The 57,671-nt window shown below is 68.6% G+C and carries 48 protein-coding genes (2 of these 48 only partly in view); 16 read left to right on the forward strand and 32 right to left on the reverse strand.

The window, feature by feature from the left end; genetic code table 11:
* Together ACFWUU_RS18080 and ACFWUU_RS18085 are read left to right on the forward strand one after the other, a co-directional pair.
* Positions 1–202, forward strand: the final stretch of a protein-coding gene (locus ACFWUU_RS18080) for a helix-turn-helix transcriptional regulator (RefSeq protein ID WP_380176954.1). The gene continues 629 nt to the left of window position 1, outside the view; 202 of the gene's 831 nt are visible here — the last part of the coding sequence; its start codon lies off the left edge, out of view; its stop codon occupies positions 200–202.
* A 131-nt stretch (positions 203–333) separates the two neighbouring features.
* Positions 334–942 (forward strand): hypothetical protein, encoded by a 609-nt coding sequence (locus tag ACFWUU_RS18085; protein ID WP_380176955.1) that lies wholly within the window; start codon positions 334–336, stop codon positions 940–942.
* Here the strand turns inward: ACFWUU_RS18085 and ACFWUU_RS18090 are convergent.
* Both ACFWUU_RS18090 and lysX read right to left on the reverse strand, forming a co-directional pair.
* Positions 939–1,751 (reverse strand): hypothetical protein, encoded by an 813-nt coding sequence (locus ACFWUU_RS18090; protein WP_380176956.1) that lies wholly within the window; start codon positions 1,749–1,751, stop codon positions 939–941. The two genes, ACFWUU_RS18085 and ACFWUU_RS18090, sit on opposite strands and share 4 nt — an antisense overlap.
* Before the next feature lie 147 nt (positions 1,752–1,898).
* Positions 1,899–5,255, reverse strand: a complete 3,357-nt coding sequence (lysX, locus tag ACFWUU_RS18095; protein WP_380176957.1) for a bifunctional lysylphosphatidylglycerol synthetase/lysine--tRNA ligase LysX — start codon at positions 5,253–5,255, stop codon at positions 1,899–1,901.
* 109 nt (positions 5,256–5,364) lie between these two features.
* On the opposite strand from lysX, the gene ACFWUU_RS18100 reads away from it, so the two are divergent.
* Positions 5,365–6,021, forward strand: coding sequence for a DUF998 domain-containing protein (locus tag ACFWUU_RS18100; RefSeq protein ID WP_380176958.1), 657 nt, complete (start codon positions 5,365–5,367; stop codon positions 6,019–6,021).
* Positions 6,018–6,782: an alpha/beta fold hydrolase gene (locus ACFWUU_RS18105; RefSeq protein WP_380176959.1), complete on the forward strand. Its 765-nt coding sequence runs from the start codon at positions 6,018–6,020 to the stop codon at positions 6,780–6,782. Before ACFWUU_RS18100 ends, ACFWUU_RS18105 begins: the two co-directional genes overlap by 4 nt.
* On the opposite strand, the gene ACFWUU_RS18110 is transcribed toward ACFWUU_RS18105, so the two are convergent.
* The 4 genes from ACFWUU_RS18110 to ACFWUU_RS18125 form a co-directional block, all read right to left on the reverse strand.
* Positions 6,775–8,004, reverse strand: coding sequence for an ROK family transcriptional regulator (locus tag ACFWUU_RS18110; protein WP_233714893.1), 1,230 nt, complete (start codon positions 8,002–8,004; stop codon positions 6,775–6,777). The genes ACFWUU_RS18105 and ACFWUU_RS18110 overlap by 8 nt on opposite strands.
* 171 nt (positions 8,005–8,175) lie before the next feature.
* Complete coding sequence (locus ACFWUU_RS18115; RefSeq protein ID WP_380176960.1) at positions 8,176–11,100, reverse strand: helix-turn-helix transcriptional regulator; 2,925 nt, start codon at positions 11,098–11,100, stop codon at positions 8,176–8,178.
* 112 nt (positions 11,101–11,212) lie between these two features.
* Positions 11,213–11,425: a hypothetical protein gene (locus ACFWUU_RS18120; protein ID WP_380176961.1), complete on the reverse strand. Its 213-nt coding sequence runs from the start codon at positions 11,423–11,425 to the stop codon at positions 11,213–11,215.
* Between the two features lie 13 nt (positions 11,426–11,438).
* Positions 11,439–14,153, reverse strand: a complete 2,715-nt coding sequence (locus tag ACFWUU_RS18125; protein ID WP_380176962.1) for a type 2 lanthipeptide synthetase LanM family protein — start codon at positions 14,151–14,153, stop codon at positions 11,439–11,441.
* A gap of 593 nt (positions 14,154–14,746) precedes the next feature.
* Here ACFWUU_RS18125 and ACFWUU_RS18130 point away from each other — a divergent pair.
* On the forward strand, positions 14,747–15,820 hold the full coding sequence (locus ACFWUU_RS18130) for an MsnO8 family LLM class oxidoreductase (RefSeq protein WP_233714895.1): 1,074 nt from the start codon (positions 14,747–14,749) through the stop codon (positions 15,818–15,820).
* A gap of 35 nt (positions 15,821–15,855) precedes the next feature.
* A complete protein-coding gene (locus ACFWUU_RS18135; RefSeq protein ID WP_380176963.1) occupies positions 15,856–17,316 on the forward strand; it encodes an NAD-dependent succinate-semialdehyde dehydrogenase in 1,461 nt (486 codons plus the stop codon).
* Here ACFWUU_RS18135 and ACFWUU_RS18140 read toward each other — a convergent pair.
* The 6 genes from ACFWUU_RS18140 to ACFWUU_RS18165 all read right to left on the reverse strand — a co-directional run bounded on the left by ACFWUU_RS18140 (position 17,303) and on the right by ACFWUU_RS18165 (position 23,962).
* Positions 17,303–18,160: a polysaccharide deacetylase family protein gene (locus tag ACFWUU_RS18140; RefSeq protein ID WP_380176964.1), complete on the reverse strand. Its 858-nt coding sequence runs from the start codon at positions 18,158–18,160 to the stop codon at positions 17,303–17,305. The genes ACFWUU_RS18135 and ACFWUU_RS18140 overlap by 14 nt on opposite strands.
* A 4-nt stretch (positions 18,161–18,164) precedes the next feature.
* Complete coding sequence (locus ACFWUU_RS18145) at positions 18,165–18,902, reverse strand: 3D domain-containing protein (protein WP_380176965.1); 738 nt, start codon at positions 18,900–18,902, stop codon at positions 18,165–18,167.
* A gap of 91 nt (positions 18,903–18,993) precedes the next feature.
* The gene (locus ACFWUU_RS18150) at positions 18,994–21,432 is read right to left on the reverse strand and encodes a glycoside hydrolase family 2 protein (protein ID WP_380176966.1); all 2,439 of its coding nucleotides are present in this window, start codon (positions 21,430–21,432) and stop codon (positions 18,994–18,996) included.
* 69 nt (positions 21,433–21,501) lie between these two features.
* Positions 21,502–22,122, reverse strand: a complete 621-nt coding sequence (locus ACFWUU_RS18155) for an SGNH/GDSL hydrolase family protein (protein WP_380176967.1) — start codon at positions 22,120–22,122, stop codon at positions 21,502–21,504.
* Positions 22,119–23,216 (reverse strand): Gfo/Idh/MocA family protein, encoded by a 1,098-nt coding sequence (locus ACFWUU_RS18160; RefSeq protein WP_380176968.1) that lies wholly within the window; start codon positions 23,214–23,216, stop codon positions 22,119–22,121. The genes ACFWUU_RS18155 and ACFWUU_RS18160 overlap by 4 nt, the downstream gene beginning before the upstream one ends.
* Positions 23,213–23,962 (reverse strand): sugar phosphate isomerase/epimerase, encoded by a 750-nt coding sequence (locus tag ACFWUU_RS18165; RefSeq protein ID WP_137256420.1) that lies wholly within the window; start codon positions 23,960–23,962, stop codon positions 23,213–23,215. Before ACFWUU_RS18165 ends, ACFWUU_RS18160 begins: the two co-directional genes overlap by 4 nt.
* Before the next feature lie 287 nt (positions 23,963–24,249).
* On the opposite strand from ACFWUU_RS18165, the gene ACFWUU_RS18170 reads away from it, so the two are divergent.
* The gene (locus ACFWUU_RS18170; RefSeq protein WP_380176969.1) at positions 24,250–25,260 is read left to right on the forward strand and encodes a LacI family DNA-binding transcriptional regulator; all 1,011 of its coding nucleotides are present in this window, start codon (positions 24,250–24,252) and stop codon (positions 25,258–25,260) included.
* Here ACFWUU_RS18170 and ACFWUU_RS18175 read toward each other — a convergent pair.
* The 3 genes from ACFWUU_RS18175 to ACFWUU_RS18185 all read right to left on the reverse strand — a co-directional run bounded on the left by ACFWUU_RS18175 (position 25,257) and on the right by ACFWUU_RS18185 (position 28,573).
* A complete protein-coding gene (locus ACFWUU_RS18175; RefSeq protein ID WP_380176970.1) occupies positions 25,257–27,341 on the reverse strand; it encodes a molybdopterin-dependent oxidoreductase in 2,085 nt (694 codons plus the stop codon). The genes ACFWUU_RS18170 and ACFWUU_RS18175 overlap by 4 nt on opposite strands.
* A gap of 35 nt (positions 27,342–27,376) precedes the next feature.
* Complete coding sequence (locus ACFWUU_RS18180) at positions 27,377–27,889, reverse strand: AAA family ATPase (protein ID WP_137256423.1); 513 nt, start codon at positions 27,887–27,889, stop codon at positions 27,377–27,379.
* A gap of 72 nt (positions 27,890–27,961) precedes the next feature.
* On the reverse strand, positions 27,962–28,573 hold the full coding sequence (locus ACFWUU_RS18185) for a TetR/AcrR family transcriptional regulator (RefSeq protein ID WP_380176971.1): 612 nt from the start codon (positions 28,571–28,573) through the stop codon (positions 27,962–27,964).
* A gap of 69 nt (positions 28,574–28,642) precedes the next feature.
* Here ACFWUU_RS18185 and ACFWUU_RS18190 point away from each other — a divergent pair, with 69 nt between their 5' ends.
* The 3 genes from ACFWUU_RS18190 to ACFWUU_RS18200 are packed head-to-tail and all read left to right on the forward strand — an operon-like array spanning position 28,643 to position 30,525.
* Positions 28,643–29,188 carry a 2TM domain-containing protein gene (locus ACFWUU_RS18190; RefSeq protein WP_380176972.1) on the forward strand — a complete coding sequence of 182 codons (546 nt, stop codon included), beginning with the start codon at positions 28,643–28,645 and terminating at the stop codon, positions 29,186–29,188.
* Between the two features lie 40 nt (positions 29,189–29,228).
* Positions 29,229–29,870, forward strand: a complete 642-nt coding sequence (locus tag ACFWUU_RS18195; RefSeq protein WP_380176973.1) for a Pr6Pr family membrane protein — start codon at positions 29,229–29,231, stop codon at positions 29,868–29,870.
* Positions 29,871–29,874: 4 nt separating this feature from the next.
* A complete protein-coding gene (locus ACFWUU_RS18200; protein WP_380176974.1) occupies positions 29,875–30,525 on the forward strand; it encodes a class I SAM-dependent methyltransferase in 651 nt (216 codons plus the stop codon).
* A gap of 153 nt (positions 30,526–30,678) precedes the next feature.
* Here the strand turns inward: ACFWUU_RS18200 and ACFWUU_RS18205 are convergent, their stop codons facing one another.
* Both ACFWUU_RS18205 and ACFWUU_RS18210 read right to left on the reverse strand, forming a co-directional pair.
* Complete coding sequence (locus ACFWUU_RS18205) at positions 30,679–31,320, reverse strand: transglycosylase family protein (protein WP_137256427.1); 642 nt, start codon at positions 31,318–31,320, stop codon at positions 30,679–30,681.
* Between the two features lie 288 nt (positions 31,321–31,608).
* Complete coding sequence (locus ACFWUU_RS18210; protein ID WP_380176975.1) at positions 31,609–32,145, reverse strand: DUF5946 family protein; 537 nt, start codon at positions 32,143–32,145, stop codon at positions 31,609–31,611.
* Between the two features lie 101 nt (positions 32,146–32,246).
* On the opposite strand from ACFWUU_RS18210, the gene ACFWUU_RS18215 reads away from it, so the two are divergent.
* Positions 32,247–32,846: a DNA-binding response regulator gene (locus ACFWUU_RS18215; RefSeq protein ID WP_233714898.1), complete on the forward strand. Its 600-nt coding sequence runs from the start codon at positions 32,247–32,249 to the stop codon at positions 32,844–32,846.
* Here ACFWUU_RS18215 and ACFWUU_RS18220 read toward each other — a convergent pair.
* From ACFWUU_RS18220 to ACFWUU_RS18265, 10 genes are all read right to left on the reverse strand, one after another.
* Positions 32,825–34,498: an ABC transporter ATP-binding protein gene (locus ACFWUU_RS18220; protein ID WP_380176976.1), complete on the reverse strand. Its 1,674-nt coding sequence runs from the start codon at positions 34,496–34,498 to the stop codon at positions 32,825–32,827. The two genes, ACFWUU_RS18215 and ACFWUU_RS18220, sit on opposite strands and share 22 nt — an antisense overlap.
* Positions 34,495–36,129 (reverse strand): ABC transporter ATP-binding protein, encoded by a 1,635-nt coding sequence (locus ACFWUU_RS18225; protein WP_380176977.1) that lies wholly within the window; start codon positions 36,127–36,129, stop codon positions 34,495–34,497. The genes ACFWUU_RS18220 and ACFWUU_RS18225 overlap by 4 nt, the downstream gene beginning before the upstream one ends.
* A gap of 14 nt (positions 36,130–36,143) precedes the next feature.
* Positions 36,144–37,985 (reverse strand): prolyl oligopeptidase family serine peptidase, encoded by a 1,842-nt coding sequence (locus ACFWUU_RS18230; protein ID WP_380176978.1) that lies wholly within the window; start codon positions 37,983–37,985, stop codon positions 36,144–36,146.
* 179 nt (positions 37,986–38,164) lie between these two features.
* On the reverse strand, positions 38,165–38,302 hold the full coding sequence (locus ACFWUU_RS18235; RefSeq protein ID WP_130387812.1) for a SapB/AmfS family lanthipeptide: 138 nt from the start codon (positions 38,300–38,302) through the stop codon (positions 38,165–38,167).
* A gap of 4 nt (positions 38,303–38,306) precedes the next feature.
* Positions 38,307–40,874, reverse strand: coding sequence for a class III lanthionine synthetase LanKC (gene lanKC / locus ACFWUU_RS18240; RefSeq protein ID WP_380176979.1), 2,568 nt, complete (start codon positions 40,872–40,874; stop codon positions 38,307–38,309).
* Positions 40,875–41,107: 233 nt separating this feature from the next.
* A complete protein-coding gene (locus tag ACFWUU_RS18245; RefSeq protein ID WP_380176980.1) occupies positions 41,108–42,169 on the reverse strand; it encodes an ABC transporter ATP-binding protein in 1,062 nt (353 codons plus the stop codon).
* Positions 42,166–42,930 (reverse strand): molybdate ABC transporter permease subunit, encoded by a 765-nt coding sequence (modB, locus tag ACFWUU_RS18250; RefSeq protein WP_380176981.1) that lies wholly within the window; start codon positions 42,928–42,930, stop codon positions 42,166–42,168. Before modB ends, ACFWUU_RS18245 begins: the two co-directional genes overlap by 4 nt.
* Positions 42,931–42,968: 38 nt before the next feature.
* Complete coding sequence (gene modA, locus ACFWUU_RS18255) at positions 42,969–43,766, reverse strand: molybdate ABC transporter substrate-binding protein (protein WP_380176982.1); 798 nt, start codon at positions 43,764–43,766, stop codon at positions 42,969–42,971.
* Positions 43,766–44,161 (reverse strand): molybdopterin-binding protein, encoded by a 396-nt coding sequence (locus ACFWUU_RS18260; RefSeq protein WP_137256435.1) that lies wholly within the window; start codon positions 44,159–44,161, stop codon positions 43,766–43,768. The genes modA and ACFWUU_RS18260 overlap by 1 nt, the downstream gene beginning before the upstream one ends.
* A 96-nt stretch (positions 44,162–44,257) precedes the next feature.
* Positions 44,258–45,481, reverse strand: a complete 1,224-nt coding sequence (locus ACFWUU_RS18265; RefSeq protein ID WP_380176983.1) for an RNA-guided endonuclease InsQ/TnpB family protein — start codon at positions 45,479–45,481, stop codon at positions 44,258–44,260.
* A gap of 61 nt (positions 45,482–45,542) precedes the next feature.
* On the opposite strand from ACFWUU_RS18265, the gene ACFWUU_RS18270 reads away from it, so the two are divergent.
* Both ACFWUU_RS18270 and ACFWUU_RS18275 read left to right on the forward strand, forming a co-directional pair.
* The gene (locus ACFWUU_RS18270; protein WP_380176985.1) at positions 45,543–47,462 is read left to right on the forward strand and encodes an acyl-CoA dehydrogenase; all 1,920 of its coding nucleotides are present in this window, start codon (positions 45,543–45,545) and stop codon (positions 47,460–47,462) included.
* On the forward strand, positions 47,455–48,081 hold the full coding sequence (locus ACFWUU_RS18275) for a hypothetical protein (RefSeq protein ID WP_134109944.1): 627 nt from the start codon (positions 47,455–47,457) through the stop codon (positions 48,079–48,081). Before ACFWUU_RS18270 ends, ACFWUU_RS18275 begins: the two co-directional genes overlap by 8 nt.
* Before the next feature lie 443 nt (positions 48,082–48,524).
* Here the strand turns inward: ACFWUU_RS18275 and ACFWUU_RS18280 are convergent, their stop codons facing one another.
* Together ACFWUU_RS18280 and ACFWUU_RS18285 are read right to left on the reverse strand one after the other, a co-directional pair.
* Positions 48,525–49,163, reverse strand: coding sequence for a LuxR C-terminal-related transcriptional regulator (locus tag ACFWUU_RS18280; protein WP_380176987.1), 639 nt, complete (start codon positions 49,161–49,163; stop codon positions 48,525–48,527).
* Positions 49,151–51,052 (reverse strand): histidine kinase, encoded by a 1,902-nt coding sequence (locus ACFWUU_RS18285; protein WP_380176989.1) that lies wholly within the window; start codon positions 51,050–51,052, stop codon positions 49,151–49,153. The genes ACFWUU_RS18280 and ACFWUU_RS18285 overlap by 13 nt, the downstream gene beginning before the upstream one ends.
* 148 nt (positions 51,053–51,200) lie before the next feature.
* Between ACFWUU_RS18285 and ACFWUU_RS18290 the strand changes: the two genes are divergently transcribed.
* Positions 51,201–51,506 carry a hypothetical protein gene (locus ACFWUU_RS18290; protein ID WP_380176991.1) on the forward strand — a complete coding sequence of 102 codons (306 nt, stop codon included), beginning with the start codon at positions 51,201–51,203 and terminating at the stop codon, positions 51,504–51,506.
* On the opposite strand, the gene ACFWUU_RS18295 is transcribed toward ACFWUU_RS18290, so the two are convergent.
* Entirely contained in the window at positions 51,507–54,110 is a 2,604-nt protein-coding gene (locus ACFWUU_RS18295; protein WP_380179027.1) for a bifunctional FO biosynthesis protein CofGH, read from the reverse strand.
* A 115-nt stretch (positions 54,111–54,225) separates the two neighbouring features.
* On the opposite strand from ACFWUU_RS18295, the gene ACFWUU_RS18300 reads away from it, so the two are divergent.
* Both ACFWUU_RS18300 and ACFWUU_RS18305 read left to right on the forward strand, forming a co-directional pair.
* The gene (locus tag ACFWUU_RS18300; protein WP_380176993.1) at positions 54,226–54,780 is read left to right on the forward strand and encodes a TetR/AcrR family transcriptional regulator; all 555 of its coding nucleotides are present in this window, start codon (positions 54,226–54,228) and stop codon (positions 54,778–54,780) included.
* A 70-nt stretch (positions 54,781–54,850) separates the two neighbouring features.
* Complete coding sequence (locus tag ACFWUU_RS18305) at positions 54,851–56,677, forward strand: ABC transporter permease (RefSeq protein ID WP_380176995.1); 1,827 nt, start codon at positions 54,851–54,853, stop codon at positions 56,675–56,677.
* Here the strand turns inward: ACFWUU_RS18305 and ACFWUU_RS18310 are convergent.
* On the reverse strand, positions 56,634–57,131 hold the full coding sequence (locus ACFWUU_RS18310; RefSeq protein WP_380176996.1) for a DUF2867 domain-containing protein: 498 nt from the start codon (positions 57,129–57,131) through the stop codon (positions 56,634–56,636). The genes ACFWUU_RS18305 and ACFWUU_RS18310 overlap by 44 nt on opposite strands.
* Positions 57,132–57,143: 12 nt before the next feature.
* A protein-coding gene (locus ACFWUU_RS18315; protein WP_380176998.1) for a TetR/AcrR family transcriptional regulator crosses the window boundary here: on the reverse strand, positions 57,144–57,671 show its 3' portion. It continues 3 nt past the right edge of the window; the window shows 528 of its 531 coding nt (coding positions 4–531); its start codon lies beyond the right edge, outside the window; its stop codon occupies positions 57,144–57,146.

Raw genomic sequence — 57,671 nt, forward strand, 5'->3', positions numbered from 1 at the left:
GGACGAGCCGGTCGTCGGCTTCCACCGGTCCGAGCGGAAGATCATCCGGCATCCCGAGGTGGGAGCGTTCACGATCGACTGCGATGTGCTCGCCGTCCCGGGCAACGATCTGCGCATGGTCGTGTACACCGCCGCGCCGAACACCGATGCCGCCGAGAAGCTCCGGCTGTTGTCGGTGATCGGCCTGCAGGCGTTGACCTGAGCGATCAGCTAACGCGCTGCATTCCTACGGTCGCGTAGACGGTTCGGAATTACTGGAATATGAAGTTCTTTCGTTCAATTTCTTCCAAGGGCTGTTTGAATCGACTCTTGGGCCGATAATCTCCCGGACTTGTGAGACCGATCTCTGCCACGGCTTCCCGCCGCCCGCCCTGGCAGAATCCGCGGCGACGCCGTCAGGCCGCCGCCGGCGCCGGCGTACTGCTGCTCGGCTGCCTCGTGCTGGCGTATCTCGGGTACCGCAGCGGCGGCCCGCAGCCGGCCAGCCCGGTCGCCGGCCTGGAGCCCGGCCGGCCGACACAGAACCTCCCGGCGATCCCGCGGACCGCTTCGCCGACGGTCGGTACGACGCCCAGCGCCGTACCGACGTCATTGCCGACAGCAACCAAGCCGGGCGAGATCCAGGTGCCGACCGGTCTCACCACCACGGGCTATCCCTTGATCACCACGGGTACTCCGACCCCGCAGGTCGTCGAGTCGACCGGCCCGACGGCACCGGTCACCGAGCGGCCGCCGACCGCCCCACCCACGGCGCCATCCACTGCACCGACCGGCGGCCCGACAAGCACCCCCAGTAGCCGCCCCACCACCTCGACACCCACCGAGCCGCCCCCGACCAGCAGCACCCCGACCGCACCGCCCACCACCCCGGACGACCCCGACCGCCCTGATGGCGGCCTGGGCGGCCTCCTCGGCTCTCTCCTGGACAAGCTCGGGCTCTAGTACGCCTCGACCTCGGTAGTGTCGGCGTTGCCGTTGCGCATGGGTTTGAGGTTGACCTGCCAGCCCTGGTTCTTGCCGAAGGTCTGGTCGAACTTCTTGAAGGCGCAGTCGGCGCGGAACTTGCGATTGTCCGGGTCCCAGTCCGTGCCGCTCTTGAAGTAGAGGTGGTAGGCGCCGCCGATCTGCTTCACGGTGGCGGTCTTGGTCGCCTGGATGTACACCATCACCTGCGGGGTGCCGGGCGGTTTGCCGTCGGTGACGATCGAGACGGCGACGTCCTTCGCCGTACCGTTGGTGATCTTGAGCTGTCCCGTTCCGTTCGGGCCGCGCCGTACAAGGACGTCGCCGTTGTCCGGGCGCACTTGCACGGGCGCAGGACCAGGGTCGGGCAGCGTCTTGCCGAATGTCAGCTTGAGGCGTTGTAGCTGGACGAGCGCGGCACTCAGGTCGGTGCGCAGTTGGCGCTGCACCTTCTGTGACGTGTACGCGACTCCGCCGCACCGCGCGTCGTCCTCGGTCTCCGCCGACAGGCCCGTCAGTTGCGTGGCCGCCACACCGATCCGCACCTGCAACAGCCCGTGTACGGCGGTCAGCCGCGAAGTCACGGTGATCGCAGCCAGTCGCACCGAGATCGTGTTGAGTGAGTCAGCCAGTGTGTTCATGGCGTCGCTGAGCCCCTCGGCCGTGCGGACCCGGGTCAGCCGCGACGCCGGGCCGGCCAGCACTTGGTCGATCCGGGTCAGTTCGGCCTGGTACGCCGCCGAGCCGAGCGGCCCCGCTGTCGGAACGGATGACGCCGGCGCAGGCACAGCACTGCTCGCGACGGATGGTGCGGTCGGCGAAGGACCCGCCTTACCGCCACAACCCGCCAGCAAGCACACCCCGACACAGAGCGCAGCCCAGCGCCTCATCCCCTACCCCCCAGGTCCTCACCCCTGAAGCAGCAAGAGTACCCGTCAGTCCCTAACGCTGGGCCTGACGAACGGAAACGCTAGCGTGCTTCGAATGTTCTGACCCGTCAGCATCATCATCACCCGGTCGACGCCGATGCCCAGTCCTCCGGTCGGCGGCATCGCGTACTCGAGCGCGGACAGGAAGTCCTCGTCCAGCGACATCGCCTCGGGATCGCCCGCGGCGGCCTTCAATGACTGCTCGGTCAGGCGCCGGCGTTGCTCGACCGGGTCGACCAGTTCGGAGTACGCCGTACCGATCTCGGCGCCGAAGGCAACCAGGTCCCAGCGTTCGGCGAGCCGCGGATCGGAGCGGTGGTTGCGGGTCAGCGGCGAGGTCTCCAGCGGGAAGTCGGTGTAGAACGTCGGGAACGTGGTGTTCGGCTCGACGAGCTCGTCGTACAACTCCAGCACCAGCTCACCGGCCGACATCTCGAACGTCGTGTGTAGGCCGTGCTCCGCGCAGATCTCCCGCAGCCGCTCGACCGGGGTGTTCGGATCGATCTCCGTCCCGGCCGCTTGGCCGACGGCGTCGTGGACCGTGACGACCGGCCACTCGCCGGAGATGTCGATCTCGCCGTCGGCCCGGCGTACCACAGGCTTGCCGAAGACCGCGGTCGCGGCCTCGATCAGCAGCTCACGGGTCAGCTCGCGCATCACGTGGTAGTCGGCGTACGGCTGATAGGCCTCGACCGAGGTGAACTCCGGGTTGTGGGTCGCGTCCGCGCCCTCGTTGCGGAAGTTCCGGTTCAGCTCGAAGATCTTGCCCATCCCGCCGACGCTGAGCCGCTTCAGGAACAGCTCCGGCGCGATCCGCAGAAACAGTTCGGTGTCGTAGGCGTTGATATGCGTGACGAACGGCCGCGCGTTCGCGCCGCCGTGCACCGCCTGCAGCATCGGCGTCTCGACCTCGATGAACCCGCGCGTCTCGAAACCGTTGCGCATCGCCCGTACGGCGGCACTGCGCTGCTGCATCATCCGCAGCGAGTCCGGGTTCATCACCAGGTCGATGTGCCGCTGCCGCACCCGCGCCTCGGGGTCGGTGAACCCCTTCCGCTTGTCCGGCAACGGATGCAGGCACTTCGCCGCCATCACCCACGACGTCGCCGCGATCGACAGCTCGCCGCGCCGGCTCGTCACCACCTCGCCGGTCACGCTGACGTGGTCGCCGATGTCGACAAGTCGCCGCCACTGCTCCAGCGGTACGTCGCCGCACGCCTCGGCCGTGAACATCACCTGCAGCTGCGTCAACCCGTCCTGCAACTGCGCGAACGACAGCCCGCCGTGGTTCCGCATCCGCATCACCCGGCCGGTCACCGACACCAGATGGTCGGTGTGGTGATCCGGCGGCAGGTTCGGGTACAGCTCCCGGACCCGCTCGAGCGTCTCGGTCCGCGGCACGCTCACCGGGTACGGATCGATGCCCGCGGCAACGAGCTCGGTCAGCTTGGCCCGCCGGATCTGCTCCTGCTCGGTCAGCTTGCGCTCCGGCAGGGCCGGTCGCAGCAGTTCCTCTTCCTGCCCGCGTACGGCGGACGCGAACGCGCGCCCGTCTGCCGCCATGATCGCGTGCCGCTCAGCCGTCTCGACAGTGTCGACGCGGGTCCACGGCCGCGGCGCCGGCAGGAAGCCCTCCGCCGTACCGGCCGCCAGCACGACCTGGGCTAGCGACGCACCGCGCGAGTAGCACATCAGCCGCGGCGACCAGCGCGGCAGGTACTTCTCGTTCGACTGGTACAGACTCTCCAGCTGCCAGAAGCGCGAGGCCGCGGTGAGCAGCGCGTTGGTCAGACGCAGTACCGGACCGGCGCCGACCCGCTCGGCGTCGCTGAAGATCTCGCGGAACATCGCGAAATTCAGCGAGATCCGGTGGATGCCGAGATCGCCGGACGCCTCGATCAGCGAGGTGACCATGAACTCCATCAACCCGTTCGCCGACTCCGGGTCGCGCCGCATCAGGTCCAGCGACACACCTCGCACGCCCCACGGGACGAACGACAACAGCCCGCGTACGACGCCGTCCGCATCGCGCGCGATGACCATCACACAGCGTGCGTCGGCCGGATCGCCGAGCCGCCCGAGCGCCATCGAGAACCCACGCTCGGTCCGCGCGCCCCGCCACCGCTCGGCCAGATGCACGTACTGCGCCAACGTCTCCGGCGACAGGTCCCCGTGCCGCACAACCTCCGCGTGGTACCCGGCCCGCTGTACGCGCGTCACCGCCTGCCGCACCGGGCGCATCGTCCGGCCTTCGAGCGTGAAGTCCGCGACGTCGATGATCGCCTCGTCGCCCATCGACAACGCGCGCAGGCCGGCATCGACGTACGCCTGGGCCGCTTCCTCGCTCGCGGACAGGACTGCGGGGGACCAGCCGTACGTGCGCGCTTCGACGAGCCAGCGCTGGATCGCGGCCGGCCAGGCGACCGGATCGCCCAGTGGATCACCGCTGGCCAGGCTGACGCCGTTGACGACTCGATAGGCGATCGCGGCGTTGTTGTCCGGGGAGAACACGACCGCCTTGTCGCGGCGGGTGGCGAAGTACCCGAGGGAGTCCCGTTCGCCGTGTAGCAGCAGGAGCCGCCGTACCTCGAGTTCCTCGGGCTGGGTCAGGTACCGGACGCGTTGGACCGAGCGGAGGAAGATCCAGAACGCGATCACCAGCGAGGCCGCGGAGATCGCGCCGACGGTCAGCCCGACCCAGCCGTGTCCCTCGTGACCGCCCAGCTTGCTACGGGACTGGCCGAGGGCGGCGACGATCGCCCAGCCGATCTTCTGCCGCTGACCGCTCAACGTCCGCGGGAAGATCTGGGTCAGCGTGATGCTGACCGCGATCGAGATCAGCATGCCGAAGACCAGCGCGCCGACCGCGAGCCGGCGCGTGCCGGGAGCGAGGCGGGCCGGGAAAGCGCCGCGGATCTTCCACAACAGCACGATCAGCGCGGCCACGACGACCCATTGGACGACCGCCCACTCGAGATCCTGCACCGTGGTGCGGTCGAGGTCGGACAGCCACTCGCTGCCCCCGGGGCTGCTCAGCCGGACCGTGCTGAAGGCGATGTAGGCGGTCAGGCCGAGGAGCCACAGCGCCTCGAAGACCCACAGCACCCAGAGCAGCGCGGCTCGCTTACCGCGCAGCAATGCGCTGCCGACGACCGCGAGGTAGACGGCGGAGAAGATCGTGTGACCGGCCGGGATGCCGACGAAGTCAAAGGCCATGTCCACGTGCTTGACGAGGATCGGCGCTCCGATGTGCAGCGGAATGGCAACGAACGACCACACCGAGGCGAGCACGACGACGCGGCCTACCCAGACCGCGGCTCGGTGCTGCCACACCGGTATGACTACTGCTTGTTCCGACCGCACCAGCCGATCATCCCATTAGTTCGCTGAGACTTCGGTCGACCTAGCACTACCTCGACCCTACCCCTGACGCCACAGCCAATACTTTGGTTGTCATGCCACGCTGACGAGCATGGACGCCGTCCCGTACCGCCTGGTCCGCAACCTGCTGGCGGCTGCCGCCGTGCTGTACTGCAGCCTGCTGCTGGAGGCGGCGGCCGGCTTCCCGCTGGACGTCCACAGGTCCTTCCTGAGTGAGCTCGGCGCACGCGACCAGGCAACCAGTCCGTACGCACGGGCGATGGACCTGTCCAGCAGCGTCCTGACACTGCTCGCGGTCGTGCTCGCCCGCCGGAGTCGTGAGCTGGCCGGGTTGCTGATCAGTACTGCGGTCTTCGCCGTCGGGACGATGTTCGACTCGTTCTCGCCGATGGACTGCGCCCCGTCGGCCGGCGCTGCCTGCCGTGCGGACGAGGTGAACGGCCAGGCCGGTGCGGCGTTGGTGCTGCACGAGGCGACGTCGACGATCGCAGGCGTAGGGACGATCGCCATGGCTGTCTTCGCGATCTTGCTCCTGCGGCGGGCACGCAGGTGGTTGAGCCGACTGGTCGCCGTACTCGCTGGTGGAGTGCTGGTCACTCAGGTCTGGCTGGGGTCGGTGGTCGCTTACGAGACGCTGAGTGGCCAGGAGGTGGCCGCACCGGGCATCCTGCAACGCGCCTCTACCGTGCTGTTCTGCTTAATGTTGGGGACTTTGCTACCAGGTCTGAGGCAAGCTTTCTCTCGATGACCGTGATCTGGATCGTTGTGCCCGGCCTGGCCGAGACTCCGGAGGAGTTCGCCCGGGTCGTCGAGCTGTTGCCGGACGAGGATGTCCGCGTGATCGACCCGTGGCGTACGCCGATCACGTCGGACGTGGATGCGCTGCGCGCGGCTGCCGACGTACCGCCGGACGCGGAGATCGGACTGGTCGGGCATTCGATCGGAGGGCTCGCCGTACTGCGGTGGGCGCTGACCCGGCCGCTGGAGGTGACCAGGTTGGTGCTGGTCGACACCAGCCTGACCTCGGAGACCGGGTGGCGCGTGTTCTACCCGGGTACGCGTGGTGATCGAGCAGTGCGTGCGGTGGCGCGGTTCCTCGGGCGGATCGGACTTCCGAGCGTCATCGGTACGGGAATGCGCCGGCTGAGCGTCCGCGTCGGCAGCATGGCGAACCACGACCTGTTGTCGAAGGCAACGGCAAGGAGCAGGTACGGCGCGGACACGTCGTGGCTGCTGTTCTGGGACGAGCTCGCGGGCAGCTGGGAGCTGGCCGCCGAGGTACAGAAGCTGGTCGCCGGACCGGTCGGCGCACTCGCTCCGACCACAGTGCTGGTCGCCACCGGCGGCAGCTCCCGCTTCACCGCCACCCGCTGGCTGGCGGGCCAACGCCGCCTGGCCGACAAGCTCGGCGGCACAGTCGAGGTGCTACCCGACTCCGCCCACCTGGTCCACCTCGACCGCCCAGACGCAATCGCCGCCGCCGTACTGCGGTCGCCCCGGCCTAGGTAGTGCTGGTCATGGCGGGGGTGGGGAGCTTGCGCTGCCACACCTCGTCCAGCGCCATGCGCATCGCACCGGTGACCACAGCGTCCTCAGCCAGGGCGGACAGCTCCAGCTTCGGGTGGTTGAGCGTGAGCAGCCGCAGCTGGTCGGAGATGGCGTCCAGCAGTACGGCGCCGGCGCGCGCGACACCGCCACCGATCACCACGGCCGTCGGGTCCAACACCAGGATGGACGGCGCCAGAGCGCGTGCGAACGACCGCGCGACCTGCTGTACGACGGCCTGCGCGACCGGATCGCGGTCCGCCGCTGCCGCGAACACGTCCGCCGTGTCGAGCTGGTCACCGCCCAGCTCGGCCAGACGCGACTCCGGGTGGTCCAGCGCGGCCTGACGACCGAGCGCTGCGATGGCCTCCGAGCCGACCGCCCGCTCCAGCGGTCCGCGGCTGTCCTCCGGGTTGATCACGTCATCCGGACCAGTGGCGATGAAGCCGATCTCACCGGCCGCTCCGGTACCGCGGTGCAGCCGGCCGTCGATGACGATGCCGGCACCGAGCCGCTCGCCCCACTGGACTGCCAGCAGCGTGCCGGTGCCGCCTCGCGCGGCTGCGATCGCCAACGCGGCCAGGTTGGCGTCGTTGTCCAGCATGACCGGGCAGTCGAGCAGACCGCGCACGTGCTTGATCAGATCGATGGCCGACCAGCCCGGCACGCTGGGGACCAGCTGGACCCGTCCGGTGTGCTCGTCGACGATGCCAGGGCTCGCGGCGACCGCAGCGGCGACGTCCTCGGCCGGTACCTCGGCCTCCGCCAGCGCCTCGGTGATCACCTCACCGATGACACCGAGCAGCTCCTGGGCGGTCCAGCCCGGTCCGGAGCGCCGTACCAAGGACAGCTTGCGGCCGGCCAGGTCGGAGACGCCGACGGTCACCCGGTGCGGGCCGACATCGAGGCCCAGAACCGGCGCGGCGCGGCCGCGGAGCGAGACGCGGATGGCCGGGCGGCCGAGCGACCGGTCCGCGGAGTCGGGGCCGTGCTGCTGCAGCCAGCCGGCGTCGAGCAGCTCGTCGACGGCCTGCGCGACCGTCGGTCTGGCCAGACCGGTCCGCTCGACCAGCTCAGCGACGCGCAACGGTGCCGGCGCGGATCGTCGGACCGCATCCAGGACCGAGGCGACATTGATCCGCCGCAGCATCGTCGTACCGCCGCCGCCGACCGTTCCCTTGCTCATGTCCGACCCCTTGCCTGCCACTCGCACAGTATAGATAGCGAGCGTTCGTAAATACTGTCCACTGGCCGCGTCGGTTGGCGGAAACCGATGCGTGAGTCGACAACTATCACCCAACGGGTGCCAGATGTTCCAGCACACGCATCGCTGCCCGGAATCGGGTCGGCTCCAGGCTCAGCCCTGGAGGGCGGTGCGGGCGAAACTGCTCAGTGCCTCCCGGTCCGGTTGCTGGGTCTTGGTCATCAGACTCGCCACGTGCTTCTCCACGGTCCGCGGCGAGATGTGCAGCCGGGAGGCGATCGACTTGTTCCCGATCCGGTCCACCAGCAGCTGGCAGACCTCGAACTCCCGGGTGGTGATGCCGAGCTGCCGCAGGTGCGCCGGAACCAGCTCCGATCCGTTCCGCCGTTGGGAGACCGTCGCGCCGAGCTGCCGCATCAGACCGCGACAAGCACTCGCCACGGCGGGGATGCCCGCGGTGTGGAAGTAGTCCTCGGCCAGCCGCAACCACCCGACCGGATCACCCCAGCCGTCGGCGTAGGCAGGCTCGGCAACCAGACGCAGACCGAGGTTCCGCGCCAGCGGGAACAGCGCCGCGGTCTCCGTCGCCTCCTGCACCTTGGCGTTGGCTGCTTCGACCTTGCCGTCCCGGCCGAGCAGTACGGCCTCTGCGAACTGGACGAACTGCCTGTTCCACCGCATCCCGCTCGCCGCCGTCGCGGTCACCGCCTCGTAGTGCGCCCAGCCGTTGCGACCGGACAGGACGCCGAGCAGCAGCGCCAGACCGTTCTTGCCGGTCAGGTGGAGGGTGGTCGGGTTCTGCGCGTCGTAAGCGAGCGCCTGCGCCAGGTCGGAGTCGGCCAGCTCGCGGTTCTCCTCGAGCAACGCGCAGAACGCCCGGGCCAGCCCGTAGGAGTACGGCAGTTCGTACGACGCTCGCTCGCCACCCCAGTTCGCGACCTCGGCCAGCGCTGCTTCCATCGCGGCCCGATGGCCCTGGTGCGCCTCCAGCATCGCCTTGATCGCCAGGAAGTAGGTCGCGGCCCGACCCATCCGTAGCCGCCGGGTGACCTCCAGGCACTCGGCGATGATCTCGGCGGCCCGGGCGTACTCGGACCGCAGGATCGCCTGCTGGCCGAGGATGCCGTCCATCTCGTACATCAACTGGATGGCGCCGATCCGCAACGCCTGCTGCCGGGCCTGCTCGAGCTCGAGGATGCTGCCGTTCGCGAGGCAGATGGTGCCCGCCTGGAAGAAGTGCGAGGCGACTCGCTGGTGCGTCATCCCTTGGGCCTCGGCGATCTGCCGGGCCCGATGGAAGTAGTCGACCGACCGCTCGAGGTCGTGCTCGCGGGCCAGGATCCCCAGCAGTTGCAGGGACTCGCAGGCCACCTCGGGCAGCTCCGCGCGTTCGGCCGCCGCGGCCGCGCGGAGGGCCAGTTCGGTCGCGGTCCTGAGCCGGCCGGGGCTCGTGCGGGCCAGCTCGAGGTTGGCCGCGATCGCGTCGACCGGGGCGAGGTCGGCGTCGCCGGCATCGCTGCCGAGCAAGGTGCGGGCGGTCGCGACATGCGCCAGCGCGGCCGACCAGCGACCGGCCATCATCTCGGCGTTGGCGAGCTGGACGTGCAGTGCGGCGACCTTACGGCTGTCGAGGTTGCGGTCCGCAAGTTCGTCGACGGTCGCGGCGTGCGTGGCGATGTGCTCGTAGCCGCCGGTCTCGCTCAGCGCGAGCAGCAGCGAGCCGAGCACGTCGGCCCGGTGGCTGATATCGGGATCGGCGATCAGCAGGGCGTTCGCCCGCTCGAGCAGGTTGGCCGCCGACCCGGTCGAGCCGTCGTCGAACGACCGGCGCCCGGCCAGCGCGAACAGCCGCCCGGCACGGATGCTGTCGCCACCGGTGTCGGCGAGCTCGGCGACCATCGGGCACCACTCGCCCGGCAGACCGGGATGCAGTTCCTCGACCGCGTCTGCGCAGCGACTGGCCAGGTTCGACCGTTCGGTCGGCGTCAGGCCGGCGAGCAGCGATTCGGCGGTGAGCGGATGCCGGAACGCGTACCAGTCGGGCGCCGGCTCGTCCGGACCGACCAGCTGGGCGGCCACGCCGGCCCGGAGCGTGGCCAGCAGTTGACGTTCGTCCGTCCCGGTCGCCTCGCGGACGACGCTCAGCGGGAACCGGTGCCCGATCACAGCGGCGAGCACGAGGATGTCCCGCGACTGCTGCCCGAGCTGCGCGGTACGGCTGCTGATACTGCGCACCACCGCGGCCGGGACGTTCGTGTGCAGGTCGTCGACCACCTGCACGCTGCCGTCCGGCCCGGACACGAGTTGTCCGCTGCGGTTCGCCTCCTGCAGCAGCTCTTCGACGATGAAGGGGACTCCGGCGCTGTCGTTCCACAACTGGTCCGCCAGCTGCTCCGGCACGCCGTCGACCGGAACCTCCAGGCAACCCGCGGCGAGCTCGGCAACCTCCGTCCGCCGCAGCGGTTGCAGCTCGATCAGTTCAGCGGTACCGCGCTGCGCCGACAATCGCGCCAGCTCGTACGCCGCGCAGGTCTCGGACCGCATCGTCGCCACGAGCGCGATCGGCTGGTTGTCCAGGTTGTCGAGCATGTACTCGATCACGGCCAGCGTCTCCGGGTCGGAACCGTGCAGGTCCTCGAGGACGAGTAAGCACCCGTGCTCCCGGCCGACCAGGGTCAGCAGTCGCAGTACTGCTTCTCCGAGTACGACCGGTGACGCAGCGGTGTCGTGCGCCGTACCGTCGTCCCAGTCCGGAACGAGCCGGCCGAGCACCTGCTGGTACGGCCCGAGCACCTCGGTCGCGGGCATCTCACCACGCCGGATGAGCGACAGCAGCGCCTCGGTGAACGGGCGGAAGGCAACCATCGTGCCGATCGCCCCGACCCGTCCGCGCAGTGTCGTCATACCCGCGTCGAGGGCCTCGGTGGTGGCCGTCGCGGCAAGCCGGCTCTTTCCGATACCGGGCTCGCCGACCAGGAAGATCGCACCACCTCGACCGTCACCGGCGTCGGCCAGCAGGCGGTGGTGGCTCTCGATCTCCCGGGCTCTGCCGACGACGGTAGGCGAACGGGTCTGCACGATTGCCAACTGTAACGACGAATTGCTGTCACCGCAGATAGCTTGACCGAGGGCCGGTTGTACCGGACCCTCGGTCAAACGTTCGCTGGTGGGTGCCAGCAGGTCGTCGAACCTAGATCGTGCCGAACGGGCGGCCGTCGGGGGCCGCAACTACGGCGGCCGCCAATGCGCTCATGCCGACGGTTCCGACCAGGGCCATCGCCCGCAGGCCGACCTTGTGCCGCATCGGCAACGTGATCGGACCGAGCGGGTCGGTGTGTTCCGGAGCGGCGGACTGTGCATCGGCCGTGGTGCTGGGCTGAACATCGTGGTGCTGGGCGGTCATGTCGTTCCCCTTGTCACTGTGTGGGCTTTGGTGCTGTGCCACACCTCGACCCGGCGGTTGGTTCGAGCAGCAACACGGACGGAACCCGTTGGGGGAACGCAAGGCGGAGCACTCCGTACCCGATCCCTGCCAGACCGGTCAGCAGGCCTGGAGACGGTACGGCTCGTGGTGTTCCACACTGCGGTCCGTACTGCTGTACTGCCGCGAGCACCAACCCGGCACGACGTCGCCGTACCGCCTCTGCAGTTGGGTACTCACGTGCGGCGAGCCACATCAGTGACTCCACCGCGCCGAGCTCGCCGTGGCACAGACTCAGATCGGCGAGCACCGGACGTTGTGCCGCGGTCCTCAGGTAGCTGTCGAGGTCCGCTGGTACTCCGGCCGCCGACCGGGCCAGCGCTGTCCCGGCGTCGCCCGAACACCAGCCGTGGCCGGCGGGTGCGTTCCGCCGGTCCAGGTCGGCTGCTGTCCGGGCGGCGTCCAGGTACCTGTCACCAGGTGCGCCGTACTGCCCGAGGGACCATGCGATTCCCTGGAAGCCGCGAGCGAAGCCGTGTTCCGCTGCTACTCGGCCACGGAGGCCGCTCTCGACTGTGGTGACCAGGTGATCCGCGTACCGCTCGGCCAGTCGGTCGGCGGCCGGAAGTCCTGTGATTGCTTGCATCGCGGCCAGTCCGCCGGCCGCGCCTTCGACGTACGACGGGAACTCGGTGGCATCCGGCACCAACTGCTCACTGAGCTCGAGCGAGCCGGCCAACCAGGTGCTCAGGCCGGAGTCGCCGAGGAGTGTGCGCAGACGGTCGAGGCCGTAGCTGATGCCACCGAGCCCGTGGAACCCCGCTCCGACCAGTTGGGCGGACTCGAGGTCACCGGCCAGCGCTTCGAGCAGCTGGGGGATCGGACGGATCGCGTCGCGCGCCAGCTCGCAGTACCTGTCGGCTCCGGTGATCACACCGACCTGTGCGAGGAAGAGCGCCGTACCGGTGTAGCCGTTGGACAGGCCCGCGCCCATGGAACGCACGGCCCAGTGGTGATCGTCGAGCAACTCCAGGCCGAGCCAGTTGGCCGCGCCACCGGTCTCACCGATCACCTGCGCGACGATCTCGTCGGCGATGTCGGTGGCTGCGGCAAGCAGTTGGTCGGGGTCTGCCTCGGTGGTGCCCAGATGTTGCCGAATCCTCGTACTGACGTGCTTGATCGGCTCCGGACGGGTCGCGAGGCACGCGGAGATCAGCCAGGCCTGCCGATGCTCGTCGACGTCGCTGAGGCCTGCGATCTTCGCCTCTACCGCCGAAAGCCCTGTAGTTGCGAGGACATCGGCGACCTGCGTGCCGTCCGACGCCCACACGTCCGTGCTGTCGGGGCGGGCGGTGAACAGCGGTACGTCGCCTGCCCACAGGTCGGCCAGCTCGTGCGGGACGATGGCGTGCAGTGACTCGTCCGCATCCCACAGCAGGTCGAGCAGCTGACTCCGGCGAGCTGCGTCACGCAGTGCGTCCGGATGGGTCGACTCGTCCAGCAGACTGGTGTACAGGCTGGTGCTGCGCGGTACGAACCGGAGTTGGTCCGCGGCACACTGCGCCAGCAGACCCTCAGGTCCGAGGAACTCGTCACGGTGTCGGGCGATCGCCTCATACGCGGCCCGAAACCCTGTGAGGACAGCGATCTCGTGCTCACGGGGCTCGATCGTTGCTCCGTCCAGCATCGGCCGGTTGGCCGCGCTCTGCGGCTGTCCGGGACGCCGGACGAGATGCATCGAGTCCAGCCCGGCATCGGCCCAGTCGACCACGCTCGTCGACGCTGTCGAGCCGGCGTCGCCGCCCAGCCCGGACACGTCCGAAACGCCGTACTCACCCGACACGAGCAACGGAAGCAGCGCGGTGCGGTACACCGAGCCGAGCAACGAGCTGTACGCCGGGTCGTGGGACAAACCGGTCACCGGCAGGCGGCTGGGGTGGAACAGCGTCTCGACATCGACCAGCACCGGCTGGTCGCCCGCGGCGATGAGGTTCTCGAAGTGCATGTCGGTGCCGTCCAGCACGTACAGCAGCGCCAGCAGGGCACCTTGCCGCTGGTAGAAGCGCCGTACGCCGGCGAAGTCGTTGCAGGGCTCGTGGACGACGTACTCCAGCCAGCCGTAGCCGTCCCGGGGCAGCAGGCGGACCGTGCGGATGTCCAGCGCGGTCTTGGCGTTCGTCCAGTCCACAAAGGCGTTGAAGTGCTGGTGGAGCTCCAGCGACCGGGGCTTGTAGACCAGCCGCCGGCCGTCGGCGAAGGTGAGGATCGCGGTGCACCGGCCGCCCCGGTGCGGGTCGCCGCCGGGGTCGATCGCGGTCAGGGACCCTGGGTCGCGGCCGTCGAGCAGTCCGGAGACGAGTGACGCACGGTCCTCGGCGAGTCGTGCCAGCAGCTCGAGGTGACCCTCGACGCCCTGACGGCACGACTCGCCCAGGACCCTGGCCAGCACCGGGTACGCGGCCAGGAACTCCGCCAGCTCGCTCCCTCCGACCAGCCGGTGGGTGAAGTCGAGGAACCTCTCGGCAGGGGTGTCGCCGGCCAGCTCGCCGCGGTCCCGGGCCCGGGCGAGCTCCAGGACCAGCGTGCGGGCGGCCAACTTGACCAGGCGGAGGCCCAGCCGCTGCAGGAACTGCTCGGCGAGTACGCCGGTGTGCCCGGCCGCCGCCAGGTCCCGGCGAGCCGAGTCCAGGAGCGGTTCCAGGCAACGCATGAGCGCCTGCCGCCAGTCCGTGCCGGACCCATCCGTTGTCGTGGCCGCTCCACCTGACGTGTAGCCGCCAATGACACCGGTCCCTGCAGGGTCTCGACCGGCGACAGGCGCGCTCGGTGGGAGAGAGGTACTGCGCTCCACGTACTCGGCCCAGGCCGGCGCGGAGTGGGTCAACTCGTGCGGCCGGACGCCCGCGGACCACCAGGTCTTTCGCTGGCTGATCCGGGCTTTTCCCGCGGTCGCTGAGTTGAGCACGGGCTCAGGCTGCCATCGGGGACAGTACCCGGGCATGGGTACTCAGCCCCCATATTCCTGTCCGTTCCGGGTCGGTGTAGCTGAGTGTCGATCGGTGTCTGCCGCGGGGTGACGACTGGGGGGTAGAGCACCCCGCGGCAGCGGACCGGGCCGCCCGGCCTTTGGTGGAAAGCCGGCGGCACGCCCGGAACGATGCCTGCGCGGGACCGGGCCCGACAAGGGCTGTCACCACCCATTTTCGGACCGCCGACAGGGGCCCGAGGATGGGGGCACGGCGGCCGGAACTTGGGTGCCGAATCCCCATGCGTGAACAGGTCCCGCGCTGTCACCGTGGGCCCGTGCTCACCACTGTCGCTCCCGGACTACCCGTCTCGGCCCACTCTGTGCTGGACGTTGTACCGCAGCTGCCCGGTCAGTCGGCTGCGGCCGCGCTCCGGGAGACCGCGGAGGTGGCACTGGCCGCCGATGACCTCGGATACCGTCGGTTCTGGCTCGGAGAGCAGCACGGTGTTCGAGGTGTCGGCGGCGCAGCACCGGCCGTGCTCGCGGCGGTTCTCGCCGCGCGGACCGACCGGATCCGCCTGGGCGCCGGCGGACTCCTACTGACCACCCACCAGCCGCTGGTCGTCGCGGAACAGTTCGCCGCACTCGCAGCGGCGTACCCGAGCCGGATCGACCTGGGTGTGGGGGAGCAACGCAGCGTCGCACCGAGTACTGCGGCCGCACTCGCCGGTGGCGCACGTGACTCGTTCCCGCAGCGGCTGGACGAGCTGTGCGGGTTCCTGCGCGACGGTACGCCGGGCCGGGCGCCGGTCGGCGACGTACGGCTGTCACTGGCCGGTCTGCCGCCACCGGTCTTCGTGCTGGCCGATCACGCAGGTACGGCGATGACTGCCGCCGTACGCGGGCTGCCGCTCTTCCTGTCGCACCACACTGCGGCTTCGGTGACGCCGGCTGCGGTCGCCGCGTACCGGGATCACTTCGAGCCGACCGGACCGAAGGTACGGCCGTACCTGGCCGTAACAGTCGGCGTCGTGGCAGCCGACTCCGAGGAGGAGGCCTTTGCCCGATTCGCGGAGTACGTCCGGGTGAAGACCCGACTGGCTGCGGCTGGACCACGGGTCACGTCGGGCGAGCTGATGGCGTTGCTGGAACCGCCGCTGACCGGGCGGGAGCGTGGACGCGCAGAACGACTGCTGGACGACCCGGGCCACATCGTCGGCTCACGCGCGACCGTGGCAGCCGGACTGGGCGCACTGGTAGCCAGTACGACGGCGGACGAGGTCATGCTCGTCCCACTGGCCTTCGACGGAATCATCCGCTCGGCGATCCTCCGCACTGTTGCGGCCGGGCTGACTCGCATCGTCCGTACGGTCCCGAGGCACACGCCTCCGCTGATAGCCACGGCCTAGTCTGGGTACTGCCAACCCAGACGAGAGGCGGGGCCATGTCATCGGAGCGGGAAGTCGTCGAGGGGTGTCCGACCGAGCTGTTCATCGGAGGCAAGTGGGTGGCGGCCGAGGGTGGCAAGACCCTCGCCGTCGAGGACCCGGCCACCGGTACGACGCTCTGCGACGTGGCGGATGCCAGTCCGGCCGACGGCAAGGCGGCACTCGACGCAGCGGTTGCCGCCCAAGCGGAGTGGGCCGCTACACCACCACGCGAGCGCGGCGAGATCCTGCGCCGTACCTATGAGTTGATGACTGAGCGGGCCGACGACCTCGCGCTGCTGATGACGCTCGAGATGGGCAAGCCGGTCGCCGAGTCCAAGGGCGAGATCGCTTACGCAGCTGAGTTCTTCCGCTGGTTCGCCGAGGAAGCGGTTCGGATCGAGGGCGGCTACCAGATCGCTCCGAACGGCTCCGGGCGCTTTCTGCTGATGCGCCAACCGGTCGGACCGTGCCTGCTGATCACGCCGTGGAACTTCCCGGCCGCGATGGGCGCGCGCAAGATCGGACCGGCCGTCGCCGCCGGCTGCACGATGGTGATCAAGCCGGCCGCGCAGACGCCGCTCTCGATGCTCAAGCTGGCCGAGCTGATGACCGAGGCAGGTCTGCCGGCGGGTGTGCTGAACGTGGTCACCACCCACGACGCGGGCGGTGTGATGGAGCCGCTGATCCGCGACGGACGCGCTCGCAAGCTCTCCTTCACCGGATCGACCCCGGTCGGCCGCAAGCTGATCGAGCAAGCCGCCGATCAGGTACTGCGGACGAGCATGGAGCTCGGCGGGAACGCGCCGCTGCTGGTGTTCGAGGACGCCGACCTGGACAAGGCGGTCAACGGCGCGATGCTGGCCAAGATGCGCAACGGCGGCGAGGCCTGTACGTCGGCCAACCGGATCTACGTGCACTCGTCGGTGATGGCGGAGTTCTCGTCCCGCCTGACCGAGCGGATGGCAGCGCTCAGAGTCGGCCGCGGTACTGAGGAGGGCGTCGACGTCGGTCCGCTGATCGACGGCAAGCAGCGCGACAAGGTGGCGGACCTGGTCGCCGACGCGATCGCCCAGGGAGCCCGCACGTTGACCGGCGGTTCAGTTGCTGAGGGCAACGGATACTTCTTCCAGCCGACAGTGCTGGCCGACGTACCGGTGAGCGCCCGGCTGCAGAAGGAGGAGATCTTCGGACCGGTCGCACCGCTGACGGCGTTCGAGACCGAGGACGAGGCCGTGCGGATGGCGAACGACACGGAGTTCGGCCTGGTCTCCTACCTGTTCACCAACGACCTGAGCCGCGCGCTCCGAGTCTCCGAACGCCTCGAAGCAGGCATGATCGGCCTCAACCAAGGCATCGTCTCCAACCCGGCCGCCCCCTTCGGCGGCGTAAAACAATCCGGCCTCGGCCGCGAAGGCGGCACCGTAGGAATCGACGAATACCTGGACCTGAAGTACGTCGCAGTCAACGTCGACTGACGAGTTGGGTCACGGTGACCAGCTGGTAGCCGCGGGCTCGGAGTTCGTGGACGATCGGGCCTACGGCCTGGGCAGTGTAGGGCGCGTTGTCGCCGCCGTGCATGTGGAGGACGACGATGGAGCCGTTCTGTACGTGGTCGAGGACCTGTTTGATGATGGGCCGGGGTGACTTGGCGAAGCCGTCAGCGCCGGGGACGTCGAGGCCGACGGCGGTGACGCCGGCCGGGGCGAGCTCGTGCAGGGCGGTGGCGTCGTAGCAGCCGCCGGGGAAGCGGAACCACCTGGTGGCGTGGGGATCCAGCTGATCCAGCTCGGCGATGGCGCGTCGTACATCCGCGAGCATCTGGTCGCGGGGAACCGTCCCCAGCGTGTAGCAGTGCTTGGTGAAACCGCGGTGGTCGTAGGTGTGCGTGCCCAGCTCGAACAGCGGGTCGTTGACGAGCTGGCGGGTGATGCCGGGATACTGCTCCATCCACATCCCGGTCAGGAACATGGTTGCCGGAACATGCAGCGTACGGAGCTCGTCGATCAATGCCTTGTTGTAGTACGACTTCACCGTGCCGGACACCAACCGCCTGCGCATCAACGCAGTCAGGTCGGCGTCGAATGTCAGCGCGATCTGGTTCCTGTCCCGCGGCCCGTGGTCGAGGACCGGCATCAGCTTCGCGTTGCCGGATGCACCCGGCTTGGCCTGCACCGGTACGACCGTCGGCCGTACCGGCTTCGCCGTACGCAACGGCATTGAGGGTGCTCGGGTCTGGGGTGCCACCACCGGTCTGCTGTTGCTGCAAGCAACAAGCGCGAACAGCAGGCCAACGACAGCGACATACTTCCCCCAGGTCATGCCCTCACTCTACGGTCAGCGAGAGTCGCTGGATGCCCCAGTTGTTCGCGTCCGGGCCCGGCGGGAACCACACGTCGACGATGTCGTCCTTGATCCAGCTGCCGATGTCGGCCGCGTAGCAATGGCCGTAGCCGGGGACGTACAGCCGCGTCCCCCACGGGATGATGCGAGCGTCCACCGCACAGATCCCGGTCCCGGCGTTGTAGCCGAGAGCCGTCTGCGCGACGTCGTTGTACGCCGACACCCGGTAGTTCAGCGTGGTCCCAACGGGCATCCGGTACGACGCCAGGTGGTTCGACGAGTCCAGCCGGTACGACGTACTGATCTGGCCGATCGACGACGCCGAAGTGTCCTCGGCCGACATCGCGTACACCTGGTAGTGCGCGCCGTCGCACGGGCTCGGGTCCGTCACCTGCAGCGTCGGCTGACCCCAGTCGCTGATCCACTGCAACGCCTGCCCGTTCCGGAACGCGCGATACGCCTTCGCGCCGGCCACCCGGTTGAACGTGAATGTCACCTTCCCGTCCGCGCCGAGACCGCCGCTGAGCCCACCCGGCGCGGGCAGCCGGCCGCTCACGTCGTACGGCGGTGCCGTGGTCCCGTTGCCGTGACCGCCTGATATCGGCCGGTCGGGGATCGGGCCGGTGTAGAAGTGCTGACAGGCCGGCAAGGCCGCGGATGCGGTGGCCGGAGCCACCAGCAGGGAAGCGAAACTCAGCAGAACGATCGCGAGGGAGCGCATGACGGCAAGACCTCCAAGGTGGGGCGGGACCATGAGGTTTCACCCTCAAGTAGCGGTCCCGACCCGCCTTTAGTCAAGGTCTCGTCGTAAATCAGTTCACCAGATCGTTCGCCGACCGCAGCACCGGTACGCCGATCCACTCGGGCGCCTTCGCGCCGGTGACGTGGAAGGTGTGGCTCTCACCGGCCGAGAGCGTGATCAGGCACGAGTCCACCCGCGCCGCCGGGTCCAGCCGGTCCGGGAAGAAGGCCAGATCCTTGGCCAGCGCGGTCGCGACGACGGTCACGTCGTACCCGTCCGGGGTCGAGGTCGCTTCGGTGGTGAAGGCGTCCGGGGCCAGCTCCAAGGATGTGTCTTCCACGAAGTACCAGAAGGCGGACGCTCCATCGGCCCCGCGCACTTCCAGATACTCGCCGGCCGGGTTGGATGCGACGGCAACAGAGGAAGGCAACGCGTTGCTGACTGCGGACCGCGCCGGCACCTCGAGCGCGAACGTCTCGCGGGCCAGCACCTCACCTTCGCGGGCGGTCGACCGCCGGGTCACCGTCACCTCGGTGGACCAGGCGCTGTCCGTGTCGTTGTGCGCGGCAACGACCAGCTCGTCCTCCCGCGGTTGCACGGTCAGCAGGCGATCGGCGTACACCCGCTTCAGCGCGAACCACAGAGGCTTGCGGATCCCGTGTCCGTCGACGGCCGCCCAGGAGACCACCGGCCAGTTGTCGTTCAGCTGCCAGACCACCGCGCCGGTGTTCAGCGGGAACAGCGAGCGGAAGTGCTCGATGCCGTAGGCAACGGCCCGCGCCTGGTTCAGCTGCGTGGTCCAGTGCCAGTCGTCAATGTCCTTCCATACCGGCAGGTGCTCACCCAGTCCACGCTCCAGCTTGAGGTTGCCCTCGAACGCCTTCTGGTGCACGAGCATCTGCTCGCCATACGGGTCGAGCGGCGAGTCGTGTACCACCGACGTCAGCGTCGACCAGGCCGGCGGCCCCTGGAAGCCGAACTCCGACACGAACCGCGGCTTGTACTTGCGGTACGTCGTGTAGTCCACCTGGTTCCACACGTCCCAGATGTGCATCGTCCCGTGCCGCTCGTCGTTCGGGTGGATGAACTGGTCGAACGAGTACGGGCTACCGGCCGAGTACGGCGTCCGCGGGTCGAGCTCGGCGACGATCTTCGGCAGCAGGTCGAGGTAGTACCCGGCGCCCCACGGCCGGCCGGCCAGCGGGACCCGCCAGCTCCACTCGACGTACCCCCAGATGTTCTCGTTGTTGCCGTTCCAGACCGCGAGGCTGGCGTGCTTGCTCAGCCGGGTGACCGCCTGGCGCGCCTCGGTCTCGACCTCACTCCGCAGCGGCTCCTGCTCGGAGTACGCCGCACACGCGAACAGGAAGTCCTGCCAGACAAGGATTCCCAGCTCGTCGCAGACGTCGTAGAAGTCGTCGCTCTCGTAGATCCCGCCGCCCCAGACACGCAGCAGGTTCATGCCGGCGTCGACGGCGTCCTGGATGCTGGTCCGGTACGTGTCCGCGTTCAACCGGGTGACGAACGCGTCGTCCGGGATCCAGTTCGCGCCGCGCACGTAGATCGCTTTGCCGTTCACGGACAGGATGAACGGCGTACCGTCGTTGTCCGGGGCAACGTTCACGGTGATGTCCCGGAAGCCGACCCGCCCGGTCCACTCCTCGTCGCCCAGCTTGACGACCACGTCGTACAACGGCTGCTCGCCGTGCCCGCGCGGCCACCAGAGGTCCGCCTCGGGGACCGTATTGGTGACGGCAACGGTGTCCCACCCGGGCTTGACGCTCGCGGACTGCGTCGTACCGCCGACCTCGACGGTGACGGTGGCGTACTCCGAGGCGGTGTCCGTCCAGGCCAGCGAGACGAAGGTGTTCAGCACACCGTCGGCCCCTGCGAGCGGCCGGACCGAGTCGATGCGCACACCGGACCAGGACTCCACACGGATCGGCCGCCAGATGCCTGCCGTCGCGACGTCCGGGCCCCAGTCCCAGCCGAAGTTCGAGGCCATCTTCCGCAGCTCGTTGTACGGGTGCAGGTTGGTGTGCGGCCAGCTGCCGACCTTCGCCCGCTCCGCCTCGGCCGCCGCGACCGGACCCTCGAACTCGATCACCAGCTCGTTGTCTCCGGCAACCAGCACGGCGGTGATGTCGAACCGGTACGAGCGATGCTGGTTCGCGGTCCGGCCGATCTCCTGCCCGTTCAGCGTGACGGTCGCGACCGTGTCGAGCCCGTCGGCCACCAGCTCCTGCCGGTCGTTGCCGTCCGCGGCCCAGCTGAACGTGGTCCGGTAGCTCCACCGGGTCCGCCCGATCCAGTGCAGCTTCGACTCGTTGTCGCCGTCGAACGGGTCCGGGATCTCGCCCGCCGCGAGCAGGTCGGTGTGCACCTCGCCCGGAACGGTCGCGGCCACCGGCCGGTCGATCAGGTCGGCGGGCGCCGGACCCTCGACGGCGCGGACGGTCCAGGCGGCGCCGCCGCCGGTGGTCAGGTCAAGGGTCTTCAGCGATGTCACAGTCGGGCTCCAGGGGATGAACCGGTTTAGTAAATCCGCGCCGCACCGATGAGTGCGGAGCGGTGGACGTCAGTCGTCCAGGACGTACCGTCGCCACAGATCGGCGAGGGCACGGTGTCCGGCCGGGCTCGGGTGCACGCCGTCTCCGGCGAGCGCTTCGGGGCCGACGGACGCGGCCTGCTTGGTCAGCTCGAGATCGGTCGGCACCAGGATCGCGCCGTACTCGACGGCCAGCTTGCGGACCACCTCGAGCTTCGGGTCCAGGTCCTCGCGCCACGCGTCCTGCCCGTCCTTCACCGGCAGCAGGAACGGCTCCATCAGGACCACCGGACAGTTCAGCGGATCGAGCAGCGCCCGGTACGACGCCTCGAAGGACTCGGCCGTCGTCGGGTCGTTCTCGTCGTACCGCCGCCAGGTGTCGTTGATCCCGATCAGGATCGACACCAGGGACGGGTCGTGGGCCAGCACATCGGTCCACCACCGCTCGGCCAGATCGGCCGCCCGGTTGCCGCTGATGCCGGCATTGACGATCTTCGGCCGGTGTTCGCGGTACCGGCCGGTCAGGTCGTCGTACAGGTTGCGGACATAGCCGTCACCCAACCCGTCCGGGTCGGTACGGCGGCCGCAGTCGGTGACCGAGTCCCCGGCGAACACGACGGTCCGCCGGGGATCGAGAAGGATGCTGGTCATAGCGTTGCTGCGGTCACGTCCCAGTCGTCCGGCAGGATCGGCGCGACCTCGACCGTGCTGTTCACGTCGACGAACGCGCCGGTGTCGATCGAGTCGGTGATGGAGGCCATCACGTCGACGATGTGGAACGCCAGCGCCCCGGTCGCCCGGTGCGGCCGGCCGGCCCGGATCGCCCGCGCCATCTCCAGCACACCGGTACCGCGCTGGGCCACCGCCTTGGTCTCGGCGACGGTCTCCCAGTCGTCGGCGCCGCGGCGACGGATCTTGATCTCACCGTCGAACCCGTTCGGGTCCGGTACGGCGAGGGTCGCGTCCGAGCCGGTGATCTCGACGAACCCGGCCCGCGACAGCGGCGAGTCGAAGCTGAAGATGCTCTGCGACGACTGACCCGACTCGAACTTCGCGATCGCGCTGACATGCGTCGGCACGGTCACGTCGAAATCGGTCCCCGCCAGCGGACCGGAGCCGATCGTGCGCTTCTCCTTCGACTTCGACCCGATCCCCGCGACCGCGGCGACCGGACCGAACAGCTGGACCAGCGTGGTCAGGTAGTACGGGCCGATGTCCCACAGCGGACCCGCGCCGTCGGAGAACAGGAACGCCGGGTTCGGGTGCCAGGACTCCGGGCCGGGGGACTGCATCAGCGTGAGCGCGGTCAACGGCGTACCGATGTCACCGCGCTCGATGATGCGACGGGACTCCTGCAGACCCGGGCCCAGGATGGTGTCGGGTGCGCAGCCCAGCCGCACGCCCGCGTCCTGAGCCGTGGCCAGCAGCTTGAGCCCGCTGTCCTGGTCCAGCGAGAACGGCTTCTCGCTCCAGACATGCTTGCCTGCGGCAACCGCGGCCAGGGCCACCTCGACGTGCGCGATCGGGATGGTCAGGTTGACCACGATCTCGACGTCCGCGTTGTTCAGCACGACCTCGGGGCCGCCGTGGGCCTCGATCCCGTACTCCTTGGCCTTCTCCGCGGCAGCTTCCGGCCGCAGGTCGCCGATCGCGACGACCTTCAGGTCCGGGAAGCTCTGCATGCTCTTGATGTAGGCGTCGGAGATCACTCCGGCGCCGATCACACCTACTCCGACTGCTGTCATGCAGGCGCACCCTCTCCGGTCAGGAACGTGTAGCTGCCCTCGACCGCGTCGAAGATCTCGCCGGTGAAGTCGTCGAGTTCGACGACCCGCAGAGCAGCAGGCGCCGCCGCGAGGATCTCCCGGACCGCGATGACGCCGTCGCCGACCGCGACCTGGGCCTTGTTGTTCAGCGTGCCGTCGCCGTCCTTGACGTGGATCGCCTTGACCCGGTCACCGAACTTGCCGAGCAGCGCCGGTACGTCGGCACCGCCGACCGCGGCCCAGTACGTGTCGACCTCGAGGATCACGTCGTCGGACAGGTTGTCGACCAGGATCTCCAGCCCGTGCGCGCCGCCGATCTTCGACTCGAGCTCGAACTGGTGGTTGTGGTAGCCGACCGTGATGCCGTGGTCGGCGGCCTCGATCGCGGCCTTGTTCAGCCCGTCGGCGATGACCTTGATGTCGTCCGCGTTCTGCCAGCGGGCGGGGTCGGTGTGCGGGTCGATCACCGTGCCGATGCCGAGGCGCTTCGCGGCGGCGTAGATCGGGCCGGCCTCGTCCCGCAGCAGGCCGGCGTGCGTGGTCGGGGCCGAGAGTCCGTGCTTGGGCAGCGCGTCGGCCAGACGGTCCGCGAAGGCGGTCACACCGAAGGGCTCGACCTTGGTGTAGCCGATCTCCGCGATGCGTGCCAGGGTGCCGTCGAAATCTTCCTCGAGCTTGCCCCGGACCGTGTACAACTGGAGGGACAGGTGGTCCACTGCGACCATTGGTTTCTCCTTGTCGGCGGCGCGTCGCCCGCTGCCCTGGGGTTTGCGCCGACTGATAAGCCGAACCGGTTAAGTAACGACGGCAACGGTATCCCACCGAGCCCCGGCGGCACCACCCTCCGCCCAACCACTGGGCGGTCACCTGGGGCATTTCTCTCGGATTCCCGAGTTTGATCAAACGGTCACTTTGTGTGCTCAAGTGATGACAGGGTGTTCAGGTCAGGCGCACACTGAAGGATTCCGGACCGACCGTCAGCGGTCCGGCCGCCCGTGAGGAGTGAACCGTTGTGTCCCGTGTGACCATCAAGGAGATCGCCCGTCGCTGTGGTGTCTCCCAAGGCGCCGTCTCCTACGCCCTCAACAACCAACCCGGGGTATCGGAGGCCACCCGCGCTCGTGTGCTGCAGGTCGCCGCGGAACTGGAATGGGTGCCCAACCGGGCCGCCCGCCAGTTGTCCGCCGCGCGCAGCGAGACGTTCGGGCTGGTGCTCGCGAGGTCGGCGCAGACCTTGATCGAGGAGCCGTACTTCATGGGCTTCGTCGGCGGCGTCGAGTCGGTCCTCGCGGAGAAGTCGTACGCGTTGGCCCTGCAGGTGGTGGCCGATCTCGACGAGGAGTTGGCGACGTACCGGAAGTGGGCCGCCGAGCGCCGCGTCGACGGAGTGATCGTCGTCGACCTCCGCGTCGCCGATCCCCGCCTCCCGGTACTGCGGAAGCTCGGTCTGCCGGCCGTGCTGGTCGGGGATCCGGCGCTCGCGGACGGGATGCCGTGCGTCTGGACGGATGGTACGGCGGCAATGAACGCAGCGCTGGATCACGTCGCGTCGCTCGGGCATCGGGTGATCGCGCGGGTCGCGGGGCCACCGGAGTACGGCGATGTCTGGATCCGCGATCAGGCGTTCGAGTTGGCCACCCGGCGATTGTCGGTCGAGACCCGAATCCACCACACCGATTACTCCGCCGCCCAAGGCGCCGCCGCCACGCGCGATGCCGTCACCGGCAGCCCGCGCCCGACCGCGATCATCTACGACAACGACCTGATGGCGGTGGCCGGTCTGGCTGTCATCCAGGGCCTCGGCCTGCGCGTGCCCGACGACATCACGCTGGTGGCCTGGGACGACTCGGCGCTGTGCCGGATCACGCATCCCACGCTCACGGCGCTCAGCCACAACATCGTCGGGTATGGCGCGGAAGTCACCCAACGTCTGCTGGCCCTGATCTCCGGCGCCCAACCCCAGGCTCACCTGTACTCGACGCCGTTGCTGATCATCCGCGACAGCTCAGCGCCACCGACCTAGGAAGCCGTCACCGTGACCGGTACGCCGTTGACCGCGGCGGTACCGGCCACGGCGTCGGTGTAGCCGGCGTCGGTCACGTCGTTCGCGCTCTGCCCCAACACCTGGTTCGCGATGCTGAGGCGGGCGCCGGGACGGTTGTGCCCGAAACCGTGCGGAAGGCTGACCACCCCGGGCATGATGTCGTTGCTGGAGGCAACTTCCACGGAGATCGAGCCGGCCGCGGAGGTGACCGTGACGAACTGGCCGTCGGTGAGCTCGCGCTCGGCGAGGTCGTCGGGATTCATCAACAGCTGGTGCCGGGGCTTGCCCTTCACCAACCGCGCCGAGTTGTGCATCCACGAGTTGTTGTTGCGGAGGTGCCGCCGGCCGATCAGCAGGAGTTGGCCGTCCAGCTCGTTGAGCGACTCCAGCCGGGGCAGATCGTCCAGAATCATCCGCTGCGCCAGATCGATCCGCTTCGACTTGTGATGCAGCGCGCCCGGGAGCGCGGGCTGCAACGGTCCGAGATCGATCCCGCCGGGCGACTTCCGCAGCTTCGCCACCGACAACCGGTACGGCCCGATCCGCAGTCCGGCGTCCACGATCCTTCGGGGCGACACCCGCAGTCGAGCGGTCACCTCGACCCGTCGACGGCTCCACGACGTACGCCGTACGAACGCCAGCCCGAGGTCGCGGAAGATCTCCCAGTCGTGCCGGGCGTCCGCGGGCTTGGGCAGTACGGCGTCGTTCCAGCGCGCGGTGTTGCGGACGGCGAGCTGGTGGAAGATCACGTCGTAGTGATCCCGCTCGAGCGGCGGCGCCGGCGGCAGGATCACGTCCGCGTGCCGAGTGGTCTCGTTGATGTACGGATCGATCGCGACCATGAACTCCAGCGACTCGAGCGCCTCGTCCAGCTTCCGACCGCTCGGCGTCGACAGCACCGGGTTGCCGGCCACCGTCATCATCGCCCGGATCTGGCCGTCGCCCGGCGTCAGGATCTCCTCGGCCATCGTCGAGACCGGTAGCTCGCCGCCGAACTCCGGCAGCCCGCGCACGCGGCTCTTCCATACGCCGATGTGCCCGCGCCCCAGTCCGAGCAGTGCGTTCACGGCCGGCCGCGGGAACATCGTCCCGCCCGGCCGGTCCAGGTTGCCGGTGATGATGTTCAGCACCTGGATCGCCCATTGGCAGATCGCCCCGAACTGCTGCGTCGACACCCCGACCCGCCCGTAGCAAGCAGCCCGGTCAGCCTCGGCGAACTCACGAGCGACCCGCCGGATCACCTCCGCCGGGATGCCGGTGATCCCCGCCGCCCGCTCCGGCGTCCATGCCTCGACCACGGCCTCGACCGTCGCCAGCCCGTCGACGTACTCCGCCGGCCGCGCGGCGCCCAGCGAGATCACCTCATGGATCAGCGCGAGCAGGAACGCCGCGTCGGTCCCCGGCCGGACGAAGTGGTGCTCGTCGGCGACCGCCGCCGTCTCGGTCCGCCGCGGATCGATGACGACGACCTTTCCGCCGCGCTTCCGCACGTCCTTCAGCCGCCGCGGGAACCCGGGCGCCGTCATCATGCTGCCGTTCGACGCCAGCGGATTCGCGCCGAGCATCAGCAGGTACGACGTCCTGTCGATGTCCGGCACCGCCACCATCAGCTGGTGCCCGTAGAGCAGGTACGACGACAGCATGTGCGGCAACTGGTCGATCGACGTCGCGCTGAACTTGTTCCGGGTCCGCAGCTGCCTGACCATCGTCGGCATGTGCGTGAGCGCGCCGAGGCTGTGCACATTCGGGTTGCCGAGGTAGACGCCGATCGAGTTGCGCCCGTGCTCCTTCTGGATCCCGGTGAGCTTGTCGACCACGAGCTCGTACGCCGCGTCCCACCCGATCTCCTGCCAGCCGTCGGGCGTCCGCCGTACCGGCGTGGTCAACCGGTCGGGGTCCTCCTGGAGGTCACGAAGCGCGACTGCCTTCGGGCAGATGTGACCGTGGGACAGCGGGTCCGATTCGTCGCCGCGGATGTCGGTGACCCGCCCGTTCTCGACGGTGACGAGCACGCCGCAGATCGCTTCACACAGGTTGCACGAGGTCCGCCGTACGGTCATCCACTCAAACTACCCTTGGGTAAGGAGACCCGCCATCAGTCGAAGACGGCCTCGTCGAGCCGGCCGAGGATCGCGTCGACCGTCTCGCCGACCGACAGGTCGGAGTTGTCCAGCCACAACCCACGCCGCGGACTGAACGCGTGCAGCTCGTAGTCGAGCTCGTCGACCAGATGATGCGCCCCACCGAGCCGGCCGGAGATGACCTCGGGCCGCGGCGTCAGTACGACGAGATAGCGCGGGCGGGTCCGGATACCGTCGAGGAACTCGCGCAGCAGTTCACCGATCACGACGTCCTGCAGTACGACGGTGAAACCCGCCTTCGCGTACTCGTCGGCGGCCATGCAGGCGAGCCGGTAGCGGAGCTGAAGCTGACGCTGCGCTTCGAGTACGTCGTCGGCCATCGAGGCCTGTCCGCTGACGATCATCCGCCGGAAAACATCGCCCCGCAGATGCACGCCGTACTGGAATCTTTCGGCCAGCATCTGGGACACCGACGACTTCCCCGCCGCCATGATTCCACTGACGACGATCACCCCCTCGGACTCCATGCGGTGATCGTGCCACGTGGCGCAAGGTTTTGAACCGGTCGCGGCGATTCTTCTCCGAAAACCCCAGTTTTGTCAGGGCTTTTCGGTCATCAGTGAGTCCAAGTGGCGGCGCATCAGCTGTCGTAGCCGGGCCGGCGTCGTGCGGTCCGGCTGGATCGCGGCGTGCAACGCGAGGCCGTCGAGCAGAGCATGCAGCAGCTCGACCTCGCGACGCAGATCGAGACCGTCCTTGAGCACGCCGGCGTCGGCGAGCGAATGCAGCAGCGAGTCGCACAGTTGGCGCAGTCCGTTGTGCACGGTGTCGACGTGTTCCTGCAGGGTGCCGGCATCGGATTCGGCCCGCGCCTGCGCCATGAACGCGAGCCAGACGTCGAACTCGGCGCGGCGCTCGGCGTCCAGCGGCAGCACCTCGTCGAGATAGCGCAGTACGACGGTCTGCACACTGCCGCCCTTGGGCTCGATCGCGCTGATCCGCTCGGTCACCCGGCGGGAGACCAGGTCCATCGCGAAGCTGAGCAAACCGTCCTGGTCCGGAAAGTAGTAGCGGACCGCGCCGGCCGACCAGCCCGCCTCGGCGGCGATGGTCCGGACCGATGCGGCCCGGATCCCGTCCCGTCGGACCACCCGCCACAGCGCCTCGGCGATCTCCTCGCGGCGGGCGTCGTGGTCGACGATCTTCGGCATGTGGTCCTTTTTAGCACAGTCGTGTTAGTGTCGTTTTACAACACAGTCGTGCTGAAAAACCTCGGGAGGGTGAACGACGTGCTGGTCGCTGTGATCGCCGGGTGTGAGATCGGGTTCTGGGTGCTGCTCGCCGCAGGCCTGGTCACGCGGTACCTGTTCAAGCTGCCGAAGGCCGGGATGGTTCTGCTGGCCGGCGTACCGCTGGTCGACGTGGTCATGCTGGTGGCGAGCGTGATCGACATCCACCGCGGCGCCGAGCCGGCGTTCAAGCATTCCCTGGCCGCGATCTTCATCGGCGTCAGCGTCGGCTTCGGTCACCAGACGCTGAAGTGGGCGGACGGGTGGGCCGCGCACTACCTCGGCGGTGCGCCGCGTCCGGTGAAGCCGCCGAAGCGCGGTTCCGAGCGCGCTCGCCGCGAGCGGGCAGGCTGGTTCCGGCACCTGCTCGCGTACGTCGTCGGTGTCGGCATCATGATCGGGCTCGGCCTGCTCTCCGGCCGCGGGTACGACGCGGTGCTCGCGCCGGCCGGGACGTGGACGCTCGTGCTCGTGATCGACGCGATCGTGTCGTTCAGCTACTCGTTCGAGCGCGACCGCGAGAAGCAGTCGGTCTGACCTCCCCGGTCCGCGCGGTTACTCGTCGTACATTTCCTGCATGACGACGGTTGGGCGGATCTGGGCTGCGGTGACCGCGGCGGTGGTGGTGTGCGGGCTCGTCGTACAACTCTTCGTGACGGCGAGCGGGCACGAGGGCTTCTTCCCGGACAACCCGGAGCGCGTGTTCAACGTGTTCGCGTACTTCACGATCCAGTCGAACCTGCTGCTCGGCGGTACGGCGCTGGTGCTCGCGTTGCAGCCGGACCGGTCGGGCGGTGAGCTGTTCAAGACCCTGCGGCTGAACGGCGTGCTGTGCATCGCGGTGACCGGGATCGTGTACCACGCGGTGCTCGCGCGTGACGCCGACTTCCACGGCTGGGCGCAGGTGGCGAACTTCCTGCTGCACACGGTCGCGCCGGTCGTCGGCGTACTGGGCTGGCTGCTCTTCGGGCCGCGCGGCCTCACCGACTGGCGGATCGTCGGCTGGTCGATCGTGTACCCGCTGCTGTGGCTCGTGTTCACGCTGGTCCGCGGCGCGTTCGTCGGCTTCTACCCGTATCCGTTCGTGAACGTCGACGAGCACGGCTACGGAAAGGTGTTGCTGAACTGTCTGCTGGTGGCGGTACTGTTCCTGGCTCTGGCGGCCGGGGCAACCACTCTCGATCGCCGGTTGCGTCGGAAGACAACCGTCGAAAGGTAGACCCGTGCTGGTGACCTCGCGCTCGTACGCCGAGTACGAAGCGATGTTCGACCTGAAGGAACTCCCGGACTCCATTCTCGACTGCTGCGCCGGCGGCGCGAGCTTCACCGCGGAGGCCGCCGAGCGCGGCGTCGACGCGATCGCCGCCGACCCGGCGTACGAGCTGGAGACACCCGAACTCGTCGACAGCGTCCGGAAGAGCCTGCCGGCGACGTCGGGAATCGTCGACGAGCACCAGGGGAGTTTCGTCTGGCGCTGGTACGGATCCCCGGAACGGAAGGACCAGTACCGGATCGAGGCCGCCGACCGGTTCCTGCAGGACGTGATGGCGGCGCCGGAGCGGTACGTCGCCGCCGGCCTGCCGGACCTGCCCTTCGGCGACCGCCGCTTCGAGCTGGTGCTGTGCTCGCACCTGCTCTTCACCTGGTCGGACAAGTACGACCGCGAGTGGCATGAGGCCGCGCTGCGCGAGCTGATCCGGGTCAGCAACTCCGAGGTCCGGATCTTCCCGCTGGTACAACAGGGAGCCGGCGATCCGATCCCCTGGCTGCCCGAGGTGCTCAACTCCCTCGAGGGCGTGACGACCCAGATCCGCAAGGTGCCCTACGAGTTCCAGGTCGGCGCCAACGAGATGCTGGTCATCACCCGCAACTGACGATTCTGGTGCTTCCCGCTCATCGCGATCACGGATGAGTTTGCGCCTACCCGCCACGATGAGCGGGAAGCGGTCCAGGGGGTGTGCCGGGTAGGTGGCGGGAGGACGGTCTACCGTCACCCACCCAGCGGCAGTGCCGGGTCAGTTGCAGGGTCAGCGGAGGTACTTGCCGCAGACGGGCCACGGGGAGGCGCCGCGCTGCGCGTAGAGCTTCTTCGCGCGCATCAGCTGCTCGGCCGCGGAGGCCTTCGCCGGGTTGCCGGAGCCGCCGACGCTGCGCCAGGTCTGCAGGTCGAACTGGAACAACCCGTAGTAGCCGGCAGGATTCACGGCGCGGGGGTTGCCACTGGACTCGCAGTTGGCGACCTTGGCCCAGGCGCCGCTCAGGTTCGCCTTGCCGCTGCTCGCCTTCGGGCGGTCCTCGGACCGGCTCGAGCGGACGTCGCGGTCGGCCTTCTTGGTCGTCGACTTCTTCGACTCGGACTTCCGGGTCTCGGACTTCTTCACGACCCGCGGCGCCGAGGTGGACTTCTTCGCGCCGTCCAGGGTCAGGGTCTGCCCGATCAGGATGAGGTTCGGGTCCTTCAAGTTGTTGATCCGGGCCAGCTCGTGCCAGTCGGCACCGTTGGCCTGGGCGATCTCGGAGAGCGTGTCGCCGGCTTTGACCTGGTAATCGGTCGCGAACGCCGCGCCGGCGCCGGCGGCGGTGATACCGGCTCCCAGACCGGCGATGGAGAGGGTTCGAGCCACCCGGCGAGTACTTCGCCGGGCGCGCGCATGTCGGGCCTTGGACATCAGAAAGCGCTCCTTGTGAGCTCGGGCATGGTGGGGCACACCAGGCCCTCGTGCAGGGGGAGGGGCAATCCGGACACATTCCACAGCAGGTCACAGGACAGCGTCCGAATGATCACGCCACGGTAACGACGCGACCTGAGTCATCCTCGGGGAGGTTTCCCCGAAACGCAAGTGCAGATCCGGATCTGCCCCGAACTTTTTCCACCCTCTGACGTACCGAAACCCCAACAACAGAACGGTTTCCGGCTCGACACGCCCATCGCCGCTATCGCGGAACCGATCGGTTTATCAGCGCTGGAAATAGCGTTCCGGGACCAGTTCCACGGTCAGTTCCCGGATCGTTTCGCGGATGTCGTCAGGCCAGGACTCCCAGACCTGGCGAGCCCACTTGAGCAGGGCCGACTCAACCTCGTCCACCCCGCCGGCGGTCAGTACGTCGTACGCCGTCAGCTCGCCGACCCGGTCCGGCGGGACGAGCCGCGGCCAGTCGTCGTACGAGTTCGCCATGATGCCGTGCGCCGTCCGTACCTCGAGGTTGCCCGAGCCCCGCTCCAAGAACATGTAGAGGCCGTTCAGCGCGAACACCGGCCCGATCCGCGGGGCGTCCGGGTTGACGTGCTGTCCGCCGTACGCGTCGATCCGGAGCTGGTGCAGGTACCCGAGCCGGGCGGCGTTCTCGACCTCGAAGCCGAGCAGCTCACCCGCGACCTCGGCGCACTCGGGCGAGGCGTTGTACTTCGGGGTCTCGGGCCACTGCGACGATGGAAGTACGGCGCGGCAGCCGGGACAAACCGTTGATTCGTGCGTGTCATCGGGCGAGTTCACTCGTTGATCGAAGCACGGGCCCCGCCGTCCCGGCAGTTGGTTTTCGGGTTGGGGGCGTGGGGCCGGCGGATGAGGCGACGGATGTGATGGGGGCTGTAGGCGTGATCCGAGTGGCTCTCGGCCATCGCGGCACGTTGGTGCGTGGTGCACTGGCCGCGGTGCTGGCAAGAGAGAACGACCTGGACGTGGTGGCCGAGCTGGACCGCTCGGAGGACGTCCTCCAGGTGGCCGGTCGGCGCCCGGACGTGTTCCTGCTCGATCCACAGTTGCCCGGCCGGATCCGGATCGAGGAGCTCTGCCGCAAACTCGCCGGTCGCGGCGTGCTGGTGCTGATCGACCACGAGGCGATCGCGGCCACCAGCCTGGCGCTGGTCAAGCAGGCGCCACGGATCGGGTTGATTGCGACCGACGCGACGACCGACCAGTTGGTGCAGGCCGTGCGCGACGTGGCGAAGGGCCTGCCGGTCGTCGACGTACGTCTCGCTGTGGCTGCGTTGAAGGCGGGCGACAATCCGCTCACCGATCGCGAGTGCGAAGTACTGCGTCAGGTCACTACGGGAGCGACCGCACAGGAGGTGGCGCGCACGCTCAGCTTGAGCGCGGGGACCGTGCGGAACTACCTGTCGCGGATCCTCGCCAAGACTGGTTCTCGAAGCCGGATCGAGGCGATCCGGAAGGCTCAGGACGCGGGCTGGATCTGAGCGCTCGGGGTCCAGCTGCCGTGGAGGTCGCGGTAGAGACGGGATGTGCGCATCAGGCTGGCGTGAGTGCCCAGCGCGGCCTTGTTGCCGTCGAGGACGAGGATGCGGCGGGCGCGCAGGGCGGAGCTGATCCGGTGGGCGATGACGATCAGTGTCCCGTTGCGTTGGGCAAACGCCTCTTCGGCTTGCCGCTCGGCCTCCGGATCGAGGAAGCAGGTCGCTTCGTCGAGTACGACGAGCGGAGCGGGTGACAAGTACGCACGGACGAGCGCGATCAGCTGCTTCTCGCCGGCGGACAGCTCGCCGGGTTTGATCTCCGAGAGTCGGCCGATCAGTTGGGTGGCGCCGACGGCCTCGACGGCTTGGGTGACCTGCTCGGCCGTTGCTTCGGGCAACAAGTAGGTGAGGTTGTCGTGCACGTTTCCGCTGAAGACGTACGCTTCCTGCGGGATCAGCACCCGGGTCTTCGCGAGTTGTTCGGTGGTGACCTCTGTCGGTGGTGCACCGCCGAGGAGTAGCCGGCCGGTCGTCGGGGTGAGCATGCCGCAGACGAGGCCGGCCAGCGTCGACTTCCCGATACCGCTCGGCCCGACCACTGCGAGGTGCTCGCCCTCGGGGATCGTCAGCTCGAGCTTGTCGAGGACAGGTTCGGCCTTCGGGCCGTACGCGAACGTGAGGCTTTGCAGCCGGACCTGATATCCCCTGAGCGCGTCGACCGACCGCGGCTGCTCCACTGGAGCGGACGTGTCGAGGATCCGGCCGAGTGTGATGACGTACCGCAGACCGCTGTCGCCGAGCGCGTTCATGACTGTGTTCAGTGCAGGCTGCAGGCCGATCAGCACGTACGTGAGCCCACCGAGCAACGTGCCGGTGCTGACACCGCGCCCGACCAGCCACGGCCCGGTCGCAAGCAGGATGAGCAGCGGCAACCATCCGCCGACCGCGAAGCACAACGTCCGCAGGGCCGCGACCTTCGCCAACGCGCGCTCGGCTGCCGCATGCGCCTCGATCGGTTGGCCGACCAACCATTCGGCGTACTCCTCGGTCCCGGCAGCGGTCACATCGCGTACGCCGCCGAACACCATGCCGGCCGACGCTGCGAGCTCCTCGTCAGCCGTCAACGAGGCGCGGACCCGATCGGCCGCCATCCCCAACACCGCAAGCGACAACGCGAACCCGACGAGGAACGGCGGTACGACGAACGCCGCGACCAGCGGAGCGAGCGACAACAGCCCGGTCAGCACGCCGAACAGCGTGACTGCGAAACTTCGCAGTACCAGGACCAGTCCCGCGAACGTGTCGCGGACGATCTCCACCTGCCGGTTCAGTCGCGAGACGGCGGCATCGTCCCCGGAGCGGAGCGCGCCGCCGACAACCCGTCGTACCAGATCGTCGCGGAGGGGCTCGACCAGCTCGCCGAGTCGCCCATAGACCTGTCGCGCCCCGGCGGCGCCCAGGCCCGCTGTTGCGACCAAACCACCGAGCCACGCGATCCCTTGCCACGCGTGACCGGCGAGGAAGCTGTCCGTCGCCCGCGCGACCGCGATGCCGTACACCGCCGTCGGCAGGATCTCCGGAACCGACCACGCGATCAGCTTGACCGTGGCTCGTTTCCGCAGCGCGGCAGCGCCGTACGACAGCTCCCGCTTCATCCGAAGACAGCTCGGTAGGAGGTGTCGTGCCAGAGGTCGGCGTGCGGGGCGATGGCGCGGATCTGGCCGTGGTCGAGCCAGATGACCAGGTCGGCGCGCGCCGCGGTCGCGGGACGGTGGGTGACGATCAGGCGGGTGCGGTGGTGCCGGTCTTCGGTCAGGGTCCGGGTGATCTGGCGCTCGGTGGCCGTGTCGAGGCTCGACGTGGCGTCGTCGAGCACCAGGAGGCGCCGAGCGGACCAGGCGCGGGCGAGGCCGAGACGCTGGCGTTCGCCGCCGGACATCGGTGCCTTGCGCAACGAAGTGAGGTACCCGTTGGGCAGGCGGCTGACGAAGTCGTGGGCGTGGGTGGCCCGCGCGGCGGCCAGGGCGCGGATCGGGCTGACCGCGTGCGGATCGATCGCCTCGCCCACCGTCCGTCCGACCAGCTGAGGACGCTCGAAGGCGCAGCCGACCGCGCTCCGCAATTCATGCCGGCTGATGGCCTGCAGCGGTACGCCGTCCAGCGACACCTGCCCCGTCGACGGGTCCCGCAGCCGTGCCGCGACCGCCGCGAGGACGGACTTGCCGGCACCGCTCGGGCCGACGACCGCGACGGTGAGACCGCCTGGGAGGTCGAGATTCACGTTGTCCAGCAGGACATTCCCGTCGGCGATCACGCTGACGCCGTCGAAGCTCAGCTGCCCCGGCCCGGCCGGGACCGGCAGCGTGCCGTGGGCGACGGTCTCGATCGCGATCACCTCGGCGGACCGGCTGACCCCGGCCTTCGCGCGGGCGAGCTCGCCGAGGACGCCGGTCAGGTTGCCGAGGCCGGCGCCGAGCACGGCGTACTGCGAGGCCGCGAACAGCTCGCCGGCGGTGATGTGGCCGGCGACGAGTTGCAGACCGCCGACCGCGAGGACGGCGACGAGTACGAGCGGGCCGACGACTGCGGCCTGTGCGCCGGAGCGGGCAAGGATCCGCCAGGTGACGACGCCGTTGCGGTGGAGCTCGGGGAGGAGGCCGAGGATGCGGCGTTCCTCGCGTTCCGTCGTACCGGCGGCGGTGATCGTGCGGATGCCGGTGAGCGACTCGGACAGCAGAGCGGCGATGCGGCCCTGAGTCTCTTGATAGTTGAGGCTGACGTCCGCGGTCCGCTTGGCGAACGTCCACAGGACGAGGATCACCAGCAGTACGCCGCCGAAGAAGGCCGCTGCAAGCCACGGGTCGATGATCGCGAGGAGCACGAGACTGCCGAGTGGCGGCGCGATCGCGGCGATGGCAGTCACCGCGGCCGGTCCGGCCTGGCCGGCGTCGGTGGCGTTGGCCGAGACGCGGGTGACAAGGTCGCCGGTCTCGAAGTCGCGCGTACCGGCGGGGCCGCCGCGGACGACGTGCCGAACCAGACGATGGCGCAGCCAGGCTGTGGTCTCGGCGACACAGGCCGCGCCGGCGAACGCGTCGACGATGCTGGCCGCGATCCCCAGCCCGATCAGCGCGGCCGCAATGATCAGCCAGCGGGTATAGCCGTGGCCGGCCACGATCGCGTCGACCGAACGGCCGAGGATGGTCGGCAGCGCAAGCGTCACGCCGCTGCCGATCAGCGCGTTGAGGCCGATCAATGGCAGCCAGCCGCGACCACGTTTCGCCACCTCGCCGAAGGTGATCATCGGTCCAGGCCTGTCTGGTCGGCGAGGAAGGCGAGCATGTCCGCGGCGAGGTTGATGCCACCGGTGACGTGGCCTGCGTCCGGCTCGAATCTCAGCAGCACGGGTCGTTGGCTCGCGGTCGCGTGCTGAAGGGCCGCGCACATCTTCCTTGCGTGCAATGGATCCACGCGAGTGTCGTTTCCGAACGCCGTCAGCAGCACGGCCGGATACTTCACTCCGTCGGCGACGCGGTGGTACGGCGAGTAGCTCGCCAGGACCTTGAACTCGTCCGGGTCCTTGGCGGAGCCGTACTCCGCTGTCCAGCGCTCGCCGAGACCCGAGAGCTCGTAGCGGATCATGTCGGTCAGCGGCGCCGAGGAGACCGCAGCGGCGAACAGCTCGGGCCGTTGGGTGACGGCGGCCGCGACGAGCAGACCGCCGTTGGACTCACCGCAGATCGCGAGCTGGTCGGCGGTCGTCCAGCCTTCGGCGATCAGGTACTCGGCGGCGGCGATGAAGTCGTCGATCGTCTGCTGCTTCGTTGACTCGCGGTGTGGCGCGTCGCCGCGGATGGTTGCGGTGACGAAGGCGCCGCCGGCCTCGACCCAGGCGAGCGCGAAGGCGGAGTACGTCGGCGTCAGCGTCTGCCCGAAGCCGCCGTACCCGTAGAGGATCGTCGGTCCGCCTTGGTTGCCGATCACGTGCAGCTCGAGGTCTGTGCCCTCGGGCGACTTGTAGCTCAGCCTCTGCGTTTCAGCTCGCTGGCCACCGCTCGCTGTGCCGGTCGTGCGGCCCGTGGTCGCGTCGTAGCAGTAGACGGTCGGCGGCGTCACGCTGTCGGTGTAGGTGAACCAGGCTCGATTGCCGTCGCTGGTCAGCGATCCGACGGAGCCGAAGCCGGGCAGGTTGATCGCGCTCTGGCGGGCGCCGGTCTCGCGGTCGTGCACGGTGATCTGGCTGGCCGTGGCGACCAGTACGACATGGTCGAGGATCGCGAGCCCGGTCAGCGGTCCATCCGGCTGGATGTACTCGCGCCAGACCGTCGGCTCGGCCGGGTCGCCGATGCCGATCCCGCTCGCGGTGACGACGTACAGGCGGTTGTCGGGGCCGACCGACATGATCGTGGTGGTGTCTTGCGGGAGATGCGTGGGCGGCTCGTCGGTCGTCAGATCCCCGAACCACAGGTCGTTCGTCGTACAGATCGTCAGCCAGCGGCCGTCGGCGCTGAGCTCGAGCCCGTACGACGCCTCGCGGTCCAGGATCGTGGTGTCGTCGGGGTCGCCGAGGCGATGGCGTCGTACCTGACGGAAGCGCACGTAGTAGAAGGCGCTGCCGTCAGGGAGCCAGGCGACGGGGGAGTAGCGGCAGCCGTCGAGCGGGCCGTCGATCAGCTCACCGGTGGCTGTGTCGAGCGCGTTGAGCGTCGAGCGTTCGTCGCCGCCGCGGGAGAGCTGGAACGCGAGCTTGGTGCCGTCCGGTGACGGCTGCCAGGCGTCGAGCGTGGTGAGTCCGGTCGGGTCGAGCCGCTTCGGATCGAGCAGCGGAGTCTCGTCGACGAAGAGGATGGGATGCCCGCCCGCTTCGCGGCGCAGCGTGAAGCGGCGGCCACCGCGCCAGACGGGTGTGGACACGCTGCCGACATCGGACAGCTGCCGGACCCGGTTCTTCCAGCGGAACCGGCTGGTCAGCGTGCCGGCGTACGTCAGCCACAGGTCGTCCTGGTCCCGCGACCACCGTTCGGTCTCCGCGGTCGAGGAGTCCTCGAGCCAGCGGTACGGGTCCGCGACGGTACAACCGTGCACCTGCTCCACGAGCGACAGGCGCTCGGCGCATGGATAAGTCTGCACGGAATCGATCACCTCACTCTCCTTCCGTCCCCCACCAACACAACGAGCACCGGCTCGCCGAGCTACAAGAAGCCGCCCGGCGACCGAGGCGAGTCGGTCACCGGGTCGATCCGGGGTCCTGAATGCAGGTCGGCCCTGGGTGGACGTGCCGCCCACCCAGGGCCTCACTACCTGGCATAACAGGTGCCGTATCAGTGGCAGAGCAGCAGGCTCAGGTTGCTCGGGGTCTGCGAAGCGCAGCCCAGCACGGTCAGCGTGGAGCCGCCGTGGTGGTGGCCGCCGTGGCCGTAGCCCGGGGTCTCCAGACCCTGAAGGTCGAGAAGTGCCATGTGTTTACACCTCCTTCGGTGTAGATCGTCGGGACATGGACTCGGACCACTGGGGAGGTCCGAGGAACGGGAGGGCGACCGGCGCGTCGTGCAGCGCCGCACCCAGGGCCAGCAGTACGCCGGCCGATCCGGTCGCCAGGTCCATCGAGAGACGGAGCAGCTGGTTGCCCGGGTACGCGAGGCCGCCTTCGAACGGCATCGCGTGCCAGCCGAGACCGTGCACGAGGTCGTCGACCGTCGCCTGGTCCTCGCCGAGTGCTGCGGCGGTGAGGAGCAGGCCGGCGCGACCCATGAACAGGCCGGGCTGGACGTAGTAATCGCAGTGCGTCACTCGCTTCAGCTCGCTGAGCGTGGCCGCGAGCTCTTCGGACGGACGGTGGCGCAGGTACCGCTCGAGGACGAGCGCGACGCCGGCCGAGCCTTCTTCGAGGTACGGCAGCGTCCGCCAGCCCTGGTTGACCTGGCGCATCCCGTCCTCGGTCAGCACGGTCCGCTTGAGGTCCTGCCGGATCGCGATCTCGGCGAGGTCCAGCAGACCGGTGTCGCCGAGCTGCTCGAACGCGTTGAGGAACAACAGCGCCGGCCCGGACGATCCGTACATCAGCCCGGCCCGCGCGTGCTGCCCGCCGCTGATCTCCGGTACGTCGACCTGCAGCCGATCGGCAACCAGATCGAGCACACGGACGGCCTTGGCGCGGAGCGTCGGCTCGGTGTCGAAGTACAGGAGGTTGAGACCGATGCCGGCCAGGCCGGAGTGCAGGCCGAGCTCGCGGGAGCTCCAGTCGTCGGCGAGCGTACGGTCGACCAGGTCGAGCGCGTCCTGCCGATAGCCGAGGTCGTCGAGGACATGGGCGACACCATGCAGACCGTCGTAGAGGCCCGGTCCGGTCGCTGTGTCGATGGCGCGCTTGCGCAGCCATTCGTCGTACTGCGGGAATCGGGCGCCGGTCTTGCTCAGCGCGTAGAGCACGCCGGCCGCGCCGGTCGCGAGGTCGATGCCGCCGCCGTCGCGGAACTGCGCGATGTCACCGGGGAACAGCCGGTCGGTGCGCTCGGGCGTCGCGCTGGCGACGATGGCTTTGGTGAGCGCGTCGCGTACGTCGGTCCACTCGGCCTCGCCGGGCAGCGCCAGGTCGACCATCGCCGGGTCGTGCGTCTTGCCCGGGCCGACGATGGTCTTGACGGCGTCGTCGAGCGTGGCGCGCGGTACCGGGAAGGTGTCGGCGACCATGTCGGCGAGCTGGAACGCCTTGCCGGGATGGAGATTGAGCAGGATCGTTGCCTGCGGCGCGTAAACGCCGAGCGCGATGCAGGCCAGTGCGTACCGGTCGACGTCGACGCCTTGCCGGTCCTGCGGAGCGGCGTACCCGGGATGGGCCAGCGTCGAACGGGCCTGGTCCTCGACCTTGGTCGCGACCTCGAAGTCGATCAGGGTCAGCTTGCCGCCGGCGTCGAGCAGCAGGTTGTCCGGGTGCAGGTCGCAGAACACGACACCGCGCTCGTGCAGCTGACCGACGGCCTCCGCGACCTTGGCGATCATCGCGGTCGCCCATTCGGCGTACTCCGCCTTGTCCGCCTCGGTCGCATCCGGGTGGGTCAGCGGATACCGCCGTACCAGCTCGCGTTGCAGGGACACCGAGTCGATGTGCTCCTGCACGAGGAAGTGATGCTCGCCGAGCTGCAGGTAATCGTGGGTCTTCGGTACGGCGTCGAGGCCGTCGAGCTGCTCGAGGATGTCGCGCTCGTGGGCGATCCGCGCGACCGCGTCCCGTCCGGCCATGTCGAGACCGGCGTGCGGACGACCTTCCTTGAGTACGACGAGGGCGCCGGTCTCGTTGTGGTGGCCGACGTACACGCCGCCGCCGTTGGAGAACTGGATGACGCCGTCGACCGAGTACGCGAGGTCGTTGGTCGTGACCGCGTTGCGCGCGTCGAGGTGCGGCTGGAGGAAGTCCGGCAGCGGGATCCATGGCGGTGTGACGAAGGTCGGGCCGCGGTGGTCCGGGACAAGGTTGCCCTGGGCATCTCCGATGGCGAGAACGCGCTCGCCGGTCGGAGACAGGCAGTGCCGGCTGACGAAAGCGCCGTACCGGACGAAGAGCGGACCTTGCGCGTAGCGCAGATCGCTCAGGATATAAGGGCCCTCGACGCCGGCGAGGATCTCGTTGAGCTCCTTGAGCACGAGCTCGAGCTGCGCGTCGTCGGTCGGGTAGATCGTCACCAGCTTGCCGCTCGACCCGCGGGGAGCAGCCTTCGAGTTGACCATCACCAGGACGGCTTCGTTGCGCAAGAATTTGAACGCGATGCCGCGCGGGACGCAGTACTCCCACACCGCCTCGAGCGTCCGCTGCACATCCTGCAACCGCGCCGACACGTGGATCTTCCAGCCCTGCTTGGGCAAACGAAGGCCCTCGGGGGCGTAGTGCATCCACTGCTCACCCGGCACATGCCGCCATCCGTCCGGAACCGCTCTGTTGGCGACAGCAAAATCCGGATGCTGAGCACCACGATTGGCCGGCGTCTCGTAGAACCGCCGATCCGCAAGGCAGTAGAACTCGTAACTCTCATGCATGACTGTCCGACCCCCTTTCGTGGCGCCCCGCCACATCTTGGGCGCCGCCGTAGGGCTCGGCGTAGTGCACGATGTCATCACTCTCGTGTGAAGAACCCACACACTACGAGTGAGTAACTAAACACTCTTCGTTACCGTACTGCGCATCCTGAGCGCAAATCCCCCCGTAACAACATGTCAATCCACGACAACCCCATCACGGCCCGTAACCTCCTCGGACCTCCCTCGTGGGACTACACCGGATAGGTGTGGACCTCGGTGGCCTTCAGGGTGGCTTGGAGGGTTTGGCCGGGGGTTAGGTGGAGGTCGGCTACGGCTGCCGGGGTTATGTCGGCGAGGAGGTCGGCTGGGCCGGTGGGGGAGGCGTTCAGGCGGACCCGGACGGTGTGGGCGTGTTGTTCTATGCCGGTGACGACTGCGGGCCAGGTGTTGCGGGGGCTGCCGCCTGGCGCGCTCGGGTACAGGCTGACTGCGGTCGGTGGGAAGGCGACGTGAACCGGACCTGTGGCTGGTTCGGCGAGGGTTATGGTGCCGCCTTCGGGCAGGGTGACGGTGGTGTTGGTGGCGGTGCCTCGGTAGAGGTTTAGGCCTACTAGTTGGGCTACGTAGTTGGTGCGGGGGCGGTGGGCTACCTCGGTGGGTTTGCCTTCCTGGACTACCTGGCCGTTCTCGATGATGACCAGGCGGTCGGCCAGGACCATGGCGTCGAGAGGGTCATGTGTGACGAGCAGGGTGCGGCCCTCGAAGCGGTGGAGGTGTTGGCCTAGTTCGGCTCGGACGTGGAGGGTGGTGCTGGCGTCCAGGGCGGCCAGTGGTTCGTCAAGGAGGAGTAGCTCGGGGTCGGTGGCCAGTGCGCGGGCCAGGGCTACGCGTTGGGCTTGGCCGCCGGACAGGGCGCGAGGGCGGGTACGGGCGTACTCCGACAGCCCGACGGTCTCCAGCCAGCGGGCGGCCTCTGAGCGGGCGGTCTGTTTCTCCACTCCACGGGCTCGGAGGCCGAACGCAACGTTCTCCAGGCAGCTGAGGTGGTTGAAGAGGAGGTAGTCCTGGAAGACCACGCCGATCGGCCGCCGGTCGGGTGAGCGGAAGGTGCGCGGCGGCTCGTCCCAGACCGAGGAGTCCAGCGCGATACGTCCGCCGTCCAGCGCGAGCAGTCCGGCGATCGCACGGAGCGCAGTGGTCTTGCCGGCACCGTTAGGGCCGAGGAGTGCGACCACCTCGCCCGGCTCGACAGTGAGGTCCAGCGACAACGCGAACGCACCACGCGTCACCTGCAGGTCGGCGTACAGAGTCATTGCAGCCCACTGATCCAGCGCTCGCGCAGAGACGCCAGTACGACGACGGAGACCAACAGCAGCACCAGACTCAGTACGACGGCCACATCCGGATCGGTCTCCAACGCCAGATAGACGGCCAGCGGCATAGTCGTCGTACGGCCAGGGAAGTTGCCTGCAAACGTGATGGTGGCGCCGAACTCACCCAGTGCGCGCGCCCAGCACAGCACGGTCCCCGCCACGATCCCAGGAGCGATCGACGGAAGCGTCACTCGCCGGAACGTCGTCCAGCGACCCGCACCGAGAGTGGCGGCCGCCTCCTCGTACCGCGGGTCGGCCGCACGCAGCGCGCCCTCCACAGAGATCACCAGGAACGGCATAGCCACAAAGGCCTCCGCCACGATCACGCCGGCAGTTGTGAACGGCAAGGAGATCCCGAACCACGAGTCGAGGTACTGGCCGACCAGACCGCGCCGCCCAAGGACCAGCAGCAACGCAACCCCACCAACCACCGGCGGCAGCACCAGAGGCACCGTCACGAACGCCCGGATCACGCTACGCCCCGGCAGTCCACCCCGCGCCAGCAACCACGCCAACGGAACGCCCAGCACCAGACAGACCGCAGTGGCAGACGTAGCGCACACCAGCGACAACCTCAGCGCCTGCCAGACGTCCGCACTGTGCAGCTTGGCCGGCAGCGTCGACCAGGGCGCCTTGGCGAGCAGGCCGACGAGCGGGATCAGCAGGAACGCGAGCCCGATCAGAGCGGGCAGCAGGAGCACGAGGGGCAGACGCCCGCTCGTACTCCTGCCACGACGACTCACGGTGCGGAGAAGCCCGCTGCGCTCAGGACTGCCTTGCCCTTGTCGGACAGAACGTAGTCGACGAACGCCTGGGCGCCGGCCGCGTTCGGAGCCTTGGTCAGCGTGGCGATCGGGTACTCGTTGACGGCCTTGCTCGCTTCCGGGAACTCGATGCCCTCGACCTTGTCCTTGGCGGACAGTACGTCGGTCTTGTAGACCAGCGCGGCGTCGACCTCACCGAGCCCGACCTTGGTCAGCGCGGCCTTCACGTCCTGCTCGAGGCTGTCCGGCTGCGGGGTGATACCCGTTGCCTTGAACACCTTGTCGGCCGCCGCGCCACAGGGGACCTGGACGGCGCACAGTGCGATCTTCTTGTTCTTGTCGCCGAAGTCCTTGAGTCCGGTGATCTTGCCCGGGTTCCCCTTCGGTACGGCGATCTCGAGCGTGTTGCTGACGAAGTTCGTCGCGGTGCCCTTGTCCTTCACGTCGTCCATGTTCTTCGGCGCCGCCGAGGCGAACACGTCCGCGGGCGCACCCTCGTTGATCTGCTTGGCGAGCGCGGAGCTGCCGGCGAAGTTGAAGGTCACCTTCGTGCCCGGGTTCGCGGCCTCGAAGTCCTTGCCCAGCTGGGTGAACGTCCCGGTCAGCGAGGCCGCCGCGAACACGTTGATGGTGCCGGACACGGCCGGCGTGCTGCTGGAGCTGCTGGAGCTGCTCGAAGGCGAGGACGACGCGGCCGGGCTGTCGTCGCCGCAGCCGGCCATGGTGAGCGCGGCGACTGTGGCGAGGGCGGCGAGCGCGGTACGACGGAACATCAGGCCTCCGGTATCTCTACGACGACATGGGTGGACTTGATCGACGCGACGGCCACCACGCCAGGCTCCAGCCCGAGCTCGTCCGCGGCCTCACGACTCATCAGCGACACGACGCGGAACGGCCCGGCCTGCATCTCGACCTGGGCCATCACGCCGTCCTTCAGCACGCGGGTGACGATCCCGCGCATCCGGTTGCGCGCCGAGGCGGCGGTGGTGTGGCCGGGCTCCGGGGAGTCGGCCATCTTCTGGGCGAACGCGGCGAGCGCTTGCCCGTCAACGGCCATCCGGCCGTTCTCCTGCTTCGACGGCAACCGCCCCTGATCGATCCAGCGACGAACCGTGTCGTCACTGACCCCCAGAAGCGCGGCTGCCTCACTTACCCGCAAGTTCGGCACGGTACACAGCATACTGCCGCACCTGCGGATTGATGCCAGATTATCCACATTGACGTCCTCCTCGCCGCGGGCGTCGAGGATGTTCGCCGGGCTACGTCAGGGAGCCGAGCGATGGTTCACGCTTCGCAGAGAGCAGTCCTTCGCTCTCTCGACGTGCATGACCGCCCGTCCGGCGGCGATGTTGACAGCTGCATTGATGTCGGCGTGATCGCGGTGGCCGCACGACATGCACCGAAACGCTTGGCTCTCGCGGTTCTCGGGTGTGCAGTGGCCGCAGCGGGAACACGTTTGGCTGGTGTAGGCGGGGTTGACCTTCTCGACTCGACCGCCGGCTTTGTCCTCGAGGCGCCGGACCAGCAGTCCCCAGGCGCTGGCCAGGATCTCTCGGTTCAGACCTGCCTTGGCTCGGCGCTTGTTCGGCAAGAAGACCCCGCGCCTCAGCGGATCTGGTTTCGGACGTGGCCGCCGCGTCAGTTGCGCGACTTTGAGATCCTCGACGCGGATGACATCGAAACGGCGCGCGAGCTGGGTCGAGAGCTTCTCGACCCAGTCTTTCCGCCGGTCCGTGGCCCGGGCGTGCAGCTTCGCAATCGCTGTTCGTACACGTCTCCTGCGGTTCGAGCCCGGTTCGGCTCGGGCAAGCCGTCGCTGGAGGTGCGTCAGGTGGCGGCTCTCGGATGTCGAAAGCCTGGGACAGTTCAGGAGTTCTCCGGTTGACAGCGCCGCGGACACGGTCACGCCTCGGTCCACTCCGACGATGGCGCCTGTATTCGGCGGTGGGATCGTGGGTGGAACGGCGGCGAACGCAATGTGCCAACGTCCCGCTCGGTCACGATTGATCCGGTATGACTTGGCCCTCGGAAGCGACCGGCTGAGCCGGAAGTGGACCCAGCCGACCTTTGGGATCAGAACGCGTGCGGACTTTCCGCTCAGCTGTTCGACGCGGCCGGCCTGCGGCCCGACGATGCGAAACCCTTCGTGGCGCCCGGCCGTCCGCCAGGTGGGTCGGCCATGGGTGCCGGCGAAGTAGTTCCGGCACGCCTGGTCGAAGTCGCGCAACGCCTGCTGCTGAACGGTCGACGAACCTGCGCGCAGCCAGTCGAAAGCTCCGCGCGCTTCGGCCAGTTGCCGAGTCTGTTCCACGAATCTCGGCGTCGGCCCCAGATCTCGCCGCCACATCGACCATTGCTCGTTTGCCAGGTTCCAGATGTATCGAGCATGAGCGCAGTGAAGCAGCAGGCCGGCTGCCTGCGCCGGCGTCGGATACATGCGATAGCGCGACACGGTGATCAGGTAACCGCACGCCATGGACAGTTTCACGAACGGTGCGACGCGGTTCGCCTTTCCTCGACTCCGGAGGTTCCCGACCTATCGTTTGGGGATGACATCGGGGATGCGGGACTACTTGGACGGGCCGCACAAGGCGGCGCGGGACGTTGTGCGGGGGCGGTTGGCCGCGCACGCGGAATTGGCGGATCTGGCGGTGCGGTTGCCGCGGGACGAGTATCGCGACAAGGTGCTCGAGTTGTTGCTGGAGTCGGCTGTGGACGGGCTGCCTGCGCGTGGGTATCCGAAGGAGTACGGCGGTGAGGGTGATCTCGGCGGGTTCATCGCGGGGTTCGAGACGCTTGCGTTCGGTGACCTTTCGCTGATGGTGAAGGCGGGCGTGCAGTTCGGGCTGTTCGCCGGCGCGATCCTGCATCTCGGGACGGAGAAGCACCACGAGCGCTACCTGGCGGATGCGGTCAGCGGGCGGTTGCTCGGTTGCTTCGCGATGACGGAGACCGGCCACGGGTCGAACGTGCAGGCGCTCGGCACGACGGCGACGTACGACGAAGCGACGGGAGAGTTCGTCGTCCACACACCGACGGAGGAGGCGCGGAAGGATTACATCGGTAACGCGGCGCGGCATGGGCGGATGGCGGCGGTGTTCGCGCAGCTTGTCGTTGGTGGTGAGAGACATGGCGTGCACTGCCTGCTGGTGCCGATCCGGGACGAGGACGGTACGGCGCTGCCGGGCGTGACGCTGTCGGACTGCGGGCCCAAGCTCGGGCTGAACGGCGTCGACAACGGGCGGATCGTGTTCGACCAGGTCCGGGTGCCGCGCGATGCCCTGCTGGACCGCTATGCCCAGGTTGATGCCGACGGCAACTACACGAGCGCGATCGAGAACCCGGACCGGCGATTCTTCACGATGCTCGGGACGCTCGTGCAGGGACGCGTGTCCGTCGGCGGCGCAGCGATCAACGCGAGCAAGGTGGCACTGACGATCGCGATCAGGTACGGCGATCAGCGGCGTCAGTTCGGCGCTCCGGGGAGTGCAGAGGAGACGGTCCTGCTCGACTACCGGATGCACCAGCGGCGATTGTTGCCGTTGCTCGCCCGGACGTATGCGTTGCACTTCGCGCAGGCCGAGCTGGTCGAGCAGTTCGCGCGGGTGTTCAACGACGATCGCGACGAGCACGACCGGCGGGCGCTGGAGGCGCAGGCGGCCGGGACGAAGGCGCTCGGGACGTGGCATGCGACCGAGACGATCCAGATGTGTCGCGAGGCATGTGGCGGCGCCGGATACCTGGCGGAGAATCGGCTGGCCACGTTGAAGGCGGACACAGATGTGTTCACCACCTTCGAAGGCGACAACACGGTCCTGCTGCAGCTCGTGGCGAAGGGTTTGCTGACGGACTACCGGGAGTCCTTCGGCAAGCTCGACCCGCTCAGTACGGCGCGGTTCGTCGCGGCGCAGGCGGTGGAGATCGCGGTCGAGAAGGCTGCGCTGCGACCGGTGATCGAGCGGCTGCGGGACGTCGTACCGAATCGGAGTGATGCGGCGGATCCGGATGCGGGGTTGCGGGACGATGCGTACCACTCGGGTCTGTTGCGGTTCCGCGAGGAGCACATGTTGTCCGGGGTGGCGCGGCGCTTGAAGGCCGGGATCGATGCGGGTGATGAGCCGTTCGACGTGTTCAACCGGTGCCAGGACCACGTGATCGCGGCAGGGCGGGCGCATGTCGACCGCGTCGTCCTGGAGGCGTTCCAGGCGGCGGTGCAGGATGCGCCGGAGGAGCTCCGGCCGCGGCTGCATGACCTGTACGACCTGCATGCGCTGGCAACGATCGAGGCAGAGCGCGCGTGGTACCTCGAGCACGGGCGGCTGTCGGCGGGGCGTTCGAAGGCGATCACCGCGCTGGTGAACGAGTTGTGCGCGGCCGTCCGGCCCGCGGCGGTGGAGCTCGTCGACGCGTTCGGAGTACCGGGCTCAGCAGTGGAGGTGCCGATGGTTGTACCGTCGCAGCATGAGTGAGTCGATCGAACCCGCGTCGGCTGCCGAAGCCGCCCGCGAACTCGCCCGGGTACTGCTTGAGCAAGCCGATGCTCTGGACCTGCACGACCTGCGGGCCACCGGCGCGATCGAGAACGTCCGGGTCCAGGCCCGGGCGCTCGCGGACGCTGTCCACGAACGAGGCTGGGGCGACATCTTCCTCGGGATCGACTCGTACGACCCCGACGAGCTGGACGACCTGCCCCTGGGGCCGGACGACTTCGACGACCCGGCGGACTACCGGGAGATCGTCGAGGGCGGTGGTCTGGACGACCTCGAGGAGCTCGGGGAGCCGCTGCTGCCCGAGGACGGTGTCCGACTGAGCTACCAGGCGCGCTACGACTACGTGGTGACCGACCCGGAGGCCTTCGTGCAGTACGTGCGGAGCCGCGCGGACGAGGCGCAGAACGACGAAGTGATCGACGACATCGAGGATGCGCAGTCGGCGTTCGAGCTGCTCTGCTACCTGGACGGGCTGGGCTCGAAGGAGTACGAGTCGTTCGGGCTGATCCCGGGCGGCGGCGAGGAATCGCACAAGGTGGTCGAGTTCTCCCTGTGGGACCTGGACCCGACCCGGCGCGACGACACCTACCCCTACTAGAAGCATCCGGAAATGGAACTTCCCCGCTGTACTGGTCCCCAGCAGCACCAGTACGGCGAGGAAGTCTCCACAAAAAAACGCCGACCGTGCCGGACGTTGGTCGCCACCACACTGGCGACCAACGCCCGACCGGCACGGCCGGCGTCCTGCTGTTGCCCCGAGAGGGCAAGTGGCCCGAAGGAGGGTGGGCCCGAAGCTCATTCCGAGGCCGGCAGGGGAGGTACAGTCCGGTCGCGGACGGGAGTTCGTCGGGAACCACCTGGACCCGGTGCCGGCGACCCGTCCGTCGCCGACAAGAGAACGTTGTCACGGGGCCGCTACTACCGGGAATCATCCGGTTCAAACATTTGCATTGCCTTTGAAGTAGGCAACGCTCAGTGAAACTTCCCTCACTTTCCGTGCAGATGTTGCCTTCTGCAACAACTAACCACTCGTCAAGACATTCACTGACGCAGCTGGGTGAGGACGGCGAGCACGCGGCGGTGGGTGTCCGGCGCCTCGTCGATGCGGAGCTTCTGGAAGATGCTGCGCATATGGCTCTCGACCGTCCGCTCGGCGAGCACGAGGTGCGCGGCGATCGCACTGTTGGAGCGCCCTTCCGCCACCAGCGCGAGCACCTCACGCTCTCGCGCCGACAACGCGGCCACCGGATCGTCGATACGCGTCGGCGTCACCAGCGCGGCGACAATCGCAGGGTCGAGCGCGGAGCCGCCGTCCACGACCCGGCGCATCGCGTCGAGGAAGTCCCCGACGCGGAGTACTCGATCCTTCAGCAGATAACCGAACCCGCCGGTGCCGACCAGCCCGACCACATGACGCGTCTCGATGTGCTGCGACAGCATGAGGATCGGCCGTGCCGGCGACTCCGCCCGAAGGATCACGGCCGCCCGCGCGCCGTCGTCGGTCATCGTCGGCGGCATCCGTACGTCGATGATGGTCAGATCGGGATCGACCGCGCGCACCACGTCGACCAGTTCGTCCGCGGCGTCCGCCGTACCGACCACGTCGTGGCCGTTCTCGGTGAGCAGGCGGCTCAAACCCTCACGAAACAAGGCGGAATCCTCGCCGATCACGATGCGCATGGGATCTCCACCGTGATCGAGGTCCCGGCGCCGGGCGGACTGTCCACCGTGAACTCCCCGCCGACCGAGGCGACTCGGTCTCGCAATGACGTCAGCCCGAACCCTTCCTTCGCCCCGCCCACACCGTCGTCGCGCACCACCGCGCGCAGTACCTGATCCGTCAGCCCGACCGAGATCGAGATCCGGGTCGCCCGCGCGTGCTTGAGCGCGTTGGCGATCGCCTCACCGACAGTGAAGTAGACGGTTGTGGCGGCGCCCTCGCCGACCTCCAGCTCGGGTACGACGAGGTCGACCGGCAGCGTGCTGTCCGCGACCAGGTGTCGCAGCGCCACCGCGAGACCGTCATCGAGCCGACTCGGCCGCACCCCGTGCGCGATCCGCCGCAGCTCCGCGACGGTCTCCTCCAGCGTCTCGACCACCTCATCGAGCTCGCGGTACGCCGGTATACCGGGCTCGAGCTGGTACTGCACGGACCGCAGCCGCATCCCGATCGCGATCAACTGCTGCTGGGCGCCGTCGTGCAGGTCGCGCTCCAGCCGATGCCGCTCGGCGTTCACCTCGTCCATCAGTCGAGCCCGACTGGTCCGAACCTCAGCCAGCGCCTCCCGGAGCTCGAGCTGCAGTCGACTCACCTCGATCGGCAGGCGCGCTTCGACGACTGCTTCCCGAGCACGCCGTACTCGACGCGCAGACGTCGTACCGAGGACCAGGGCACCGACCACGGAATCGCCGGTCTGCAACGGGATCGCGCCGGCGGGCGGTTCGAGCTCGGAGCCGGGTCGTCGCAGCAGGACCTGCAGGCCGGGGTCGTCGAGGGCGGAGCGCAGTACGGCCTCGATCTGTTCCGGCTCGGCCTCGCCGTCGCGCACTCGCCGTACGAAGTCGCGGATCCGCGCCAGCGCGACCGTGCGATCCGGGTCGACCAACCGGCCGACCGTGCGATGGATCCAGTGGTAAACCGGAAGCAGGACCAGCGCGGTCACAAACGCGGCGGTCGTGACGCCGACCCGGTCGGGGAAGAACCCGCCGGCCGCGAGGACCACCGCCGCGAACACGCCCGCCGAGATCAGCGTCGTGACGAGCCAGCTCACGGTCGCGCCGAGCAGCCGATCGATGTCGAACAGGTCGTGCCGCAGGATCGCGACCGTGATCGCGCCCGGGACCAGCACCAGCATCGCGATCAGAAACCAGGTGTACGCCAAGCTGCCGGGCGCGCCCAGTGCGGTCGCCAACCAGCTCAGACCCAGCAGGATCGGTACGGCGACGGCCGCAGCCATCAGCCAGCGCAGCCGCTGCCGGGTGAGCTGGTCGCCGTGTCGATAACGCACAACGAGGCTGGACGCGGCCGAGAGCAACGTGGCCAGGAATGCCGCAAAGGCGATGACGATCAGGACAGCACGCGCCGCCGTGGTGTCGGTCTGCGCGGCGTCTTCGCGGGAGACGACGAAGTTCACCAGCGCCGCCGAAACCGGCATCGCCGCCCAGATCCATCGCCACAGCCGACCGGGGAGCAGGCCATCGGGGAACAGCAGGACCAACGTGACAAACCCGAGGAAGAGCCACGGCCAGGCGCCGACCGCGACCTTGTCGACAACGGATGCCCCCGGCCACGGACTCGAGGTCCGCGCCGACGAGCCCCAGTCCTCGACGGTGAAGACGAGCGCGGGGACGGTCGCGGTCAGCGCCAAAGCCGGGCCGATCGGACTCGCCGGAGCACGTACGACGACCAGCCAACCCAGCAGCAAGGCAGGGAGCAGCAGCGCGGTCGTGATCGGCCAGTCGGCCGGCTGCCCGATCGACCACGGGCCGTAGGCGAGCACCGCGCGTACGACGGCGGCCGCGACGAACAGGACCGTCGCGGCAGCGACCGAACGCCGACGCCGGGGCACATCCACATGATGACCGCGGACGGCCGCCCGCGCACCAGTGCCAGCACGTAGCGGCTGTCCACAGGCAAGATCCGGCGACAGCACCGATGCGGTACACCCACCGAGAAGGCGACCGTGAAGGAGTCAGCTACTCGAGGAGGGGACTCCGATGATTGCCATCGCCACCGTTCTGTTCGCCTTTCCGCTCGGATTCTTCCTGCGGAACCGCCTGTCCGCGTACGTCGCGTACATCGCGATCTTCGCCTACTGCTTCACGTTCCAGACGCTCTACCTGCTGAGGGCGTGGGTCGGCGACAGCCACCAGGCCTTCCCGACCGACCCGGAGACCCTGCCGCTCGGCTACCTCGGCGTCACCGCGGGGATCTACGCCGCAGGCTTCGTCCTCGTCACCGTTGGTCACCGGGTCGGGGCCAAGCGGCGTTCACGCGCCGTCGACCTCGACCCGGTGACGTGATCAGGCGAGTTCCAGCGAAGGGCGGGCCGGGACCTCGCCGTACGTCGTGGTGCGCTGCCGGGCCGGTCGTCCGGCAGCGGTCGCCATCGCGGTGAGTTCGGCGATCGACTTGCGGCTGCCGTGCTTGGAGCCGGCCATCCGGCTGATGGTCTCCTCCATCAGCGTGCCGCCGATGTCGTTGACGCCGCCGTTCAGTACGGCGACGCACCCGTCGACGCCGAGCTTCACCCACGAGCACTGGATGTTGTCGATCCGCCCGTGCAGCATGATCCGCGCCATCGCGTGCACCGCGCGGTTCTCGTCGTACGTCGGACCCGGGCGCGCGACCCCGGCCAGGTAGATCGGCGAGTTCTGGTGGATGAACGGCAGCAGCACGAACTCGGTGAACCCACCCGTTTGATCCTGGACGGCGGCGATCGTGCGCAGGTGCTGGACCCAGTGGTGCGGTGCGTCGACGTGGCCGTACATCATCGTCGAGCTGGACGGCAGGCCGACCTTGTGCGCCGTACTGATCACCTCGATCCAGCTTGCCGTGGGCAACTTTCCCTTGGTGAGGATCCAGCGCACGTCGTCGTCGAGGATCTCGGCGGCGGTACCGGGGATGCTGTCCAGGCCGGCCTCCTTCACCGAGATCAGGAACTCCTCGATCGACAGACCGGTGCGGACCGAGCCGTTCACGATCTCCATCGGGGAGTACGCGTGGACGTGCATCTCCGGCACGCGATCCTTGACCGCGCGCACGAGGTCGGCGTACGCCGTACCGGGGAGGTCGGGGTGGATACCGCCCTGCATGCAGACCTCGGTCGCGCCGATGACCCAGGCCTCCTCGGCGCGCTGGCCGACCTCGTCCATCGAGAGGGAGTAGGCGTCGGCGTCGGTACGGCGCTGGGCGAACGCGCAGAACCGGCAGCCGGTGTAGCAGACGTTGGTGAAGTTGATGTTCCGGTTCACCACGTAGGTGACGTCGTCGCCAACCGTTGCCTTACGCAAGTTGTCGGCGATGTGCGCAAGCTCGTCGAGCGCAGGCCCGGTCACGGTCATCAACGTCAGCGCCTGGGCGTCGGAGAGCCCGGCCGGGTCACGCTCGGCGGCGGCCAAGGCGGCTTTCACCTCGGCCGAGATCCGCTCGGGGGAGCTGGTGCCGGGAGCGGTCGGCCCGCCGGCCGATGTCCCGCCCACGCCGCCCACGCCTGCCACGCCTGCCGCGCCCGCCGCGCCTGCCGCGGCTGCTTCAGCGGCCGCTGCCTCTGCGGCTCGTCGGGCGGCGACGTCCTCGCGCAGTACATCCCAGTCGCCGTACGCGGCGTCGAAGTCCGAGCGGGTTTCAGTGCGGCGGCCCTCGGTGTCGATTGCGGTGTGGAGGTCGGTGCGGCCGACGCTGTCCCAGCCACCGTCCGGCTCCTGCCAGGGCAGGCCGTTCGGCTTGGCGTCCTCGTTGGCCAGGCCGGTGGCCGGGTCGACCAGTGCCTCGACGTGCGAGATCAGCCGCGGGTCCAACCACGGCTCACGCAGGTACTCTGGGTGCGCGGTGAGCCGCTCACGCAGTACGAAGCCCGCGTCGGCCGTCACCTTCGCCAGGTCGTCGATCTGGGGCCACGGGCGCTCCGGGTTCACGTGGTCCGGAGTCAGCGGCGACACCCCGCCGAAGTCATCCACGCCGGCGTCGAGCAGCGCACGGCACTCGGCCAGGTCAACCAGGTTCGGCGGCGCCTGCACCCGGACCCGCGGCCCGAGCACGATCCGCGTGACCGCGATCGCGGCCAGCCACTCGTCCAGCGGTACGTCGGCGTCGTTGCGCATCGCCGTGTCCGGCTTCACCCGGAACCCCTGGATGATGACCTCCTGGATCCCGTTGTACTGCCGTGCAACCTTGCGCAGCGCGAAGATCGAGTCCGCCCGCTCGGGCAGCGTCTCGCCGATCCCGATCAGCAGTCCGGTCGTGAACGGCACGTTCGACCGACCCGCATCCTCCAGCACCCGCAGCCGGATCGCCGGGTCCTTGTCCGGCGACCCGAAGTGCGGCTGTCCCTTCTCCTCGAACAGCCGCCGCGAGGTGGTCTCCAGCATCATCCCCATGCTCGGCGCGACCGGCTTCAACCGCTGCAGGTCCTGCCACGACATCACGCCCGGGTTCAGGTGGGGCAGCAGCCCGGTCTCCTCGAGGACCCGGATCGCCATCGCCCGCACGTAGTCCAGCGTGCTGTCGTACCCGGCCTCCTCCAGCCACTGCCGTGCCGCGTCCCAACGGTCCTCGGGCGCATCGCCCAGCGTGAACAGCGCCTCCTTGCAGCCCAGTGCCGCTCCCTGCCGCGCGATCTCCAGCACCTCGTCCGGCGACAGGTACGGCGCGTGCACGCGGCCCGGCGTCGTCGCAAACGTGCAGTAGTGGCAGCGGTCCCGGCACAGCCGGGTCAGCGGGATGAAGACCTTCTTCGAGTACGTGACGATGCCGGGCCGGCCGGCGTCGGCCAGGCCCTGGTCGCGGACGCGGGCCGCGGTCGCCATCAGTGCGGTCAGCGCGTCGCCGCTCGCGCCGAGCAGCACCTCCGCCTCCGCCGGGTCGAGGGTCTTGCCGTCGTCCGCGCGCTTCAACGCGCGCCGCATCGCAGTACTGAAATCGTTGGCCACGAAATCCGAGCCTAAGACGGGAAAACCGGTCGATCTCGCGATTCCGGGCACCAAAAACAATCCGTACAGACGTCCTGATAGTTTGCTGTTCGTGCAGGTCAGGAGGGTTGTGGACGGCCGACGGCTGCGCGGTGAGCAGCGGCGGAACGAGCTGCTGGGCGCGACCCTGACCGTCATCGAACGCGACGGAGTCGCAGGTGTGAGCCATCGTTCGGTAGCTGCCGTGGCCGATGTCTCGGTCGCTTCGATCACGTACCACTTCCCGACGCTGGACGATCTCCTGGTCGCCGCACTCCGCTCGGCCGCGGACGATCTCGCCGTCGAGCTGCACGGTCGAGGCAGCGAGCTGGGCGCGCGCCCGGCCGACGAACTGGCGCGGTTGATCGAGCACAGCGTCGTACGGCGGCGTGGCCGGACGCTGGCGCTCTACGAGCTCTATCTGTATGCCGCGCGCCGGCCGGAGCTCCGCGAGGCGGCTCAAGCGTGGTTGGAGCCGTTGACCGAGATCGCACGGACGTTCACTGCGGATCCGCAGAAGGCGCGGCTACTCGTCGCGGCACTGGACGGGCTGCTGATGCAGGCGCTGATCGGTGCGCGGGAGGTCGACCAGCAGGACGTCGCTGCGCTGGTGCAGGTGCTGAGGTAGCGCACGGGCTACCTGTGGTCGGTCGCTGGAGCCAGAGCGGTGGTGCAGGCCGGCCAGGTTGGCTGGGGGCATGCTGAGGTTGTCTGTCGGGGCGCTGCGGACCAGGTGGCAGCTGTTCGCCGGTGCGGTGGTTGCTGTCGCGCTAGGGGTTGGGCTGGTGCAGTCCGGTCTGCAGATGCTGGCTGCGACGGATCGGCCCGTGTTGCCGGCAGGACTGTCGGCGTACCAGCGGGCCCAGGTGCGGGAGGGGTACGTCGGGGCCGCGACGCTGCTGGGGATGTCGGTGATGCTGGCCGTGTTCCTGAGCGTGTTCATCGTCAGTACGACGTTCGGGTTCATGACGGTGCAGCGGCGGCGGGAGTTCGGGCTGCTGCGACTGGTGGGTGCGCAGCGGGGCTATCTGTGTTTGATGGTGGTCACTGAGGCCGGACTGCTTGGTCTTGTGGGCAGCGTGGTCGGTCTGCCGCTCGGAGTGCTGGCGACGTGGGCTCAGTCGTGGCTGCTCGTGCAGCTGGGGATGTTGCCGAGCTGGTTCGAGGCGCCGTGGGATCAGGGTGCGGTGTGGGCGGCGATGATCATCGGCGTCAGTACGGCGCTGACCGGCGTACTCGCGGCGGCCTGGCGGGCGTCGCGGATCAACGCGCTGGACGCGGTCGTGGAGGGATCGGCCGCACGGCGGGTGATGACTGGCTGGCGATGGTTCTGGGGACTGTCGGCCGCGTTCGGCACGGTCGTGCTGGTGATCGCGGCGCAGGCGGCGCGCGATCTCGTTGCGGGGTTGATGATCGGGCTGGTCGTGATGATCAGCGGGTCGGTCGCGTTGAGCCAGCTGAGTCCGGTCGTCGTACCGCTCGTCGGTCGGGTCCCCGCGGTCGTTGTCCGGGGCAACTTGATCGCGGATCTCGCGCGGGCGGGCGTGCTGCATGCGGTACGGCGAAGTGCGGCGACGGCGGCGCCCTTGATCGTCCTCGTCGGACTGGTCGTCGGATTGTGGGGGACGTTCGGCTCGCTGGCGAAGGCGGTCGGGGTGGAGCAGGAACGGCTGATCACGGCGGACGTTGTCGTTGATCATGCGGTTGCGCCGGGGCCGGCGATCGTGGCGGCGTCGACGCAGACCGCCGTACCGATCGTTGTCACGCGGGGGAGGAACACCGTGTACTCCGAGGCGATCGGGATCGATGCGGCAGCGTACCAGCAGACGCACAAGCTGCGGCCTCGGAAGGGTTCGCTGGATCGGCTGACCGGGCGAACGATCGCGATCGGGCCTGGGATGGCGGTGGAGGGTTACAAGCTCGGATCAGTTCTGAAGGTTGCGCTAGGCAATAGAGTGGTCGCGGTGAAGGTCGTCGCGATCATGCCGGAGACGCTGGATGTCAGCGAGAACTTCTTCATCCCGCGGAGCCTGCTGCCGGCGGGTGGGCGGACCGAGACGTTGGTCCAGCTTGCACCCGGCGCGACGATGGACGGTCAGACCGTGGAGGAGTGGGCGGAGGCGCGCGGTGAGGCGCAGCAGCGGAGCAACTCGGGTCTGTTCGCTGCGCTGATGGGGTTGGCGGGGATCTTCACGGCCGTCGCGGTGGTCAATGCGGTCGTGATGTCGACGGCTGATCGGCGGCGGGAATTCACGCTGGCGCGGATGGCTGGATTGACGCGTGTCCAGGTTGTTGCGATTGCTGTGGTCGAGTCTGCGACGGTTGTGGTGGTCGGCGTACTGCTTGGAGCTTTGGTTGCCGCGGCCGCGTTGGCCGGGATTGCGGCGGGTCCTTACGGCCTTGCTGCGTTGGCGATTCCGTGGCGGCTGCTCGGGCTGATCTTCGCGTCGGCGCTGGTGGTTGTCGGTACGGCGGCAGCGCTCACTGCTTATCGCGCGACGTCTCGCCGGCTCGGCACATACTGAGCAGGACGACGTGGTGGAACGGGCGGATCAGGTTGTAGTAGAACCGGCCCGCCGGCCGCAGGAACTGCACGAGGGTGACCACCTTGAACGTCGCCGGGCGCTCGTTGTCGGTGAAGAACGCGAGGTACCCGATCAGGTGGTTGTCCGAGATCTTCAGCAGCAGGTAGTGGTCCTCGTCGCCGCGCACGACCGTGAAGAACGCGTCCTTCTCGCCCGGCGTGAAGCTGACAGTCTCCGGGCGAATTCGCCGCGAGTCCGGCACGGTTGCCGTCTCGAGGCGCAGTACTGTCGCGACCGCGATCCGGATGGCGAACAATCCCTTGACCCACAACGGACTGTGGCTCAGCGCGCCCGCGATGAACTCCCGCAGCGTCACGTCGCCCCGCGCCGTCTTCACGTCGATCTCGTCCAGGACCGGGATCAGGTCGTCGAGCTCGTGCAGTGTGGTCGGCATCGTTCGCTCCCTCTAATCGATCAGGCGGAGAGTGAGGTCGTAGATCTCGCGCAGATTCGCCCGCTCGATCGGCGGCAACACCTGCTCGGCCCCGATCAGAATCAGATACAGCAACTGCGCGAACCGATCCGGATCAACGTCGGCCCCCAGCCCACGACACAGCTCCTTCAGGTACGCCGTACGCGCCTCGTCCACCCGCTCCTGCGCCGCCCGCACGTCGGGATCCTGCAAAGACCACGCCCGCACAGCAATCTCCAACGCCGCACTGTCCGGATCCGCCAGCACCAACCGCAACAAGTGCTCCAACTTCGCCCGCGGCTTGGCGTTCTCCTGCTGGATGGCGTCGATCAACCGGGTGGTGTACTGCGCCTCGAAGTACTCCATGAGCGCCGTCTTGAACCCGGCGGCACTCCCGAAGTGGTGGTAATACGACCCCTTGGTCACCCCGAGCTGATCCGTCAACCGCTCGATCGTGATCGCCGGCGCCCCCTCGGTCGCCAACAAATCGAGCCCAGCATCCAACCACTCAGTCCGCGTCAC

Source organism: Kribbella sp. NPDC058693, assembly GCF_042715335.1.
Lineage (GTDB): Bacteria > Actinomycetota > Actinomycetes > Propionibacteriales > Kribbellaceae > Kribbella > Kribbella jiaozuonensis.

Coding starts and splice junctions, on each gene's coding strand:
- ACFWUU_RS18110 (WP_233714893.1), bottom strand. CDS start 8,004: ATGAGCAAGGGAACGGTCGGCGGCGGCGGTACGACGATGCTGCGGCGG.
- ACFWUU_RS18165 (WP_137256420.1), bottom strand. CDS start 23,962: ATGGTCGCAGTGGACCACCTGTCCCTCCAGTTGTACACGGTCCGGGGC.
- ACFWUU_RS18160 (WP_380176968.1), bottom strand. CDS start 23,216: ATGACAGCAGTCGGAGTAGGTGTGATCGGCGCCGGAGTGATCTCCGAC.
- ACFWUU_RS18280 (WP_380176987.1), bottom strand. CDS start 49,163: ATGCGCATCGTGATCGGCGAGGATTCCGCCTTGTTTCGTGAGGGTTTG.
- ACFWUU_RS18100 (WP_380176958.1), top strand. CDS start 5,365: ATGGACGCCGTCCCGTACCGCCTGGTCCGCAACCTGCTGGCGGCTGCC.
- ACFWUU_RS18275 (WP_134109944.1), top strand. CDS start 47,455: ATGAGTGAGTCGATCGAACCCGCGTCGGCTGCCGAAGCCGCCCGCGAA.
- ACFWUU_RS18220 (WP_380176976.1), bottom strand. CDS start 34,498: ATGAAGCGGGAGCTGTCGTACGGCGCTGCCGCGCTGCGGAAACGAGCC.
- ACFWUU_RS18180 (WP_137256423.1), bottom strand. CDS start 27,889: ATGGAGTCCGAGGGGGTGATCGTCGTCAGTGGAATCATGGCGGCGGGG.
- modA (WP_380176982.1), bottom strand. CDS start 43,766: ATGTTCCGTCGTACCGCGCTCGCCGCCCTCGCCACAGTCGCCGCGCTC.
- ACFWUU_RS18185 (WP_380176971.1), bottom strand. CDS start 28,573: ATGCCGAAGATCGTCGACCACGACGCCCGCCGCGAGGAGATCGCCGAG.
- ACFWUU_RS18120 (WP_380176961.1), bottom strand. CDS start 11,425: ATGACCGCCCAGCACCACGATGTTCAGCCCAGCACCACGGCCGATGCA.
- ACFWUU_RS18235 (WP_130387812.1), bottom strand. CDS start 38,302: ATGGCACTTCTCGACCTTCAGGGTCTGGAGACCCCGGGCTACGGCCAC.
- ACFWUU_RS18295 (WP_380179027.1), bottom strand. CDS start 54,110: ATGCGGCGCGCGTTGAAGCGCGCGGACGACGGCAAGACCCTCGACCCG.
- ACFWUU_RS18245 (WP_380176980.1), bottom strand. CDS start 42,169: ATGACTCTGTACGCCGACCTGCAGGTGACGCGTGGTGCGTTCGCGTTG.
- ACFWUU_RS18135 (WP_380176963.1), top strand. CDS start 15,856: ATGTCATCGGAGCGGGAAGTCGTCGAGGGGTGTCCGACCGAGCTGTTC.
- ACFWUU_RS18310 (WP_380176996.1), bottom strand. CDS start 57,131: ATGCCGACCACACTGCACGAGCTCGACGACCTGATCCCGGTCCTGGAC.
- ACFWUU_RS18305 (WP_380176995.1), top strand. CDS start 54,851: ATGCTGAGGTTGTCTGTCGGGGCGCTGCGGACCAGGTGGCAGCTGTTC.
- ACFWUU_RS18270 (WP_380176985.1), top strand. CDS start 45,543: ATGACATCGGGGATGCGGGACTACTTGGACGGGCCGCACAAGGCGGCG.
- ACFWUU_RS18145 (WP_380176965.1), bottom strand. CDS start 18,902: ATGCGCTCCCTCGCGATCGTTCTGCTGAGTTTCGCTTCCCTGCTGGTG.
- ACFWUU_RS18290 (WP_380176991.1), top strand. CDS start 51,201: ATGATTGCCATCGCCACCGTTCTGTTCGCCTTTCCGCTCGGATTCTTC.
- ACFWUU_RS18155 (WP_380176967.1), bottom strand. CDS start 22,122: ATGACCAGCATCCTTCTCGATCCCCGGCGGACCGTCGTGTTCGCCGGG.
- ACFWUU_RS18140 (WP_380176964.1), bottom strand. CDS start 18,160: ATGACCTGGGGGAAGTATGTCGCTGTCGTTGGCCTGCTGTTCGCGCTT.
- lanKC (WP_380176979.1), bottom strand. CDS start 40,874: ATGCATGAGAGTTACGAGTTCTACTGCCTTGCGGATCGGCGGTTCTAC.
- ACFWUU_RS18125 (WP_380176962.1), bottom strand. CDS start 14,153: ATGCGTTGCCTGGAACCGCTCCTGGACTCGGCTCGCCGGGACCTGGCG.
- ACFWUU_RS18195 (WP_380176973.1), top strand. CDS start 29,229: ATGACGACGGTTGGGCGGATCTGGGCTGCGGTGACCGCGGCGGTGGTG.
- ACFWUU_RS18175 (WP_380176970.1), bottom strand. CDS start 27,341: ATGACCGTACGGCGGACCTCGTGCAACCTGTGTGAAGCGATCTGCGGC.
- ACFWUU_RS18205 (WP_137256427.1), bottom strand. CDS start 31,320: ATGTCCAAGGCCCGACATGCGCGCGCCCGGCGAAGTACTCGCCGGGTG.
- ACFWUU_RS18105 (WP_380176959.1), top strand. CDS start 6,018: ATGACCGTGATCTGGATCGTTGTGCCCGGCCTGGCCGAGACTCCGGAG.